This window comes from Rosenbergiella epipactidis, assembly GCF_018494055.1.
Taxonomy (GTDB): Bacteria; Pseudomonadota; Gammaproteobacteria; order Enterobacterales; family Enterobacteriaceae; genus Rosenbergiella; species Rosenbergiella epipactidis.
Window position 1 is genome coordinate 346,027 of the sequence record NZ_JABBFQ010000002.1, and the last position, 57,671, is coordinate 403,697.

General features: G+C 44.5%; 56 protein-coding genes, 1 tRNA gene and 1 pseudogene (1 of these 58 running past the window's edge). 28 read left to right on the plus strand and 30 right to left on the minus strand.

Translation table 11 applies throughout. From position 1 onward, the window contains the following. A protein-coding gene (gltP, locus tag HGT71_RS04480; protein WP_048911326.1) for a glutamate/aspartate:proton symporter GltP crosses the window boundary here: on the minus strand, positions 1 to 866 show its 5' portion. The gene continues 439 nt to the left of window position 1, outside the view; the window shows 866 of its 1,305 coding nt (coding positions 1-866); the start codon lies at positions 864 to 866; its stop codon lies beyond the left edge, outside the window. Between the two features lie 492 nt (positions 867 to 1,358). On the opposite strand from gltP, the gene acs reads away from it, so the two are divergent. After that, positions 1,359 to 3,314 (plus strand): acetate--CoA ligase, encoded by a 1,956-nt coding sequence (acs, locus tag HGT71_RS04485; protein WP_214216774.1) that lies wholly within the window; start codon positions 1,359 to 1,361, stop codon positions 3,312 to 3,314. A 35-nt stretch (positions 3,315 to 3,349) separates the two neighbouring features. On the opposite strand, the gene HGT71_RS04490 is transcribed toward acs, so the two are convergent. From HGT71_RS04490 to soxR, 4 genes are all read right to left on the minus strand, one after another. Beyond that, a complete protein-coding gene (locus HGT71_RS04490) occupies positions 3,350 to 4,036 on the minus strand; it encodes an LrgB family protein (RefSeq protein ID WP_214216775.1) in 687 nt (228 codons plus the stop codon). Beyond that, positions 4,029 to 4,463 (minus strand): CidA/LrgA family protein, encoded by a 435-nt coding sequence (locus HGT71_RS04495; RefSeq protein WP_214216776.1) that lies wholly within the window; start codon positions 4,461 to 4,463, stop codon positions 4,029 to 4,031. The genes HGT71_RS04490 and HGT71_RS04495 overlap by 8 nt, the downstream gene beginning before the upstream one ends. 126 nt (positions 4,464 to 4,589) lie before the next feature. Next, positions 4,590 to 6,239: a Na+/H+ antiporter gene (locus tag HGT71_RS04500; protein ID WP_214216777.1), complete on the minus strand. Its 1,650-nt coding sequence runs from the start codon at positions 6,237 to 6,239 to the stop codon at positions 4,590 to 4,592. 148 nt (positions 6,240 to 6,387) lie between these two features. After that, positions 6,388 to 6,909, minus strand: coding sequence for a redox-sensitive transcriptional activator SoxR (gene soxR, locus HGT71_RS04505; protein ID WP_214216778.1), 522 nt, complete (start codon positions 6,907 to 6,909; stop codon positions 6,388 to 6,390). 95 nt (positions 6,910 to 7,004) lie between these two features. On the opposite strand from soxR, the gene soxS reads away from it, so the two are divergent. Continuing rightward, entirely contained in the window at positions 7,005 to 7,370 is a 366-nt protein-coding gene (gene soxS / locus HGT71_RS04510) for a superoxide response transcriptional regulator SoxS (protein ID WP_214216779.1), read from the plus strand. Positions 7,371 to 7,569: 199 nt separating this feature from the next. Continuing rightward, a complete protein-coding gene (locus HGT71_RS04515; protein WP_214216780.1) occupies positions 7,570 to 7,857 on the plus strand; it encodes a YjcB family protein in 288 nt (95 codons plus the stop codon). Positions 7,858 to 8,037: 180 nt separating this feature from the next. On the opposite strand, the gene HGT71_RS04520 is transcribed toward HGT71_RS04515, so the two are convergent. Then, positions 8,038 to 10,413, minus strand: coding sequence for a glucose/quinate/shikimate family membrane-bound PQQ-dependent dehydrogenase (locus HGT71_RS04520; protein WP_214216781.1), 2,376 nt, complete (start codon positions 10,411 to 10,413; stop codon positions 8,038 to 8,040). A 321-nt stretch (positions 10,414 to 10,734) separates the two neighbouring features. Here HGT71_RS04520 and HGT71_RS04525 point away from each other — a divergent pair, with 321 nt between their 5' ends. After that, positions 10,735 to 11,754 carry an alpha/beta hydrolase gene (locus HGT71_RS04525; RefSeq protein ID WP_214216782.1) on the plus strand — a complete coding sequence of 340 codons (1,020 nt, stop codon included), beginning with the start codon at positions 10,735 to 10,737 and terminating at the stop codon, positions 11,752 to 11,754. A gap of 18 nt (positions 11,755 to 11,772) precedes the next feature. Here the strand turns inward: HGT71_RS04525 and HGT71_RS04530 are convergent, their stop codons facing one another. Next, positions 11,773 to 12,198 carry a GFA family protein gene (locus tag HGT71_RS04530; protein ID WP_214216783.1) on the minus strand — a complete coding sequence of 142 codons (426 nt, stop codon included), beginning with the start codon at positions 12,196 to 12,198 and terminating at the stop codon, positions 11,773 to 11,775. Between the two features lie 177 nt (positions 12,199 to 12,375). Between HGT71_RS04530 and yddG the strand changes: the two genes are divergently transcribed. Next, on the plus strand, positions 12,376 to 13,251 hold the full coding sequence (gene yddG / locus HGT71_RS04535) for an aromatic amino acid DMT transporter YddG (RefSeq protein ID WP_214216784.1): 876 nt from the start codon (positions 12,376 to 12,378) through the stop codon (positions 13,249 to 13,251). Positions 13,252 to 13,374: 123 nt separating this feature from the next. Here the strand turns inward: yddG and HGT71_RS04540 are convergent, their stop codons facing one another. The 8 genes from HGT71_RS04540 to rfbB all read right to left on the minus strand — a co-directional run bounded on the left by HGT71_RS04540 (position 13,375) and on the right by rfbB (position 23,768). Beyond that, complete coding sequence (locus tag HGT71_RS04540) at positions 13,375 to 14,196, minus strand: glycosyltransferase family 2 protein (protein ID WP_214216785.1); 822 nt, start codon at positions 14,194 to 14,196, stop codon at positions 13,375 to 13,377. 282 nt (positions 14,197 to 14,478) lie between these two features. Next, positions 14,479 to 18,078: a GT99 family glycosyltransferase N-terminal domain-containing protein gene (locus HGT71_RS04545; RefSeq protein ID WP_214216786.1), complete on the minus strand. Its 3,600-nt coding sequence runs from the start codon at positions 18,076 to 18,078 to the stop codon at positions 14,479 to 14,481. Next, positions 18,078 to 19,400: an ABC transporter ATP-binding protein gene (locus tag HGT71_RS04550; protein ID WP_214216923.1), complete on the minus strand. Its 1,323-nt coding sequence runs from the start codon at positions 19,398 to 19,400 to the stop codon at positions 18,078 to 18,080. Before HGT71_RS04550 ends, HGT71_RS04545 begins: the two co-directional genes overlap by 1 nt. After that, complete coding sequence (locus tag HGT71_RS04555; RefSeq protein ID WP_244986396.1) at positions 19,390 to 20,139, minus strand: ABC transporter permease; 750 nt, start codon at positions 20,137 to 20,139, stop codon at positions 19,390 to 19,392. Before HGT71_RS04555 ends, HGT71_RS04550 begins: the two co-directional genes overlap by 11 nt. A gap of 222 nt (positions 20,140 to 20,361) precedes the next feature. Next, the gene (gene rfbC / locus HGT71_RS04560) at positions 20,362 to 20,910 is read right to left on the minus strand and encodes a dTDP-4-dehydrorhamnose 3,5-epimerase (protein ID WP_214216788.1); all 549 of its coding nucleotides are present in this window, start codon (positions 20,908 to 20,910) and stop codon (positions 20,362 to 20,364) included. Between the two features lies 1 nt (position 20,911). Continuing rightward, entirely contained in the window at positions 20,912 to 21,793 is an 882-nt protein-coding gene (gene rfbA, locus HGT71_RS04565) for a glucose-1-phosphate thymidylyltransferase RfbA (RefSeq protein ID WP_214216789.1), read from the minus strand. Positions 21,794 to 21,822: 29 nt separating this feature from the next. Beyond that, positions 21,823 to 22,707: a dTDP-4-dehydrorhamnose reductase gene (gene rfbD, locus HGT71_RS04570; protein WP_214216790.1), complete on the minus strand. Its 885-nt coding sequence runs from the start codon at positions 22,705 to 22,707 to the stop codon at positions 21,823 to 21,825. Continuing rightward, positions 22,707 to 23,768: a dTDP-glucose 4,6-dehydratase gene (gene rfbB, locus HGT71_RS04575; protein WP_214216791.1), complete on the minus strand. Its 1,062-nt coding sequence runs from the start codon at positions 23,766 to 23,768 to the stop codon at positions 22,707 to 22,709. Before rfbB ends, rfbD begins: the two co-directional genes overlap by 1 nt. Positions 23,769 to 24,238: 470 nt before the next feature. On the opposite strand from rfbB, the gene HGT71_RS04580 reads away from it, so the two are divergent. Further along, positions 24,239 to 24,547, plus strand: a complete 309-nt coding sequence (locus HGT71_RS04580) for a DUF1294 domain-containing protein (RefSeq protein ID WP_214216792.1) — start codon at positions 24,239 to 24,241, stop codon at positions 24,545 to 24,547. Positions 24,548 to 24,594: 47 nt separating this feature from the next. On the opposite strand, the gene HGT71_RS04585 is transcribed toward HGT71_RS04580, so the two are convergent. Together HGT71_RS04585 and idnD are read right to left on the minus strand one after the other, a co-directional pair. Beyond that, the gene (locus tag HGT71_RS04585; protein ID WP_214216793.1) at positions 24,595 to 25,914 is read right to left on the minus strand and encodes a gluconate:H+ symporter; all 1,320 of its coding nucleotides are present in this window, start codon (positions 25,912 to 25,914) and stop codon (positions 24,595 to 24,597) included. Positions 25,915 to 26,005: 91 nt separating this feature from the next. Further along, positions 26,006 to 27,034, minus strand: coding sequence for an L-idonate 5-dehydrogenase (gene idnD, locus HGT71_RS04590; RefSeq protein WP_214216794.1), 1,029 nt, complete (start codon positions 27,032 to 27,034; stop codon positions 26,006 to 26,008). Positions 27,035 to 27,298: 264 nt separating this feature from the next. On the opposite strand from idnD, the gene HGT71_RS04595 reads away from it, so the two are divergent. Continuing rightward, the gene (locus HGT71_RS04595) at positions 27,299 to 28,822 is read left to right on the plus strand and encodes a BCCT family transporter (RefSeq protein WP_214216795.1); all 1,524 of its coding nucleotides are present in this window, start codon (positions 27,299 to 27,301) and stop codon (positions 28,820 to 28,822) included. Between the two features lie 43 nt (positions 28,823 to 28,865). On the opposite strand, the gene HGT71_RS04600 is transcribed toward HGT71_RS04595, so the two are convergent. The 4 genes from HGT71_RS04600 to HGT71_RS04610 form a co-directional block, all read right to left on the minus strand. After that, positions 28,866 to 29,210, minus strand: a complete 345-nt coding sequence (locus tag HGT71_RS04600) for a YnfA family protein (RefSeq protein WP_214216796.1) — start codon at positions 29,208 to 29,210, stop codon at positions 28,866 to 28,868. 113 nt (positions 29,211 to 29,323) lie between these two features. Beyond that, a complete protein-coding gene (locus HGT71_RS15935) occupies positions 29,324 to 29,617 on the minus strand; it encodes a nuclear transport factor 2 family protein (protein ID WP_338327762.1) in 294 nt (97 codons plus the stop codon). A gap of 28 nt (positions 29,618 to 29,645) precedes the next feature. Beyond that, positions 29,646 to 29,789, minus strand: a complete 144-nt coding sequence (locus HGT71_RS15940) for a hypothetical protein (protein ID WP_338327763.1) — start codon at positions 29,787 to 29,789, stop codon at positions 29,646 to 29,648. Positions 29,790 to 29,804: 15 nt separating this feature from the next. After that, entirely contained in the window at positions 29,805 to 30,416 is a 612-nt protein-coding gene (locus HGT71_RS04610) for an NAD(P)-dependent oxidoreductase (RefSeq protein WP_214216797.1), read from the minus strand. Between the two features lie 148 nt (positions 30,417 to 30,564). Here HGT71_RS04610 and HGT71_RS04615 point away from each other — a divergent pair, with 148 nt between their 5' ends. After that, on the plus strand, positions 30,565 to 30,939 hold the full coding sequence (locus HGT71_RS04615; RefSeq protein ID WP_214216798.1) for a winged helix-turn-helix transcriptional regulator: 375 nt from the start codon (positions 30,565 to 30,567) through the stop codon (positions 30,937 to 30,939). Here HGT71_RS04615 and HGT71_RS04620 read toward each other — a convergent pair. Further along, entirely contained in the window at positions 30,922 to 31,656 is a 735-nt protein-coding gene (locus HGT71_RS04620; protein WP_214216799.1) for a GNAT family N-acetyltransferase, read from the minus strand. The genes HGT71_RS04615 and HGT71_RS04620 overlap by 18 nt on opposite strands. A 402-nt stretch (positions 31,657 to 32,058) precedes the next feature. Here HGT71_RS04620 and HGT71_RS04625 point away from each other — a divergent pair, with 402 nt between their 5' ends. The 8 genes and pseudogenes from HGT71_RS04625 to HGT71_RS04660 all read left to right on the plus strand — a co-directional run. Beyond that, complete coding sequence (locus tag HGT71_RS04625) at positions 32,059 to 32,250, plus strand: type II toxin-antitoxin system HicA family toxin (protein ID WP_214216800.1); 192 nt, start codon at positions 32,059 to 32,061, stop codon at positions 32,248 to 32,250. Between the two features lie 16 nt (positions 32,251 to 32,266). Next, entirely contained in the window at positions 32,267 to 32,737 is a 471-nt protein-coding gene (locus tag HGT71_RS04630) for a type II toxin-antitoxin system HicB family antitoxin (RefSeq protein ID WP_214216801.1), read from the plus strand. A gap of 412 nt (positions 32,738 to 33,149) precedes the next feature. Continuing rightward, on the plus strand, positions 33,150 to 34,130 hold the full coding sequence (locus HGT71_RS04635; RefSeq protein ID WP_214216802.1) for a DUF1852 domain-containing protein: 981 nt from the start codon (positions 33,150 to 33,152) through the stop codon (positions 34,128 to 34,130). A 27-nt stretch (positions 34,131 to 34,157) separates the two neighbouring features. Further along, positions 34,158 to 35,189 carry a methionine synthase gene (locus HGT71_RS04640; protein ID WP_048913674.1) on the plus strand — a complete coding sequence of 344 codons (1,032 nt, stop codon included), beginning with the start codon at positions 34,158 to 34,160 and terminating at the stop codon, positions 35,187 to 35,189. A gap of 630 nt (positions 35,190 to 35,819) precedes the next feature. Continuing rightward, positions 35,820 to 36,185, plus strand: a complete 366-nt coding sequence (locus HGT71_RS04645) for a tlde1 domain-containing protein (RefSeq protein ID WP_214216803.1) — start codon at positions 35,820 to 35,822, stop codon at positions 36,183 to 36,185. Continuing rightward, the gene (locus tag HGT71_RS04650; RefSeq protein WP_214216804.1) at positions 36,185 to 36,619 is read left to right on the plus strand and encodes a Shiga toxin A subunit; all 435 of its coding nucleotides are present in this window, start codon (positions 36,185 to 36,187) and stop codon (positions 36,617 to 36,619) included. Before HGT71_RS04645 ends, HGT71_RS04650 begins: the two co-directional genes overlap by 1 nt. 179 nt (positions 36,620 to 36,798) lie before the next feature. Then, on the plus strand, positions 36,799 to 37,233 hold the full coding sequence (locus HGT71_RS04655; protein WP_214216805.1) for a Shiga toxin A subunit: 435 nt from the start codon (positions 36,799 to 36,801) through the stop codon (positions 37,231 to 37,233). A gap of 192 nt (positions 37,234 to 37,425) precedes the next feature. Next, positions 37,426 to 37,728 (plus strand): annotated as a pseudogene (locus tag HGT71_RS04660) (DUF1493 family protein); the annotation flags it as partial. A 111-nt stretch (positions 37,729 to 37,839) separates the two neighbouring features. Here HGT71_RS04660 and HGT71_RS04665 read toward each other — a convergent pair. The 3 genes from HGT71_RS04665 to HGT71_RS04675 all read right to left on the minus strand — a co-directional run bounded on the left by HGT71_RS04665 (position 37,840) and on the right by HGT71_RS04675 (position 39,467). Continuing rightward, positions 37,840 to 38,193: a hypothetical protein gene (locus HGT71_RS04665; protein WP_214216807.1), complete on the minus strand. Its 354-nt coding sequence runs from the start codon at positions 38,191 to 38,193 to the stop codon at positions 37,840 to 37,842. Continuing rightward, entirely contained in the window at positions 38,180 to 38,827 is a 648-nt protein-coding gene (locus HGT71_RS04670) for a pesticin C-terminus-like muramidase (RefSeq protein WP_214216808.1), read from the minus strand. Before HGT71_RS04670 ends, HGT71_RS04665 begins: the two co-directional genes overlap by 14 nt. 554 nt (positions 38,828 to 39,381) lie before the next feature. Beyond that, positions 39,382 to 39,467, minus strand: a tRNA-Leu gene (locus tag HGT71_RS04675). A 244-nt stretch (positions 39,468 to 39,711) separates the two neighbouring features. On the opposite strand from HGT71_RS04675, the gene HGT71_RS04680 reads away from it, so the two are divergent. The 4 genes from HGT71_RS04680 to HGT71_RS04695 all read left to right on the plus strand — a co-directional run bounded on the left by HGT71_RS04680 (position 39,712) and on the right by HGT71_RS04695 (position 43,987). After that, a complete protein-coding gene (locus HGT71_RS04680) occupies positions 39,712 to 40,260 on the plus strand; it encodes a YjjA family protein (RefSeq protein ID WP_099822885.1) in 549 nt (182 codons plus the stop codon). Positions 40,261 to 40,388: 128 nt separating this feature from the next. Next, positions 40,389 to 41,066: a MarC family NAAT transporter gene (locus HGT71_RS04685; protein WP_214216809.1), complete on the plus strand. Its 678-nt coding sequence runs from the start codon at positions 40,389 to 40,391 to the stop codon at positions 41,064 to 41,066. Between the two features lie 86 nt (positions 41,067 to 41,152). Continuing rightward, complete coding sequence (locus tag HGT71_RS04690; protein ID WP_214216924.1) at positions 41,153 to 42,655, plus strand: helicase HerA-like C-terminal domain-containing protein; 1,503 nt, start codon at positions 41,153 to 41,155, stop codon at positions 42,653 to 42,655. A gap of 57 nt (positions 42,656 to 42,712) precedes the next feature. After that, positions 42,713 to 43,987, plus strand: a complete 1,275-nt coding sequence (locus tag HGT71_RS04695; RefSeq protein ID WP_214216810.1) for a DUF445 domain-containing protein — start codon at positions 42,713 to 42,715, stop codon at positions 43,985 to 43,987. 47 nt (positions 43,988 to 44,034) lie between these two features. Here HGT71_RS04695 and lptG read toward each other — a convergent pair whose 3' ends face one another. Both lptG and lptF read right to left on the minus strand, forming a co-directional pair. After that, positions 44,035 to 45,111 (minus strand): LPS export ABC transporter permease LptG, encoded by a 1,077-nt coding sequence (gene lptG / locus HGT71_RS04700; protein ID WP_214216811.1) that lies wholly within the window; start codon positions 45,109 to 45,111, stop codon positions 44,035 to 44,037. Then, positions 45,111 to 46,211: an LPS export ABC transporter permease LptF gene (lptF, locus tag HGT71_RS04705; protein WP_214216812.1), complete on the minus strand. Its 1,101-nt coding sequence runs from the start codon at positions 46,209 to 46,211 to the stop codon at positions 45,111 to 45,113. The genes lptG and lptF overlap by 1 nt, the downstream gene beginning before the upstream one ends. Positions 46,212 to 46,474: 263 nt before the next feature. On the opposite strand from lptF, the gene pepA reads away from it, so the two are divergent. From pepA to HGT71_RS04725, 4 genes are all read left to right on the plus strand, one after another. Continuing rightward, positions 46,475 to 47,986, plus strand: coding sequence for a leucyl aminopeptidase (pepA, locus tag HGT71_RS04710; protein WP_099822890.1), 1,512 nt, complete (start codon positions 46,475 to 46,477; stop codon positions 47,984 to 47,986). Positions 47,987 to 48,054: 68 nt separating this feature from the next. Next, positions 48,055 to 48,504: a DNA polymerase III subunit chi gene (locus HGT71_RS04715; RefSeq protein ID WP_214216813.1), complete on the plus strand. Its 450-nt coding sequence runs from the start codon at positions 48,055 to 48,057 to the stop codon at positions 48,502 to 48,504. Between the two features lie 5 nt (positions 48,505 to 48,509). Next, positions 48,510 to 51,365: a valine--tRNA ligase gene (locus HGT71_RS04720; protein WP_214216814.1), complete on the plus strand. Its 2,856-nt coding sequence runs from the start codon at positions 48,510 to 48,512 to the stop codon at positions 51,363 to 51,365. Positions 51,366 to 51,442: 77 nt separating this feature from the next. Next, positions 51,443 to 52,294: a MurR/RpiR family transcriptional regulator gene (locus HGT71_RS04725; protein WP_214216815.1), complete on the plus strand. Its 852-nt coding sequence runs from the start codon at positions 51,443 to 51,445 to the stop codon at positions 52,292 to 52,294. A gap of 8 nt (positions 52,295 to 52,302) precedes the next feature. Here the strand turns inward: HGT71_RS04725 and HGT71_RS04730 are convergent, their stop codons facing one another. Then, positions 52,303 to 52,476, minus strand: a complete 174-nt coding sequence (locus HGT71_RS04730; protein ID WP_214216816.1) for a hypothetical protein — start codon at positions 52,474 to 52,476, stop codon at positions 52,303 to 52,305. A gap of 193 nt (positions 52,477 to 52,669) precedes the next feature. Here HGT71_RS04730 and glnH point away from each other — a divergent pair, with 193 nt between their 5' ends. The 3 genes from glnH to glnQ are packed head-to-tail and all read left to right on the plus strand — an operon-like array spanning position 52,670 to position 54,863. Next, complete coding sequence (glnH, locus tag HGT71_RS04735; protein WP_214216817.1) at positions 52,670 to 53,422, plus strand: glutamine ABC transporter substrate-binding protein GlnH; 753 nt, start codon at positions 52,670 to 52,672, stop codon at positions 53,420 to 53,422. Positions 53,423 to 53,478: 56 nt separating this feature from the next. After that, entirely contained in the window at positions 53,479 to 54,135 is a 657-nt protein-coding gene (glnP, locus tag HGT71_RS04740) for a glutamine ABC transporter permease GlnP (RefSeq protein WP_214216818.1), read from the plus strand. A 2-nt stretch (positions 54,136 to 54,137) separates the two neighbouring features. Continuing rightward, positions 54,138 to 54,863: a glutamine ABC transporter ATP-binding protein GlnQ gene (gene glnQ / locus HGT71_RS04745; protein ID WP_214216925.1), complete on the plus strand. Its 726-nt coding sequence runs from the start codon at positions 54,138 to 54,140 to the stop codon at positions 54,861 to 54,863. Positions 54,864 to 54,905: 42 nt separating this feature from the next. Here glnQ and miaE read toward each other — a convergent pair whose 3' ends face one another. Together miaE and rraB are read right to left on the minus strand one after the other, a co-directional pair. Continuing rightward, positions 54,906 to 55,670, minus strand: a complete 765-nt coding sequence (miaE, locus tag HGT71_RS04750) for a tRNA isopentenyl-2-thiomethyl-A-37 hydroxylase MiaE (protein WP_214216819.1) — start codon at positions 55,668 to 55,670, stop codon at positions 54,906 to 54,908. A gap of 54 nt (positions 55,671 to 55,724) precedes the next feature. Next, positions 55,725 to 56,147, minus strand: a complete 423-nt coding sequence (rraB, locus tag HGT71_RS04755) for a ribonuclease E inhibitor RraB (RefSeq protein ID WP_048911419.1) — start codon at positions 56,145 to 56,147, stop codon at positions 55,725 to 55,727. A gap of 155 nt (positions 56,148 to 56,302) precedes the next feature. Here rraB and argF point away from each other — a divergent pair, with 155 nt between their 5' ends. Further along, a complete protein-coding gene (gene argF, locus HGT71_RS04760; RefSeq protein WP_214216820.1) occupies positions 56,303 to 57,313 on the plus strand; it encodes an ornithine carbamoyltransferase in 1,011 nt (336 codons plus the stop codon). Positions 57,314 to 57,671: the final 358 nt, after the last annotated feature.

Consider the following 57,671-nt stretch of genomic DNA (forward strand, 5'->3'; position numbering starts at 1 on the left):
TCCATGATCCGAGGCAGCACAGTCTCTGAACTTGAGGTTGAATAGGACAGGATAAGCTCATCTTTTAATATGCGCATCAGTGTCCAAATATTCAGACTGCAAAGCTTCGCAACACCGCCCAAGATAACAAAGGCAAATAACAAAATGGCGGCATACACCAGTCCAACTAGCTTCGCGAGCGGATAAAGCGATGCAAAACCAAAGTTAGCCACGGTCACGGTCAACAGCGCAAACACACCGACGGGTGCATAACGCATGATCATATTGGTGACTTTAAACATGGTTTCGGAGATCGAACGGAAAACAGAAACCAGCGGATCGCGGTGTTCTGCTGGTAGCGACGATAAGCCTAAACCAAACAATACCGAGAAGAAGATAATCGCTAGCATGTCGCCATTGGCAAAAGAGACAAATATATTTTGCGGGATGATCGACAGGATAGTGGTCACTAAGCTATGAGGCCCGTTCTGCACTTGTTGCGTCGTAGCTTCGTATTTTGAGATATCGGTCGTGGTTAACGCAGACATATCAATGCCGGTTCCTGGATGGAACACATTGGCTAATGTCAGGCCGACCACGATAGCAATGGTGGTGATCACTTCAAAATAGATAATGGTTTTAAGGCCAATACGCCCTAATTTTTTCGCGTCGCCGACACCGGCAATCCCGACGATAAGCGATGAAACAACGATCGGGATCACAATCATTTTGATCAAATGAATGAAGATGTCACCCGCAGGTTTTAACACATTGACCACCAGCCAGTCGCGGCTATCTGGTGCATTGTGGAGGATGCTTCCGGCAACAATCCCTAAAATCAGTGCAATTAGGATTTGCCAAGCAAGAGTGATTTTGAAGCCTTTCATAGAATAGTGGTTTCCTCAGTCAAACTGCCTTTCACTCTTCAGTGACAAGAGAAGTACGCAGAAATAAAAATGCCAAAAATAAAACGGCCAAGTCTTTGATGTTTGTGTGCTAAAACCGCCTCCTGCGATTTTGTGTGCTATGTATTACCATTTTCTCTCTGCCGGGCGCAAGCTTTGATAAACATCGGATAATTCTCTTTTGATAATCCATTATCGTATATAGATAGTAGTTTTTTATAACCCTATCTTCTAAAAGAATAAATTTCGCTTAGTTAAATGCGCACGTTTTGAAAAAAATTTTTCTTTGACCCTGTCCGTCGCTAGGCATTTTCGGTCGATTTTGCCAGAATGGCCGAGAATACCGATAAAATTGACGTGTCGGTAAATAACGATGCAATCCCGTGATCTCTGGCACATATCCCAAACAAATCACCGGCTTGGTCTTTTATCATGCATCTTTTCACATAAAATTAACAAAAAAGGAGACCTGTCATGAGCCAACCCATTACTCACCCGATCATGGATGCCATTGCTGCCAATACACACATCAACGAAGAGCAGTACGCCAAGCTCTATCAACAATCGGTGGACGATCCCACTGCGTTCTGGCAGGAACACGCACAGATCCTTGATTGGATCACCCCTTTTACCCGCGTAAAAAATACGCATTTCGAGCCAGGTAATATTGATATTCGTTGGTTCGAGGATGGTCAGCTTAACCTTGCGGCCAACTGTTTAGACCGACATCTGGCGCAACATGGCGATAAGCCGGCGATTATCTGGGAAAGCGATGACGGTAGCGAAAGCCGAACCCTAACCTACCGTGAATTACACCAACAAGTCTGTCAGTTTGCCAATGTCCTGACATCAATGGGGATTAAACCTCAAGACGTCGTCGCACTCTATATGCCGATGGTCCCGGAAGCAGCGGTCGCTATGTTGGCCTGTGCACGTATTGGTGCCATCCATTCCGTTATTTTTGGCGGATTCTCGCCGGATGCGGTAGCGGGTCGGATTATTGATAGCCAAGCAAAATTAGTGGTTACCGCCGATCAGGGTCTTCGCGCAGGACGCCCCATCCCATTGAAGAAGAATGTCGATGATGCTTTGGCAAACCCTGCCGTAACCAGCGTGAAAAACGTTATTGTCTATTCGCGTACCGGCCAATCGCCGAGTTGGCATGCACCCCGCGATTGTTGGTGGCATGAACTGATGGCCGATGCCCCGACTGAACACCAGCCGATGGCGATGAACGCAGAAGATCCTTTATTTATTCTTTATACTTCGGGGTCTACCGGGCAGCCAAAAGGGGTGTTGCACACGACAGGTGGTTACTTAGTTTACGCCGCAACAACTTTTAAATATGTCTTCGACTACCAGCCAGACGATATTTACTGGTGTACCGCGGATGTCGGTTGGATCACCGGACACAGCTATTTGCTTTACGGGCCACTGGCGTGCGGCGCAACCACTTTACTGTTTGAAGGGGTGCCTAACTGGCCAACCGCTTCGCGGATGGCAGAAGTGGTCGATAAATACCAAGTCAGTATTCTGTACACCGCCCCCACCGCGATACGTGCCTTGATGGCAGAAGGCGATAAAGCGATTCAAGGGACCGATCGCGGTTCGCTGCGGGTGCTGGGATCGGTCGGTGAGCCGATTAACCCTGAAGCTTGGGAGTGGTTTTTCACCAAGATGGGAAATAGCCGCTGCCCTATCGTCGACACTTGGTGGCAAACCGAAACCGGTGGTTTTATGATTGCCCCATTACCGGGCGCCACACCGTTGAAACCCGGTTCGGCAACCCGTCCTTTCTTTGGCGTCAAGCCCGCCTTGGTGGATAATGAAGGCGTTATTCAAGAAGGGGTTTGCGAGGGTAACCTAGTGATCACCGATTCATGGCCAGGCCAAGCGCGGACACTATTTGGCGATCACCAACGTTTTGAACAAACCTACTTCTCCACCTTCCAAAACGCCTATTTCAGCGGTGATGGTGCGCGTCGTGACGAAGATGGCTATTACTGGATCACCGGTCGGGTTGATGATGTGTTAAACGTTTCTGGCCACCGATTAGGGACCGCCGAAATCGAATCCGCGTTAGTCTCGCATCCTAAGGTCGCTGAAGCTGCCGTCGTCGGTATTCCGCACTCTATTAAGGGCCAAGCCATTTACGCTTATGTCACCCTGAACAGTGGTGAAGAGCCGACGAGCGAACTCTACAATGAGGTTCGCCAGTGGGTACGTAAAGAAATAGGCCCGATTGCCACCCCGGACGTACTGCACTGGGCAGAGATGCTCCCTAAAACGCGTTCCGGTAAGATTATGCGTCGTATCCTACGTAAAATTGCGGTAGGGGATACCACTAACTTGGGTGACACGTCGACGTTGGCCGATCCCGGTGTGGTCGAGAAGTTATTAGAAGAAAAGCAGAGTATTAAGCAACCTTAAGCCTCATGGGTCACTGCCATGCAGTGACCCACTTTTCAGAAGAGTAAGCGAATAAAGGGGGCTAACAGTACTGTCATAATCCCCGCAAGCATCATCACTAAACTCGAGACTACCCCTTCTTCTGGCCCCAATTGATAGGCTTTGGCCGTACCCGCTCCATGGGAAGCCGCCCCCAAGCTAGCACCTTTCGAAATACTTTGTTTAATCATCAAACGCAGAAAGAGAAAATCACCGATAGCCATACCAAAAACCCCAGTGATCACCACGAATAACGCGACGAGATCAGGTTGGCCACCAACCTGTTTTGCCGCCGCCAACGCGAAAGGGGTGGTGATGGATCGAACCGCTAAACTGCGCTCCACCATTTCAGGTAATGAAAAAAGACGAGCGAGCCAGACAGAGCTCAATACTGCGACCACGACTGCGGTGAATACCCCGGCCCCGAGTGACATCCAATGCCGCCGAATCAAACCGAGGTTCTCATAAACGGGAATCGCAAACGCTAGGGTCGCTGGACCTAATAACCAGATTAACCAGTGGTTGTCGCCGATATAGTTTTGCCAAGAGATATGCGTGGTCAGCAGTAAAATAATTAACACCAAGGGCGTAAATACCAAGGGCATCAGGAGTAGTAAGCGCCAACGTCGGTAAAGACGTTTATTAAGATAGTAGATAACAACGGTCAACACTAAGCAGCTAAGATTGGCAAGCATATTACTCATCATTCGCTCCTAATTTACGTTGTGCCCTTGCCATCTCGTAACGAAACACTCGTTCTACCACAAAGCCGGTCGCGGCTAGTACCATTATGGTGCTCAACCCTATCACTGCCACAATTTTCCATCCCTCACTGCGCAGTAATGGGCCGTAGTTGACCACCGCCACAACGGCTGGAATAAAGAAAAGCAGCATCTCAGCTAGCAGCCAGTTACCGCCTGCCCGGATCCACTTTACCGGCACGATACGCAACATAATGAGCAGCAGCAGTATGCCTAAGCCAATAACATTTGCCGGCAAAGGAAGATGGAAAAGATTAACCAGTAAACCGGCTAAGAGGTATAACCCGGTATAGATACAGAGTTGCAGCGGGATTTGCCACAGGGAATCGGTTACTAACTTCTGGCGTAAGCGTCGCCATAAAGTGGACATACGAGAGCCTCGTTAGTGTCTCAATAAAAAGTCAGTATATAGCGAGGATCGGCGGCAGTGAAATGAATAAAAATCATCGACCGATACTAGGGGGGAGGCCCCATCCTTATAGGACGGGGCCAGCGATTACTCTTCTTTTTCGATAAGCAGTGCTTCGAGCAGATCTAAATCACGAAGGAGTTTTCGCATTGATTCATCAGAGATCTCCTTGGTCGCCCGCAAGTGGTAAACCTCAGCCCGTTCGGCACGCAATGCATTGAGCCGTAACCGTCTTTCCAGATTCTCCATAAACATGGCTTGTTCAAGATCGTCCTTATCATCAAGCCGACGACGCAACTGCCCTATAACACGAGAGCTGACCTCTTTCAAAACTTCCGGATCGATATTCTCGTTGGTATCTTTCGCCAAACGCTCTTCCATCTTGTACAAGCTATCGATACCGGACTTGGCCATGATAGATCGGGCCTTACGCAGCTCTTTGCCCGTTTCACCTTTATCGATACCGGAAACACCTTTAAGTAATAACGGTAAGGTAACGACGCCAGCCAATAGCGAAAAGAGGATGACGCCCGTGGCTAAAAAGACTAATTCGTAGCGTGCCGGAAAGTTTTCGCCATTCGGTAAAAAGAGAGGAATGGATAACACACCCGCCAAGGTTACCGCACCCCGAACGCCCGCAAAGGTCGCCACGAGCAGCTCGCGTAAAGAGTAGTTACTGAACTCCATGGGGCGCTTCTTAAGTAAGCGTTTACTAATCCGCTGCATCAACAATAGCCAGCCAAAACGAACCACGATTAGCGCTAAATAGATCATTGCTACCGCAAATAACAGAATCCAAATATTAACGTTGTTATCAACTTCTGCCTCGGTCAGGGTAGTTTGTAGGATCCCTGGTAGCTGTAAACCCAGCATTAAAAACACCATGCCGTTAAACACAAACTCAAGCATCTGCCAGACACTGTTAGCACGCAGACGCATCGCCAGCGGAGCTTGGCGAATAATACCCGAACGACTTATGGTCATCCCGGCGGCCACAGCAGCTAAGATTCCTGAGGTACCGAGGTGCTCAGCGATAAGATAAGAGGCAAAAGGAAGTAACATAAGCAACACAGTTTGCGTTGCCGGATCATCACCACTCCAACGACTGAACAAGCGAAGCGATTTACCATACAGCCAACAAATCACCACACCGGCAAGTAAGCCCCCCAGAGAGACTTTTAAGAATTCCAGCGAAGCGCCTGACCAGGTAAATACCATGGTTCCCATCGCAACCGCGATGGCGAAATTCAAAGAGACCAAGCCCGACGCATCGTTCATCAAGGCTTCACCTTGGACGATTGACATGATTTTTTTCGGGATACGCCCTTCGCCGACGATACCTGACAGGGCAACGGCATCCGTTGGCGAGAGCACAGCAGCTAAGGCAAAAGCCGGGATCAACGGTACGCCCGGTATGGTCCAGTGAATAAGATAGCCAATACCCACCACAGTGATCAGTACTAACACCAGCGCCAAGCCAATAATTTCCCGACCATGATGCAGGAATTCATTGATGGGTGTCTTCCAACCATCTGAGAACAATAACGGTGGGATGAAAAGTACTAAGAACAGTTCGGGGTCAAAATTGACGTGTAGTCCAAAACTCGGCCACCCCAATAACGCGCCGGCAATAATTTGCACAAGCGGTAAGGGGATTTGAAAGGGAATGATTCGCGCAGCAACGCCGGAGAGTGACACCACCAGCGTCATGATCAATATGGTGAAGAAAATTTCCATGCTTTCCTTGTAACCTTTCCAGAAGACAACAAAACCTATTGGCTGCAACAGGCTCACTCATTTACTTAAAATACACCCTACACCATTAACCTAGCGTAAAAAAACGTGCTTAATCAGCAAGAATCTATCGATTTCTTCTTATTATAGGTCAGGACTTGATCGAGCCTAGCAGGTTGTTAGGCAAATCCCCAGTTGAAAGCTCTGAATCGGGCGTATCTTGCTCCAAGAGTACCGCACCTTTACCTTGCTCGGCTAAATGGTCGTCAGCATTACGTAACGGACAATCGCGCATGGAAAGACATCCACAACCGATACAACCACTAAGGTCGTCCCGTAATCGAACAAGCGTTTCGATACGTTTATCCAACTCATCACGCCACTGCGCAGTAAGTTGTTCCCACTCTTTAGCAGAAATACGCTTATCCGGCGGATAACTTGCCAGATGCTCGCTAAGGGTTGCCAAGGGTAGGCCAATACGCTGGGCAATTTTAATAATTGCTACCCGCCGCAGCACGTCGCGGCTATAGCGCCGTTGGTTAGCGGCATTACGGCTGCTCGCAATGAGTCCTTTTGACTCGTAAAAATGTAGCGCAGAAACCGCAACTCCACTTCGCTTGGCGACCTCTCCTGGGGAAAGTCTTGATTTTAATTGAGATCGTTCTTTTTTCATTTTTAAGCTTTACCTCAAGTTAACTTGAGGAATTATACTTTAAAAACTTGTTCGAGATCACATTATGTGATGACTAAACAGAGGAATGACGTCAGATGCAAAAAGAAATCATCATTTCACTCACTGAGTGGATCGATCAGAATCTCGGGAACAACCTTTCGATTGATGAAGTTGCTGCTAAGTCTGGATATTCCAAGTGGCACTTACAAAGAATGTTCCGTGCAATGACGCGCCAAACACTCGGCGATTATATCCGCGACCGACGCCTAGCCAAAGCAGCAGAAGCTTTATGCGCCAGCCAACGCCCAGTCTTTGATATCGCGTTACAATACGGTTATGAATCACAGCAGACTTTCTCTCGCGTATTTCGTCGTAAGTTCGACCTGACTCCTACGGCTTATCGTCATTCTCAACGTTGCCGTTCTCTACCGACATTCAGTAATGTTGGGTCACCCTCCTAGTGATAATTCACTCTATTTGTACCCTCTTCTGCTAAGGCTCGTTAACAACGGCGAGCCAAAAATGCTAATTATTTAACTTACTCTTCAAATCTCAGCCTCTCTTGTCTATAATGTGAGCTAAATCACACTTTAAAATACTTTCTCATTGTTCGTTTACTCAACAATGGGTAACTCTTTTGGTCAACTATGAGGATTGACGATGAGCGCTCTTGCAACGAGCTTAATTGTTATGCGTTGGGGCTTGCTAAGTGCAGGACTGATGTACATGGCAAGTATGATGAAAATTAAATGCCAACAAAATAGCCTTAAAACGGCGAGTGCTGTCTTTACAGGACTGGGGCTTTTCACTTCATGCTGGTTTGTTACCGGACTTCTTGGAATCGATTTCAGCCTGCAAAATTGGCAGTCTATGGCGAATATCGCTACCGATGCCTTCAATTATGCAATCCAACAACCCCCCGATATTTTTATTCCTAACAGTTTTTAAGCCTTACCAATGAGTATGGGAAGCAACACCTTAGCTTTGATTGGGTAACGCTTCCCCTCACCTTTCCGGCTTCCCCCACTCATCTCTTATTACTTCCCATAAAAAAACCCCGAATAAATCGCTTTATTCGAGGCTTTTATTGTCAGTAGACATCACCACCCGTGCGGTGATGCCGACCTATTACTTCGCGTCAGGAAGTTTATACGCAATGATGTAATCACCCATGGTCGATCCAAACGAACCGTGACCACCAGCATTAATCACCACATATTGCTTACCATCCACTTCATACGTCATCGGAGTTGCTTGTCCACCCGCTGGTAGACGTGCTTGCCATAACAATTTACCGTCATGCACGCTGTAAGCACGCAAGTAGTTATCTAATGTTGCAGCAATAAAGAAGACGTTACCAGCTGTAGTGATTGGTGCACCCAGCATTGGAGTACCGACTTTCAGCGGTAGAGGAATCGGCGAGCTATCACGGATGGTGCCGATACGTTTCTTCCAGATGATTTCGTGGTTTTGCAGGTTAACCGCAGAAACGAAGCCCCATGAAGGTTCCATACATGGCAGACCGAATGGTGAGAGGAACGGGTTAAGTTCTACACCAAATTTTGCTCCGTATTGGTGTTGCAGACCCGCTTCGCTACCTGACCCTTTAGCGCCTTTCTCATCCGGTTCCATTGGGTTATTAGGACCACGAGGAATCAGTTTAGAAACAAACGGCAGTTGCATTGGGTTAGTGATAGCAAACTGTTTATCCGTGTTCACGGAGATACCGCCCCACTCGAACATCCCTAAGTTACCTGGGAACACCAAGGTTCCTTGAACGGAAGGAGGAGTAAACGGACCTTCGTAACGCAGACGGTGGAACATGATTCGACAGATCATCTGGTCGAACATGGTCGCGCCCCACATTTTCTTATCTGTCAGATGTGCCGTTGGGCGATAGCTGAATTCAGAGTAAGGTTGGGTCGGCGACAGGTGGTCACCTTCAGCCGCACCTTGTGGGACTGGATGTTCGTTTGCAGGAACGACAGGTTTTCCTGTGACACGGTTCAGAACAAAAATATCACCGGTTTTCGCAGGTGCATAGATAACCGGTACAGTGTTACCTTGTTGATCTTTAATATCCGCTAAAGTTGGTTGAGCCGGAACGTCCATATCCCACAGATCGTGGTGTACCGTTTGGTAGAACCAAGCCAGTTTACCCGTTGAAGCATGCAGCGCTAAGATACCGGTCGCGAACTTCTCTTGGTCTGGAGTACGGTTACCGCCCCAGATATCAGGAGTACTCACACCCATTGGGATGTAAACGATGTCTAATTTTGCATCATAAGCCGATGGCGCCCATGAGTTCGGTGAGTTAGGCGTATAGCTTTCACCGTCTGCAGGGATAGCGTTAGGATCTTTAGCACCTGGATCGAAGGCCCAAAGCAGTTGTCCAGTATTGACATCGAATCCACGAATCACACCTGAAGGTTCTTTCGTTGATAAGTTATCAGTTACCGAACCCGCAATGATAATCACTTTATCGGTGATGATTGGCGGAGAGGTTGGTTCATAGCCACCTGGGTAAGCATGAGGTTGCTTATGTTGTAAGTCGATTTCGCCGTTGTTCGCGAAGTCTTTACAAACCTGACCATTTTCCGCATCCACCGCAAACAGACGACCATCGTTTACAGGCAATAAGATACGACGTGAACACGCAGCAGGTTGGCTACCGTTGGTTGGCGTAGCGGAAACTTCGTGATAAGAAACACCACGACAAGTTATATGCTGGAAAGTCGAATCGTATTTGATTTTTGGATCAAAACGCCATTTCTCTTTACCTGTCGCGGCATCCAGAGCGATAAGGATCTGGTGTGCAGTACAGGTGTAGAGCATGTTGCCGACTTTAATCGGGGTAGATTCGTTAGTGATCTCACCGGGATCATCTGCACGCTTCAGGTCACCCGTACGGAATGTCCAAGCAACTTGTAGGTCTTTGACATTCTGCTCATTAATTTGTGTTAATGGCGAATAACGTACACCGTCTTGCGTACGCGCGTAGGCTGGCCAATCTTGCGCAGCAACGCTTGGCGCCGCTGGCGCTTCGTTATTAACGTGTAATGTGCCATCGATTTCTTGCGGGTCTTTGACCACAAAACTCGCACCGACCATCAGCAGGTTAACGATAACACCGACTGCCATAGCAGTACGTGGCGTGTTACCTGCGTTAGGACGAGAAATTTGGCGATAAACTGGCGGGAGTAGCATCCAGATACCGAACAATGTCCAGATACCTAAACGTGGCGCTAGTGCCCAGAAGTCAATACCACACTCAACGTAGGACCAAATCGCGGTCGCGATAAGGATTAAGGCGTAGACGAAAAACGCGCCGCCTTTACGTTTAGCCAGTTGCGCGGTGAAAAGCGCCATGACGAGACCGGTAATCAGATAGTAGCTGCTACCACCGATTGCCAACAAGTATCCGCCACCAATGACTAACCATAAGCAGCAGAAGAGAGAGAATAATAACGTAATGAGACGTAAGCCTCTGCGTTCCCTAGACATCGAAATCTACCTTAAATAAACCGCTATTTTAAAATGTAAAAATCGGAGCAATAAGACCGCCCTAAAGCAGGAAATTTATATTTTTAATTACTCACGTCGGATGAAGCTTGCCGCACCAATCTCCGATTTTTCACATTCACCTGCGATGAAAAATCCGCCAACATGTAACCAGTGTTTACGAAGATCTCATAACGCCGGTTAGTATGGCTTATTAATAAAAAATATCTATACAAAATATGACTAATAGCACAGTTCTTTGACAATTTTTATGAGGGTGCAACTAAATATTTAACATCTACAATACAAACAGGAGGTAAAAGTATGAAAAAAACGCTTTTTATAGCACTTGGTTCTAAAGGACTCGGGTTACTGGCCGTGAGCTTCATATTATCGGGATGCCAGTCTTTGGCCATTTCGTTAACGCATGGCGCGATGGAAAATGAAACTACGAAAAAGAACGTTCAAGCATTAGCTGCCTATGCAGATAAGAATGTTAAGAACGACTTAAGGATCACTGCCGATTATCGTTATGGTGAGTTACCGAGTTCAAGAATGGATATTGTGACCCCGAGTCCCCGGCCCGGACAACACTATCCAGTCATCGTGTTAGTGCATGGTGGTGGCTGGGTGGCGGGGAATAAAGAGAGTATGTTGGCCTATGCAAGGCTCTTAGCCGACCAAGGATTTGCGGTAGTCAATGTTGAGTATAGTCTGGTACCTACCCAAGCCTTCCCCACCCAACTCAAACAGCTTAACCAAGCCTTACAGGCACTCAGTACCTTGCATGATTGGCCACTAGACCTTAATCGCCTCTTTCTCAGTGGAGACTCTGCCGGTGCGAATATTGTCAGTAACTATGCCGCTCTACTTAACTCACCCCTCTTACAACAACAGCTGGCGATGACACCGGCGATTCAACCTCAACAGCTCAAAGGCTTAGTCGTACATAGCGGCGTCTACGATATCGCGAGTTTATATCAAAGTGGCCAGAAACTTCCTTGGACCACGCGCTGGATCATGCAAGAGGTATTAGGCGCTTATAGCGGAGAAAAACCCCCTAGCCTGAGAAAACTTTATGCGATGTCGGCAACACCTTGGTTGACGACCCACTATCCTCCTGTATGGATTAGCGCGAGCGATAATGATTTACTGACCCAAGGGCAATCACGTCCCTTCATCCAACGCCTAGAAACACTCAATGTTCCAGTTGAGGCACATATCTATCCTAAACGATGGCCTGAACCACTCAACCATGACTTTGAATTCAGCATGCAGTATCGTGCCAGTCAGCAAGTGTTCGATAATTCAGTCGACTTTATCCGCCGATACTCAGGAGAGTAGTAAATACTAACTAACTCTCTATACCAACTGGAGCACCCTAAGCAGCTGCTCCAGTGATTGGACTGGCTCATGGTAAGATTGAATCTCAGAGGAACAAGAGGGTGAGGCCGAGCGTTGCAGACAGAAATCAGCAACACATCGATAATGCTCTACCCCTTCCACTAGACCCAAGGGAACCCAAAAGTAAGGAACTTGCGCTAACAGGTTAGGCACTGTACTCCCGCAATGCTGACAAAAATCATTACGATAACCCGACTCTTTCCTCCAAGAGTGAATACTTGCTTCGCCTGCAGACCAAGTGAAGTCTCGATGATGCACTAGCGTTGCATAATTAGATTCTGTCCCTGTTTGACGACGACATAAGGAGCAATGGCAACGATAGAAAGTTGTTGGGCTATAGGATAAGGTAAATTTAACGGAAGCACATAAACAGGTACCTTGCATAGTCTGCTCAACGTGTTGTGTGAGGATGAGCCACTATACCTAACATTCGATCTATTCAGTGTAAAAACTTTACGATTCCACCGCTGATTGATTATCGATTGGTAGCGAGTACTAACGTACATTCCCCTATAGGCTGAGTAAAACACCGATTTATAGAGAATAGGCTAAGGATTAATCATGACTTCATCACGTGCCACCTTACTGGGTATCTCAGCGATTTTACTGTGGAGCACCATCGTAGGCCTTATGCGTCAGGTAACGTTTTACTTCGGGCCAGTCGGCGGCTCGGCGCTGGTCTATTCTGCTGCTAGCGCATTGTTAGTACTTACTATCGGATTTCCTAAAGTGAAAACTTTTCCAAAAGGATACTTATATTTAGGTACCCTGCTCTTTGTCGCTTACGAAATCTGCTTATCGCTTTCACTTGGCTTCTCTACTTCAAATATTCAAGCGATACAGATTGGCCTAATTAACTATCTCTGGCCTAGTATGACCCTACTTCTGGCAGTGCTACTAAATGGACAGCGCCCCAGATTTTTAATGTTACTCGGTATAGCAATTAGCATGCTAGGCATTAGCCAAGTACTCGGACAAGGACAGGGGAATTTATGGCAATCGATGCTAGCCAATCTTACTGCAAATCCATTGAGCTTCACCCTCGCCTTCTCCGGCGCAATAATCTGGAGTCTGTACTGTGTGTTAACCAAAAGACTTGCTAACGGCTGCAACGGTATCACCCTTTACTTTATACTTACCGCCATCGCCCTATGGAGTGGCTTCTTACTCACGACCCAACCCAGTCTACGCGTTACCGCGACAGGCTTCGGTGCACTATGCTTACTCGCTTGTGCGATGGGTCTGGGTTACGCGGCGTGGAATATGGGTATCTTGCACGGCAATATCACCCTCCTTGCCACCCTTAGCTACTTTATCCCCGTAGTGTCGAGCCTATTTTCAAGTATTTGGTTAAGTCAGTCGTTAAGTAGTGTGTTTTGGATTGGAGCAGTTTTGGTGTGTGCGGGGTCGTTGGTGTGCTGGGTGGGGGGGGAGTAGTGTAGATAAGACCCTATAAGAAAATATTTTAATAGGAGGGATGGGAATAGCCATATCATATTCTAATTCAAAACATGATATGGATATTTTAAATAAAAATCAGCTATATTTTTTAAGAATTATTTAATCTTCTTTAATTGATTTTGGTAATACCGATAAACATAAAGAGTTTAACTTACTTCTTTTTTTATCAAAAAACCAACCCCATTTATTGAAGTATTTTACTGCTGAGAAGATATGATAAGCTAGGAACTTTAAACTTTTATAAGATTTTGATTGAGCAACGTGCACTACTGTAGATCCTGGGTAATATCTTACTGGTAACCCTGTATCACAAACACGCCTGCTCAAATCAACATCTTCCATATAAAGGAAGAATCGATCATCGAAACCTTTCACCATATTTATGGCATCTTTACTTATCAGTAAAAAACAACCGGATAGAGAAGGAGCAAAAAATATTTTATTGTAATCAGCATCACGTAATTCGTACCGCTGATTGACGCCAGATGTTATAACTGAACAAAAACGTCTGATAAATAATTGATAAGGTGTAGGAAGCAGTTTGCAGCCATATTGATTATTACCATTAGGATAGATAATTTTTGGAACGGTGAGCCCTACGCCCTCTGATCGACTGAAATCATACAGCGCATCAACCTCACCTTTCTCAAAATGAATATCGGGATTACATATTAATAGAAAGTCAGACTGACCTTTAAATCTTTCAAAAACAACATTATGGCCTGCCCCAAATCCTTTATTGACAGGCACTCGTATTACTTGGACCTTTTCATGTACGAAAGAATCCAGCCATGTACAATGCTCACCGTTATCAACAATAACGACAGTAGATATACTGTCTTCCTGAAATAGTGCAGAAAGAGTTACCTCGATATCGTTGAAACTATGCTTAAATAGGACAAGAGATGCCAAGATTTTCACAGAATAATTACCATTTCTTAAAATATAAAAAAATATCAATAATATTAATATCCCATCGTGAAATAATGAGAATTTTAATAAATCTCATTTGGCCAGCGCATTATTAATAAACTAAGGTATAAATATTAAACAATCAACCTATAATCTAAATTACTAAATAACGCCAGTTCTTCTTGGTGAAATAATTTATTATATGCTATAGAAAAATCACTGTAGCATATTAAAATTTAGGGATGTTTATCGTAAAACATCCCATTGAATATCTTTATTTGTTCTTAATCTTTAATTTATTATTTCATGAATAGCTCTTCTTGATAGACGTCTTTTGATGTATCTTTTTATACGAAAAGGAATTATTTTATTAACAGTTGATAAACATCTAATTTGGCTAATACGCCAAACCAAAGCTAATAATCTTTCTTTTCTACCTATTGGTCCAATAGTAACCTCAGGTATTATTTCTATATTTTTTGAATTCAGTAGACTCTTAATGTCAGTACGTCCAAGCATACTTTCCCTAAACCACTCGGGCTTAATATAACTTTGACGATAAAAATCTTTTTGAATATCGACTTCGGAAATATCTAAGAAAGGTTCAGCGTTATAATCATTGAAAAATGATTCGGGATTTTTATACAAAGAAAGAAATAACTGGTTCATTTTTCTGACGCTACTATCCCATTCAACTATACGAGTAAAATTACGTCCAGCCAGCCTTTCGCCAAAAGCACCTATATTTGGTGCAATAACAGGGATTCCATTTTCTAAAGCTGCACTCAGTGTATAGCTGTAAGTTTCAGGCCATTGTGCTGGATACCACATAACATGTGGCTGGATTGCCATCAACTTATGGCTTAGTTCATGACTTGAATAGGCTCCATGGGTTATTACCGACTCGAGGGGGCGAAATGCATAACCCAGAAGATGAAACTCAATATTTTCGTGTTTCAGATTGTTGGCAACTTCCTCAAGCATTAAAGCGCCCTTTTCTCGGCTTATTGCCCCAAGAACTAAGACTTTTAATCTTTCACCAGCTGTGTAGTTAAAAGATACTTGAGGGTATGGCGCCGACACTTCGTAATCTGGATGCCAAGCTACAATGCTATTTATTGTAGTATTAGGGAAAATGCCACAGAAACGTTTTTTAGTATCAGCTGACGGGAATATTACTCTATCTGCACTACTTAACCATGCACTAAACTTTTCACGCCATTGAGAAGCGGTTAAATCAGAGGGTAACTTAATAGTTTCATTACATAAACGGTCACGAACCTCAGGAATATCTCCTGCGAAAATCCCATTTTTATCCGTCAAGCTAGGGTTAGAGTTAATGAAGTAGTAATCATGTATAGTTACATCGTATCCACATGAAAGGTGATTTTTAATATCAAGAATCTTATCATTAATACCAATCAAGTGATGGAAATGAATATGTCCAACACCAACAAAATTTAAAAAATCTACTAACGTTTGGTATCCATTTTCTATATCTATGATAAATTTTTCTCTGGAAAGAGATTCAGAGATATTAAGAGTTAAGGCAACACTCTTACCATCTTCTTCAGGAACTAGCAGTAAGAAGTTTACTTCATCATTATAAAATTTTGCTAACTCAATGAGATGAGTATTTACTCCTCCGCCCATTTTATGTGATACAAGCAAAACTTTACTAACTTCCTTAGATGCTGTTATTCTGAGTAGCATCTCTGATCGTGCGTTTTTCGCAGGATCTTTAACAATAAAATCCATCACGTCTTTTGTATAATTAGGATGTAAATTATTCAAAAGCTCGAGAGCACGTGTTTTACGTGGATTTTGCTCACCCGCAAAACTTACCCCACCTTTATGGTATACAAACACATTAAGTTGATGGAAATTAGGCCAACCTGCTTTGGCTGCTCTCTGGCACCAATCGTTTTCTTCGCCATAGCCTCTTCCGAAGGTCTCAACGTCGAAATAACCTACTTCATTAAGACAGTCCCTGCGTATATACATACAGAACCCTACGCCCGTGGGTATTTCAATTAGATTATTAGTTTTACCCAAGGTTGAAAAATGATCATCTAATTTTTGGACATCCAAATTCATGAAAAGATCATTATCTTCACAAAAGTTAGGGAAACTACATATGGTAGCATTGTTAGAAAATGGGGTTATACTTCCTACCCTATTACAAGAATAAGCTGCTTCCCGGATTCTCTCTAACCAATCATTCGCAACTTCAACATCACTATTTAATAACAAGATATCTCTTTTAAGATTAAGCTTCATACCTCGATTAACAGTAGCAACGAAACCTAAATTTTCTTCATTCTCAATAAGTAAAAACTCACCACCTATAGATCTCTGACGAAGCCATTCCGTTAGATCTGGTTCCGGTGAAGCATCATTAATTACAACTAATTGTGCCCAGTTAGGTAATGTTAATAAAGCAGACTCTATACATTCTATTGTTTCTTGCTTACCACCATAGACTGGAACTACCACATCGACAATAATATCGATAGCTTTCTCTCCTAACCTAGCTTCGAGAAACTCAACTTGCTCAATAAGATTACTATTTGCGGAGTTTTTTAATTCTAATTCATGACTTATTTTTTTTATCTGGCACTCTAAATCAATTACTCTTTTCTCAATACTTCCGTCACCAAGCAAAGATATGGCTTTTTTTTCTATTTCTGTTTTACTCATTGAGTCACCTAAAGAAATGTAATAATCAATATGTTTCTTAATTATCAAATGCTCGTTATCAGTATTAAGCCTAAATCGAATGTAATTTATATCGAATAAAAGCTCGAAAGGAACTAAATATGAGAATAGGTAAAATGTTAACCTACGTGTTCTCTCGACAATATTTTCAACATTACAGAAAGAATAAGAACATTCACCTAAAATAGTTACAGGTATATTCAGTAAAAGAGCCTCTAAACCCACACTAGAATTTATAGTTACAATTTCTTTGCATCTTTTTAAGAATTCTAAAGAGCTCGATGAGTTATCCAGATCACTCGAATTTCTCAGCGAGAATCTACTTCCCGGATGTGATCTTATTAGTTTACTACCCGGTAAATAACATTCTGTGTAGTCAAGTAGTGATTGGTTATTGAATGTTTTACTAAAGGCAATAATATTAGAATCGTTTTCAACTTGTAGAACAACTCCAATATCATATTCCTTATCGAGGTTACCAGAAAAAGATACTTCTTTAACAATTTCAGAAGAATTATTTTCATTTCCGAATACTGATTCATCAATGTTATTATTACTGAAAAACTGATAAAGATCAGAGATTTTCGTTTCATCTTTTGAATAAAAATCACTCTTGACATATCTTCTTTCGGCTTCAGTATTTCCATTAACCCCTGAGAAATCGAAATATGCTGTAGACAGATAATATGGAGACCGCAGAGGTCCTAACTCCATATTTATTACTTTTACCCCGAATTTTTGAGCAGCGGAATTTAGGGATGGGCAATTACACCAACTCAATATACACTCAATAGAACTATTCTTATTTAAAACATTAATAATTTCTAGTTCAAGTTCAGGGATAATCTCGGTTATAAATTTCTCGAATAACTTATTTGGGTTAAAGTTGTATTTTCCTAAATAGTCGCTAAGGAAGGACTCGTCAATTATGTTAAAATTATGATTTTCTATTATATTATCTATTTCTGGTAAGGTATATCCGAGTCGAATCTGTGAATCGTGTTCCATTTCCCATCTATTATTTTCTTTCCAATATTCGAGTGGTAATAGATATTCTTTACCAGCTATGAAAGAAACTGGCTCTGATATAGAATTAATAATGCGATAAAAAAACCATAGATAAGGTGCTTCAACCCCTCTAAAGGGATATGCTGGTAGAAAAACACTAATCATTAATCCCCCAATCGAGTAATTTTCAGTGGTGAGTGAATTACTCCTCCCATATCTCGTGGTGACCAAAATTTTATTCTGTCTAAAGGCCTTCGCTGATCTAATTCTTCTCTTATTCCATTACTGAAACAGGCTAAACCACAATGGATTAGATAGTCCCCTGTATTTATAGGTAGCTTAACTTTGAAAGTAAGTGTTAATTCGCCAGGCACTAAAGAAATCTGGTGACCAGCGTTTATATTATTATCACCCCAAATATCTCCACCTTGCGCACGAGAGATAGATATTCCTAATACCACATCATTAATATCTTCAGATGCTAGAATTTTAAAATTAAAATTTAATTCTTCACCGGGCGTAGCTAGCGGTCTATCTTTCAAAAGCGTACCATCTGATTTACTCACATACATTGATTCAATTATTGCTCTAGCCGAGCCGAATCTTTTTTCACCTATATCATTATTTATTGAGTTATCTCTAATTTTTATTAAGTCTTCAGGTTTATACTCAATACTATTCTCTGAAATTTCATTAGATGACTGTACCTGTTTTTTCTCCGAAAGTATCATACCCTTCTCGTAAGATAAAACGGCAGCCAGTACATCATCAGTATCACAGATTAATTGCCCATTTTTCATGACTAAGCAGCGATCGGCATATTCCAACAGACTTCCAGTTGAGTGAGTCACCATAATTATAGTAGTACCGCGTTTCTTTAGGGCTTCCATTCTTTTAAAACATTTATATTGAAATCCAATATCTCCTACAGCTAAAGCTTCATCTACAATCAAAATTTCTGGATCGATACAAGCCTGTACTGCAAATGCTAAGCGAACGTACATACCACTTGAATAAGTTTTAACTGGCTGATCAATGAAAGGTCCTATATCAGCAAATTCCAAAATGCTATCGTATTTTTTATCTATTTCAGCCTTACTTAATCCAAGTACGCTTCCATTGAGGTATACATTTTCTCGGCCTGTAAATTCAGGATTGAACCCGGCTCCTAGCTCCAAAAGCGCAGCTATTCTACCATTTACGTCGATTTTCCCTTCTGTAGGTGTCAATGTTCCACATATCATTTGTAATAATGTTGACTTCCCTGCGCCGTTTCTCCCGATTATTCCGATAGTTTCACCTTTCTTAATAGTAAATGAAACATCTTTTAGAGCCCAGAACTCTCGGAAATAATTATTACTACTTTTATTTAAAATTTTTTTTAATCGGGGCATTATGAATTGTTTTAATCTATCTCGTGGGCGAGAATAAATTTGATAACATTTACTTAGGTTACTAACTTGAATAGCTATATCTTTAGAGTACATCAGCAAAGCCTTTTCTAGTTTTTTGGAAGAACACATAACCCACCCAAGTAATAAGGATCGCAGATAATGTATATATCAATAACCCCTTCCAATCTGGTAAATGCCCCCAAATTAATATATCTCTTGCTTGTTCAATTATAAAAGTTAATGGATTGAGCATTATCCACCCTTGAAATTTTCCGGGGAGTGCCGTAACTGGGAAAAACACCGGTGATAAAAACATCATTATCGTAGTAATTATCATAGTAGTCTGCCCAACGTCACGAATAAATACGCCCAAGGATGAGAATACCCAACCTAGACCAAGACAGAATATTACCAATGGTAGAAAAACCAAGGGCAAAAATATTAAAGTCCAATGTATGTAACCATTAAATATAACAAAAGCAACTACTAAAACTAATAGACTTATAAGAGAATGAAATAATGCTGCACACAGATTAACAACTGGAAGTATTTCTAAAGGGAAAACTACTTTTTTAACATAATTCGTATTACCTAAAATAATTTGTGGAGCCCTATTAACAATTTCTGCGAAAAATCCATGTATAATCATACCTACAAAAAGTATTACTGCGAATTGAGTGCGACTTTCATCAACACCTACAGACCAACGAGCTTTGAATACTACAGAAAAGACAAAAGTGTACACAATAAGCATTAATAATGGATTTAAAAAAGACCAAGCTAACCCCATGGCAGATCCTTTATATCTACCAATAACTTCTCGCTTAGTCATTTGTACAATCAGATATCTATAACTCCATATGTTTTTTATCATGGACTGGGGAGATATTTGATGCGTTCTAATTATACCACTCATATTTAATTTAACCTTTTTAAGCGTATTCTTTCAATATACAGAATAGCTTATTAATTATGCCATTAAGTACCGCTTAACTTCGATTTGGTTATCGATTTATCCAAAAAAATAATTTTTGACGATAAAATTTGAAAATTATTATTCAAAATAAACTGCAGACTCGAACTCTAAACCCAATTCATCTTTTGAAGATAATAATGGCTCTTCGCCATCTTTGATCGGCCAGCTTATATTTAGTTCTTGGTCATTCCACAATAAAGTGTGTTCGTGATTAGGATTATAGTAGTCCGTACATTTATAAACAAATTCGGCTGTTTCTGATGTAACGTAAAATCCGTGGGCAAAACCTTCTGGAACCCAAAGTTGACGCTTATTTTCTGCAGAGAGTAGAACACCTACCCATTTACCAAAATTTGGCGATGACTTACGCATATCGACGGCAACATCATACACCTCACCTGCAACGACTCTCACTAATTTACCCTGCGTGTTTTCCGTTTGGTAATGCAAACCACGCAAAATACCATGTGATGATTTTGAATGATTATCTTGTACAAAGACACGAGGGCAGACGAGCTTTTCAAATTTCTCTTGTTGCCAAGTCTCCATGAAAAACCCGCGTTCATCACCATATACTGTTGGTTCAATTATTTTAACTTCTGGGATACTTGTTTCGATAATTTTCATACTAAATTTTCCCATCAGCCAGTAAATTTAAATAACGGCCATAATCGTTTTTAGCAAGTGGTAACGCTAATTTACGTAGTTGTGCTTCATCGATGAAACCTTTTCGGAAAGCTATTTCTTCTGGACAACACACTTTCAGCCCTTGCCTTGTTTCTATAGTTTGAATGAAATTATTGGCTTCATTCATACTCTGATGTGTGCCTGTATCGAGCCATGCATGACCACGTCCCATAATTGAGACAGATAATTTTTTCTGCTGCAGATAAATTTTATTGATATCAGTAATTTCTAATTCACCGCGTGGCGATGGTTTTAGGGATTTAGCTAAATTAACAACGCTATTATCGTAAAAATAAAGCCCGGTTACAGCATAATTGCTCTTAGGTTTTTCGGGCTTTTCAACTAACGATATTGCTTCACCTGTACTATCAAATTCAACCACGCCATAACGCTCAGGATCGTGGACATGGTAAGCGAAAACGGTAGCACCTTCTGTTTTGTGGGCTGCTTTCTCAAGAAGTTTAGCCAAGTCGTGACCATAAAAAATATTGTCACCTAGGATCAGTGCACATGGGGCATCACCGATGAACTCTTCTCCAAGGATGAAAGCTTGGGCTAATCCATCTGGGTTTTCTTGAACTTTATATTCAATCGAAATCCCCCACTGTGAACCATCACCTAATAAACTTTCAAACCGAGGTGTATCTTGAGGAGTACTAATAACAAGAATCTCATCAATTCCAGCCATCATTAATGTACTCAACGGATAATAAATCATCGGCTTATCGTAAATAGGCAGAAGCTGCTTACTGACAACCGTTGTAACTGGATAAAGTCTTGTTCCCGAACCACCAGCTAAAATAATACCTTTACACTTTGGCATACTATGTCCACCGAAAATTTGAGTTCGAACTACTGTATTTCATCAAGCATACGCACTAAACCCGAACGCCAATCTGGTAACGTTAAGTCGAAGGCTTGCTGAAATTTTTGATTATTTAGTTGAGAATTTTTTGGTCTGATGGCCGCGGTCGGGAATGAATCTGTTGAGACTGGTATTATCTCATTGACCTTATACTCAAGCCCTTTTTCTCTACTTCTTGCTAAAACGAACTTTGCATACTCATGCCAAGTCGTTGTTCCACTAGCCACTACATGGTAAAGCCCGAATAATTTCTCGTTATTCACTGCTTTGAGTATTGCATGGGCTGTACAGTCGGCTAAAAGCTCTGCACCGGTTGGTGCACCAAACTGATCATCAATGATTGATAGTTTTTCTTTCTGTTCCGCTAAGGCCAATATCGATTTAGCAAAGTTTTTACCTTTTGCTGCGTAAACCCAACTTGTGCGAAAAATAAAATAACGGCTACACTTTTGTGTAATGAACTCCTCACCCTGACTCTTGGTCTTGCCATAGACATTTAGTGGAGCAACGGGGTCTGACTCGACCCAAGGCGTATTACCCTTTCCGTTGAAAACGTAGTCCGTAGAGAAGTGAACGAGTATCGCTCCTATTTTTTCAGCGCTTTCAGCTATCGCTAACATTACTGTTGCGTTGATTTGTTCCGCAGCAGATTGATCTGATTCAGCTTTGTCTACCGCTGTGTAAGCAGCAGCATTGACAATCACATCTGGGCGAATTTTCTCTATTGCATCAACAACACCTGATGTATTAGTTAAGTCACCACAATGAGCCACAGAATTGCGATCTAAAGCAATAACTTCACCAAGAGGTGCTAGAGAGCGTTGAAGTTCCCATCCCAATTGTCCATTTTTGCCTAGGAGGAGAATCTTCATTACTTACGACCCTCGTAGTTTTTCTCAACCCAACTCATATAGGCGCCACTTTTTACATCATTCACCCATTCATTATTATTCAAGTACCATTCAACCGTTTTACGTAAGCCGCTCTCAAATGTTTCAATTGGTTTCCAACCTAAATCTGCGTGAATTTTCTCCGCGTCAATGGCATAACGTAAATCATGGCCCGGGCGGTCGTTAACGTAGGTGATTAAATCGGAATATTTTTTATCGGCAGGCTGTAATTCATCGAGTAGATGGCAAATAGCTTCGACCACTTCGATATTCTTCTTCTCATTATGGCCGCCAATGTTGTAGGTTTCGCCAATTTCAGCCTGGGTTGCCACCAGATAAAGCGCTCTAGCGTGGTCTTCGACATATAACCAATCACGAATTTGTTGCCCATTACCATAAACTGGTAACGCTTTCCCAGCTAGAGCATTAAGAATTACCAGAGGGATCAACTTTTCAGGGAAATGATAGGGACCATAATTATTTGAGCAGTTGGTGATGACCACCGGTAAACCATATGTACGGTGCCATGCTCTGACTAGGTGATCACTACTCGCCTTCGAGGCTGAATAGGGACTACTTGGCGCATAAGGCGTTTCTTCGGTAAACAGATCCGTGGTTCCCTCTAAATCGCCATATACCTCATCAGTTGAAATGTGGTGGAAACGGAATTGTGCTTGCTTGGATGCTGGAAGCTTGTCGTAGAAGTTACGCGCCGCCTCTAGAAGCGTAAAGGTTCCGATGATATTGGTATGGATAAAATCTGTCGGACCGTCAATAGAGCGGTCGACATGGCTTTCAGCGGCAAGATGCATAATAACGTCAGGCTGGAAAGCATTAATCTGCTCCATAACTGCTGCTTTATCAGTAATATCTGTTTTGGAAAAACTAAAACGCGAGTCTTTGTTAACGGTTTTCAAGGATGCAAGATTACCGGCATAAGTTAAACTGTCTAAAACGAGAACTTGGTCAACAGTGTTCTCTATTATGTGTCTGACTACTGCTGAACCGATGAATCCAGCACCTCCGGTCACTATTATTTTCATTTAACTTCGCTCTTAGGTTGGAACGTTGATACCGATTAATATTATTTAAGCACGCTACCGCCATTGGCTGTCGTTACCAAATCACGGCTTATCAAATTGGGGTTAGTTCTGAATACAGAGGGTGATGGAGTTCGAATCCTCTGCCACTCAGCGTTAAAAAATTTTTGCACTCCATTGCCTAGATTAGGCCGATAATTATATAGATTTATTAGACTAAATTGAAATATTGACTATTTTTTTTTCGTTAGTCATCAGATTAATCTAATCCGCATTATCCAGTAGACTGATACTTAAAGGAATACTCTCTTGCTACTCCTCACTATGTTTCAGTAAATGAGAATTTTCGACACTTTATTTCGATCTTACAGTAGAACTACCCACTACTTAGTCCTTAGAGCCTCGTCTAAAACGTATGAGATTGATAAGCAAAAAACAACTAACCTAATGAAAAACAAAAATTTTATTTACTAATGAATTTCTTCCTTGCAATCTTTAGCATCTATAAAGCTGAATGGATTAGCCTCGCTTTAGTCAATCTGGTAACTTTCGTGCTATTCGCCATAGATAAACGAGCAGCGATTAAGCACACTTTTCGTGTCACTGAAAAGTGGTTGCTACTTTATTGCTTACTGGGAGGCTGGCTCGGTGGCCTCATTGCTCAACAACTCTTTCGACACAAAACACATAAACAGCCTTTCAAGAGTCTCTTTTATCTCACCATCCTTTTGGACTGCATCGCGGTGATACTCTACTTGTCTCGTGGTGCACTGCTGCATTAGCGGTAAAGCTTCGCGAGAAGTCAGCCACTCCTCGCGAGGTCGCTTTTCTATGTCACAATAACTTCAAGAATTAACACGCCTGCTAAGCCAACCACTGAGATAATAGTTTCCATCACGGTCCACGTTTTTAATGTTTCGACGACACTCAGGTTAAAGTACCCCTTGAATAGCCAAAACCCTGGATCGTTAACATGTGAGGCGATAACGCTACCGGCGCCGACTGCGAGCACCATTAATGCCGGATCGGTATGCGTTACAGCAATAATCGGGGTCACAATGCCCGCTGTCGTAATGGCTGCAACGGTAGCTGATCCTAAGGCGATCCGTAACATGGCAGCAACGGTCCAACACATTAACAGTGGTGAAAGCGAGGAGTTACGCATCATCTGCGCGATATATTCGCCTACCCCACTATCGACTAAGACTTGTTTGAATGCTCCCCCTCCGGCGATGATAAACACAATCATGGCGATAGCCGCAATTGACGAGCCGCACATTTCCATCACTTCATCAATCTTACGCCCATTACGTAGACCGAGTGTTGCCACGGCAATAATCACTGAAATAAACAACGCCACCGCAGGGTTACCAATAAATTCAAAGAATTGGCGAATAGGATTTCCTTTGGCAACCGTTAATTCGAAGACAGCCGCCAAAGCCATCAATACCACCGGGATTACCGCAGCAAAAATACTGGTCCAGAAGCCTGGCATCTCAGCATCGGTGAATATCTTGGTATTATAAAGTCCCTCTGGCGGCGACTTTTCAAACTTCTTGAGAAATTTGGAGAAAATAGGTCCCGCAATGATGACAGTAGGCAGCGTTAAGATCATGCCATAAAGTAACGTTGTACCGAGGTTAGCGCCGAAAATCGTGGCTATCGCAGTCGGACCGGGATGCGGGGGGAGAAAACAGTGTGTCACCGACAACGCCGCAACCATCGGTACCCCCACGTACAGCAGCGGAATACCCGCTGCGACGACAACGGTATAAACCAGCGGTAGCAATAAAACGAAACCTATCTCGTAGAACATCGCTAGACCGACGATCAGTCCTGTTACCATCATCGCCCATTGTACGCGCTGTTTACCGAAGGCATCGATTAAGGTCATCGCAACACGCTGCGCAGCACCAGTGTCTGAAACCAATTTACCCAGCATGGCACCGAAGCCTAAAATCATCGCTAATCCACCCAACGTATTCCCTACGCCTTTTTGAATCGAGGCAATAACTTGTAGCGGTGTCATCCCTTCAGCAATACCGACAACTGCAGAGACAAAAATTAGCGCGAGAAAACCATTCACTTTGAAAACGATCATTAATACCAGTAACAGCACAACACCCAGAGCAATGATAGTAATAGGCATATAACCTACCTTATTAAATTATTATTTTGATGGAATGCGCAGGCGCGTTAGCGTTTAAACTCAGCCTTATTCGCCCGACCCAGTGTTAAGACTAAAACACTAACTGAACCTTTGATGCCTGTTGCTTGTCCCCAGCAAATTGCAGGGCTTCGTCAACCTCTCGATAGCTATATTCACCACTAAACAGGGGTAAAGGATTGATTTTGCCACTTGCCAACCAGTCGACCGCCGTAGTGAATTCATGGGTAAAACGAAAGGTGCCAACGATTCGTAGCTCTTTAGCAATAACCGTCATCATCGGAAATTGTGGAATATCGCCGCCCATACCGACCTGGACAATGCACCCTCTTGCGCGAGTCACGTCGATACAGCGTGTTAACGCACTGGGATGCCCTGATGCCTCAAAACTTACGTCAAAGGCCCCTTTTTGCGCACGATAAGCGGTCATCTCATCATTAGCCAATAAGGTGACTGATGCCCCCAATTTATCGGCTAGCGTCAGCGCGCGAGGACTGATATCACTACAAACGATCTCTCTCGCGCCGCTCGCCTTCGCCACCGCGACCAGTAAACAGCCAATCGGCCCAACACCGGAGATAAAAACACGCTTATCTGCTACGCCACCAGCCTGATTCACTGCATGGAGGCACACCGCGAGAGGCTCAGCGAATACCATTATCCGATCATCGAGCGACGCATCGAACGGTACGCACTGTGCGCTATCGACAATTTTGTATTGTGTAAACCCCCCGTCAACGTGTGGGTTCATCATCGCACTGCCGAAAAAACGCATCGCCAAACACTGATTCGTGTCTTCGGTTAAACAGTATTGGCATTCTCCACAGGCTTTAGAGGGATTGATCGCCACTTTTTGTCCTGGCTTGAGCTGTGAGTTATCCGATTTCTCTACCGTACCGATCACTTCATGACCGAGGATCATTGGCATCTTAATAGCAAAGTTGCCGACCTTCCCGTGCTGATAATAGTGCAGATCTGAACCACAAATTCCGCCACGGGAAATTTTTACTAAGGTTCCTTCTCCTTGATAAGTCACCCTCTGGCTGATGACTTCGACCTGCTGTTTTCCTTTCACTACGCAAGAGTGAGTAGATAGCGTCATGCTTGCCACCTTAGTGGAATGAATAAGCAGGATATAAAATAGGTAAATTCCATTTTAATCTGTCGATTAGCGCACTAAACCGCGATATCGATGATGAGGATTTTTCACACTGTGACTAATCCAGAATTTTACCATTCAATAAAATAGTGCTACTCAACGCTTAAAACTGATTTTTTTAATTGAACGCTCAATCAATTAAACTCATAATCGCCATAAGTTAAATCAATGTTTCATTTTTGTTTAAATTTTGATTCAGGAAAATATATGGCGCTACTCAACTATCATGTTAAACCGACCACGAGTGTACGCGTGAATCTCCCTGTCTTTTTGAGTTCATCCCTACTCATCCTTCTGCTCGGAATAGTCACCGTCCTCTATCCTGTCGCCAGCCAATTATGGTTAACCCGAGCGCAAACCTGGGTTACTGCGGTGTTTGGGTGGTATTACATGTTGCTGATGGTGCTGTCGATGGGGTTTGTCTTTTGGCTAGCCTGCTCGCATCATGGGACTCAATTACTGGGGCATGAAAACGAAGCGCCTGAATTCAGTTATCTCTCTTGGATTGCCATGTTGTTCTCTGCCGGCATTGGTATTGCACTCGTCTATTACGGCGCCTATGAACCTTTAGCTCATTTTCTGCAGCCGCCAGAAGGGCAAGGGGGGACTGTCCATGCGGCACGGGAAGCCATGGCGATTACGTTCCTCCATTGGGGGCTACATGGCTGGGCACTGTATGCACTGATCGCAACGGCTCTTGCTTGGTTTGCCTATCGACGGGATCAACCCTTAGCCCTGCGTTCGGCACTCTACGGTCTCTTTCGTCATAAGATCCACGGTTGGATTGGCCATACCGTCGATACCTGCGGTATTTTAGTCACGGTGGTCTCGATGGTGACAAACCTTGGAATCGGTGCGTTACTCGTCAAAGCTGGGTTAAATTATCTCTTTGATTTACCTCAAACTCCGCAGTTACTCTTCACTCTGATTATCATCATGATGATCGTGGCCACAGTCGCCACCGTCATCGGAATTGAGAAAGGGATTGCGTTCCTTTCTAACCTCAATGTTGGCTTCCTCTGCTTATTACTTCTCTTTCTTTTTATCACAGGTCCTACCCTGACGATGCTAAATGGGTTACTGCAAAATACCGGGGATTACCTGTCGAGTGTTGTGGCAAAAAGCTTTGAGGTTTATCTCTATAGCAAGGCAGAAAAATGGCAGGGAGCGTGGACGCTCTTCTATTGGGCGTGGTGGGTCGCTTGGGCACCGTTTGTCGGGCTATTTATCGCTCGTATCTCCCGTGGCAGAACCATTCGCCAATTAATTTTAGGGGTGATGCTGATCCCTCTCGGTTTCACCTTGGCGTGGCTCTCTCTTTTCGGTAATACCGCTATTTCATTAGTGCTCGATCAAGGGCATGCGATTCTAGGGCAAATTGCGTTATCGGATCCCCCAATGGCGGTCTATAGACTACTAGAGTATCTTCCTTGGCCTACTCTGACTGCGGTGTTCACGGTAGTGATCAGCTTTGTACTATTCCTCACTCCGGTGGATTCCGGCACGCTGATGATTGCCAATCTCGCCAGTAAAGGCGGGACCTCTGAGGATGACGCCCCTGTTTGGCTTCGCCTCTTCTGGGCAATCGTGACCACCGTGCTATGCGCTGGACTACTTTATGCAGGCAGCTTCAGTGCTATGCAAACGGCTGTAGTGGTCGCTGGCCTTCCCTTTTCCGTGGTGATTTTACTTTATATGGTGAGCCTGTATCGCGATCTACATCGTGCTTGATCGCTCGTCCCCACGCCTTAATGGAGTGCTGTGGGGACCTCTTCTATTTTATCAGCCATTTAGATAAGGGCTGCCCCATGATTACGATAACGCCCAGAAAAATGATTAGAGCCCCGAGATAATCATCCCGTCCTAGGCTGATGCCATCGACCCAGCGTAACCAAGCGAGTGCCACTAAGATATAGACACCACCGTACGCCGCATAGGTACGCCCTGCTGCCGCGGGATGTAGCGTCAATAGGCCACAAAAAATAACTAAAGAACAGAGGGCAGGAATCAACAGGATTAACGGTTTACCTTGTTTGGCAACTAACCACGGCAAGTAACACCCGATAATCTCCGCAGTGGCAGTGATGATAAACAGTAAAAAGTAGTAGACGTATAACAAGGGGCGTTCCCTCAGCAGTAATCAATTATGAGGGAACGTAGCTGACGGGGCCGAAAGAAACAAGTCAGCGACGACTATTTATGCTGACTCGGTACTAAGCGGCTCGTTTTGGCTTAAAACATCGTATTATCGTTGGCGGCAGTTTTAGGGACCTCTTGGATGACATCCCAATGTTCAACGATCTTACCGTCGCGTACGCGGAAAATATCCACAATCGCTTCTCCACGATCTTTCGCATTTTCTGTCGAATGGATATGCAACCAGACCAAATCGCCATCTACCGCGCTACGAATAATCTTGGCGCGCGATTGCGGGTGGTGTTTAAAATAATCGGTAAAGTAGCTGACAAAGGGTTTCTTACCGTCGCGTACCTGTGGATTGTGCTGACGGTAGTCTTCAGCGACCACTTTCGCTGCTTCATCAACGTTATGCTGATTAAAAAAACTGGTTATAGAAGTTGACCACCAGCTGGCGATTTGCCTCTGTCGACGCTGAGCTAGCCTGTGACGCCGTCGCCGCCATCAAGGCTGAACTCACCAGTAACCCTGCCGTAAGCAGTAACGTTTTCATTTTATGCATGATGGTGCTCCTCGTTTAATAACCGACTGTAAAACGTTGGCGCGAATGTGCTGGTTTTTCAATTTCGTCGACAAGAGCGATAGCATAATCCTCGTACGAAATGCGGCTCCCTTGTTCATTACTCAACAATGTGTCGCGACCTAGACGGAAGTTACCCGTTCTCTCTCCTGCCTCAAACAGGGCCGATGGCGAGATAAACGTCCAATCCAATGATTTTTCTTCGCGTAACCGATTAAGAAAATCTAGGCCAGCACGAGCCTCGGGTAAATAAGCCTCAGAAAAATTAGGTTGATTAATCAATAATTGCCCTGGTGCAACCTCTAAACTTCCTGCGCCGCCCACCACTAAATAACGAGCAACACCTGAATCTTTCACTGCCTCAATTAAGGTTGCAGGGGCGACTTGCGCAAACTTCACTGCACTGACCACAACATCGTGTCCCGCTAAGGTTTCAACAAAAGCTTGGGTATCGTTAATATCCCCTTTCACTACCGAGACATTGGGTAAGTTAGGAATCGACGCCGGTTGACGAGCTATTGCCGTTACCTGATGACCGCGTTCTGATAATTCTTTAACAATACGTGAACCCACCTGACCTGACGCACCAACAACTGCTACAGAAACCATGATAACCCCCTTGATAAAATGAAGACCTAGTCTTAATTGTAGACCGGTTGAATTGATGCTACTGTGCCGCTGAAATCTTTGCAAGAGGTTGTCCTCTTGTACCTAGGTCAGGGTAAAATGACTGCCCTATCAGAAGGAATAGAGTCTTATGGCAAATAACTATGCGGAATTTGGACATCCCTGCCCGATTCGCGATGTATTAGATCGTATTGGTGATCAGTGGAGTTTATTGATTTTGGAATCCTTAGCGAATGAAACCTATCGCTTTAATGCGCTGCACCGCGAGATTGGCGATATCTCACGCCAAATGCTAACGGTAACCTTGAAAAGGCTAGAGTTTGACGGCTATATATCCCGCACCGTTTTCGCAGAAGTGCCGACACGAGTAGAGTATCGGCTCACTGCTCTGGGTGAATCTTTCCTACAGCCTTTACGACAATTGGTGGAATGGGCAGATACCCATCACGAGGCGATTTGTTACGCACGTAAAATAAATGGCGATAGCTCACTCAGTGGTCAATAGTGCTTTACGTTGATTTTCGATCAGCTCGCCCAGCTTTTGTCGCTGTTGCCCTTGCTGATCGAAATTATCTCGGGCAAGCCACTGCTGGTAAGCTTTCTGCAACGCAGGAAAATCGCTATCGATAATTGAGAACCACGTGGTATCACGATTGTGGCCCCGTGCCACCATGGCTTGTCGAAAAAGCCCTTCGTAACTAAAGCCTAATCGCAATGCTGCAGCACGTGACGGATGGTTATGAGCGTTACATTTCCATTCCACACGCCGGTAACCGAGTTCGCCCAAGGTGTAATGCAACAATAGGCTGATAGCCTCTGTCGCTAATCGCGTACGTTTAAGCTGCGGTGAATATGTAACATGACCAATTTCAATCACACCTTGCTGAGCATCAATACGCATCAGCGCAATACTTCCCACCGCTTGTTGCGTACTTAAATCAATAATTGCGTAATGCAAAGGGTCATTGAGTGTTTCCAAACGAGCCAGATAGGTTTGATACTCCGCCAGATCACGAAAAGGTCCAGAGAGTAAATAGGTCCAATCCCGTTCATCCTCTGCTTGCCTCAATGCGTCGAACAGTTCTTGGCTATGTGCGGCGACACTAATCGGTTCGAGCCGACAGTAGTGGCCATCGATCACTGTCTTACTCGGGAGTTGCGCCCCTTGCCAATTCTCTACCGGTTCACCAATCGGTTGCTGAAATTCGTTCACTCGCGTCATGCTAGCCCTTATCGTTAATGATTGTGATGAAGAAAAAAATTCACAATGACGTGATGACAAATAAGCTCATCACTCACCTATAAAGTTTACTTACTGATATCCTATAAATGACTAATCAGTCATGCTTTCGCGACCTTCCAAGGGCCTTACTGCTCACACTATTGATAGCACATTAAAAGTTATCGATGCACCCTAATCATTCTCAGCGACGACAGGCAGATACGGTTCTCGTCGGCATTCAGTGATCCATTAACGCTGAAATTAAAACTGTGAAATTACTCTGAAATAACGAGTCAGGGCTTTGCCAGACAGTGACTCAATCTTGATCCTACACATAAAATCAGTCGAAACACTTTTGGCATACATATATGTGTGTATACTCATTGAGTGTAGGGAGAAGAAATGAAATCCGCTGAGCTCATAAAGGAATTAATCGCAGCCGGATGTAAGCTAAAACGCCATAACGGGGGGAGTCATCAAATTTGGTGGTCTCCGATAACCGGAAAAACGTTTCCTGTCCCCCATCCAAAGAAAAATCTGCCGCCAGGAACCCTTAGCGTAATTAAAAGACTGGCAGGCATCCACTCCCTGTAAATAATGGAGGTGAAAAATGTTTTTTACAGTTGGTATCGAAGAACCTTGCGAAGAAAATATCGCTTATGGACTGTCTATCCCAGCCTTTGATAAATACGGCTACGGTTGTGTCTCTGCTGCCGATCAGCAGGCAGATATTCCGATTATGGCAAGAGAAGCTATCCTGACGATCATCGAAGAAATGCTACTATCAGGCTCCCATTTTCTCGAAGAGATTACCGATGAGGGGGTCACCACTTATTCAAAAAATACCGATTATCTACACTGTAATACATGGTTTATGCTTGATGTTGAATTATCTTCATTCGAAGGCAAGCAGCAGCGACTCAATATTACGCTACCCGATATTCTTGTAAAACGTATCGACGGCTTTGTGGCGGGGCATCGTTTAGATTATAAAGATAGAAGTCATTTTCTTGCTCAAGCCGCTAGACGTGAACTCGCCAACCGCTTGGTGAAAACCGAGACCCCACGTGACACTCAATAAGGGACACATCGCCCCCTGATGGATGACTAACATGACGTTTCGTCATGTTACCTATTGGGGTAACGGGCTGTAAATGAAGATATTACGATAAGCTTAGTTATCAGATTGCCCACGACTGACGACCAGTACATGAGCACTTCTCATCAACTTGAGCAAACCTTATTACCTTTACTAACAATAATTTACCTATAACACCCATCATACCTACTTCCCTGTTCCTCGGTAAACCGACTACAACATGAAGATGACTCATACAGAAGTGAAATTAAGTCACTTCCCCTGCCGCGTCGACTCTGGCATAAATAAGTCATTGGCGGCAGACAGTATGTTTCACTGAACTCGACGCGCTTCGAAAACAATTATAGTCAGCGTGCGAATCAGGCATCACAACAGAATTAGGATACCAATAATAATGAATAATGCATTTTCCTTTAGTATCAGTAGCCTTCGCTTAGATGAGCATTACAATCCTTCAGAGAGTACACGCATCACTACCAATTTTGCGAACCTCGCCCGGGGCGAAAAACGTCAGCAAAATCTACGTAATGCATTAACCATGATCAATAACCGTTTTAACTCCTTGGTCACTTGGGATAATCCAAATTCTGACCGTTATACGGTTGAGCTAGAAATCGTTTCAGTCGGCATGAAAATTAATGCGAGTAGTCAAGATAGTTTCCCAGTGATCGAAATTTTGAAAACCACCGTGGTGGATAGCGAAACCGGCCAACGTATTGAAGGCATTGTGGGGAATAACTTTTCTTCTTATGTGCGCGACTACGATTTTAGCGTCGTACTCCCCGAATTCAATCAAGGTAAGGCCGAGTTTTCTATTCCTGAGAATTATGGTGTCCTGCACGGTAATATTTTCAAGGCGTTCGTTAATTCTGAAACCTATTCCCAGCATTTTAGTAAACAACCGGTGATTTGTTTAAGTGTTTCCAGCAAAAATGTCTATAAACGTACCGGTCACATTCACCCTGTATTAGGCATTGAGTACCAACAAGATAAGCCGTCGTTAACCGATGACTATTTCGGCAAGATGGGCCTTAAGGTACGTTACTTTATGCCTGCCAACAGCGTTGCGCCACTGGCCTTCTATTTCCAGGGTGATTTGCTCAGTGATTACAGTAACTTCGAACTTATCAGTACGATTAGTACCATGGAGACGTTCCAAAAAATTTATCGCCCTGAAATCTACAACGCGAATTCGCCGGCGGGCTTATGTTATCGACCGGCATTGAATCATCAAGATCACTCATTAACAGTGATTGAATACGACCGCGAAGAACGTACGCGTTTGGCAACTGAACAAGGTAAATTTACCGAAGAACACTTTATTAAGCCGAACCAAACACAACTTGAACAATGGTCAGCTCAGCAAGCTTTCTAATAAATTAAAACGATAAGGTCACCTGTTATGAAAATTTTGTTACCTACCTCCACAGCGGGCAGCTTACCAAAACCTTCTTGGATTGCTGAGCCAGAAAAATTATGGTCGCCGTGGAAACTCGAAGGCCAAGAGTTGATCGATGGTAAGAACGACGCGTTACGCCTTTGCTTAGATGACCAAGTGCGCGCCGGGATCGATATTGTCAGTGATGGTGAGCAAACGCGCCAACACTTCGTGACCACCTTTATTGAGCACTTAGATGGCGTCGATTTTGAAAAACGCGAAATCGTCAAAATCCGTAATCGCTACGAAGCAAGCGTTCCTTCCGTCGTCGGCCCGGTTTCTCGTCCTAAATCAGTCTTTGTTGAAGACGCGAAGCGCTTACGTCAACTGACTGACAAACCGATTAAATGGGCTCTGCCTGGTCCAATGACCATGATCGATACTCTCTATGATGGGCATTATAAGAGCCGCGAAAAACTGGCATGGGAATTCGCAAAGATTCTGAACCAAGAAGCGAAAGAGCTTGAAGCCGCAGGCATTGATATCATCCAGTTCGACGAACCCGCATTTAACGTGTTCTTCGATGAAGTCAATGAATGGGGTATTGCCGCGTTGGAGAAAGCGATCGAAGGCTTACAATGCGAGACAGCGGTCCATATTTGCTATGGCTACGGTATCAAGGCCAATACCGATTGGAAAAAGACCCTCGGCGAAGAGTGGCGTCAATACGAAGAGATTTTTCCAAAGTTACAAAAATCGAATATCGATATCGTCTCTCTGGAATGTCAAAACTCCCGCGTACCGATGGATTTGATCGAATTAATCCGTGGTAAGAAAGTAATGGTCGGTGCCATTGATGTCGCCACCAATACGATCGAAACCCCAGAAGAAGTGGCAGAAACGCTGCGCAAAGCCCTGCAGTTTGTGGACGCTGATAAGCTTTACCCGAGCACTAACTGCGGAATGACGCCGCTGTCGCGTGATGTCGCTAATGCAAAATTACGCGCATTAAGTGCCGGTGCCGCAATTGTACGTAATGAATTATTGAATAAATAAGTCGCCCATTTATTGCCCAGTAGAGTTAGCCATCATGGCTGATATTTACTGGGCGATTTGTTGATCAACGCCCTCAGCCGTTCCCTCTCTTTTACCATAAAAATTTATCTCGCCGGTAATCGTCCTACTTAATATCCTCCTACTTAAAAAATAGTATGTGCAGGATCTAGAACAAATAAAAATAATCAATAAAACTAGTGCCATAGCATTATCTCAACTCAACGAATCTCTATTAACCGGATGAGTCGCCAAGGAACCGAAGAGTTACTATCGGCAGGCTATTTAGAGCTAAGCTTGACCATGATAATACCTCTATCTTGGCCCTGAAATTTTCCCAAATCCCAATTTTTCAGTAAAAGGTACCGCTTAGTTAACGCAGGTAAAATAACCAGAGAAGCTGAAAATATTATCGACAGGGATAAACTGACTTTCTTAGAGACTTTTTAACCTTAATTAAAATTGGATTTACTTAACTAAATTTGACGAGTTTATGCTTGCTCGAAAAATTTATAATCAATAAATTAAGATTTATACTTATAAATAATAGAATTTATAAAGTAATCAACTATACAGTCGTGTTCTTGAGCGATATAAAAGCATGATATTAACCAAGACGACAAGGATAGCGTTATGGCATGGTTATATCGCGTCAATACTAAGCAGTTTTTTCTTAATGGACATTATCGGTTTTCAGCGAAATACTCAGGCCGCCCCGGCTATCAAGATAATAGTGACCACCAGTGTGTTAAATCAAAAGGCCCCATCCCTAAAGGTACTTATACCATTGGTAGGCCTTTCCATCACCCCAAAACAGGTCGTTGGACATTAAGACTGACGCCTTCCCCCTCCAATCAGATGTGTGGTCGAAGCGGTTTTATGATTCACGGTGACAGTGGAAAACACCCTGGAGAAGCTTCTGAGGGGTGTATTATTTTGGATTTTTTTTATAGAAAAATGATAACCGAAACAGGTACTACATTGCTTGAGGTCGAATAATGCAAAAATTTATTGCCGCTTTTTTATGGTTACTATCTGTTCCAGCTCTTGCGAATGACAACGTTGGATGCGCCAAGGTTGGTGCCTCAATGTATATAGGGTTAACCGATGCTATTGTCAACGATCTAAAAATTAATCCAGATCAGATTATTAGAGATAACGTCGCCGTTGAAGTCCTATCTATATTACCTATATCAAAATTATATGCTGAGCAACTGGCTGACTACGACTATAAACATCAACCCTTAGACGTGCTAGACAAAGAAGACTACCTAGAAGGTTATACCACAAACGATGTCAGGATTATTGTTGCGAAATATACTTATCGCAATATTAAAAATCAGAAAAACATATTTATCGCATCAAGCCTACAAAATAATAATGAATGTTCATTACGGTTCAATGGTTATTTAATAATTAATAGGGGGTTTTGACTTATTATTATATATCTCGATAATATAAATATTTAATTATTAGTACGTTACACCACCTAAAAACAGCTCATTGGAGCTTGATATTAGCGCCTTCACCTTCCAACCAGATATGTGCCGAAGTGGTGTTATTGTAGAGTGATAATAACTAGAAGTGAATTTACACTACTGAAGGTTGAATAATGAGAGTATTTATTATTATTTCTATACTTCTTTTTCCTCGTCATGCTTTAGCCATTAACAATGCTGGCTGCGCTAAAATTGGTGCCTCGATGTATATAGGGTTAACCGATGCAATCGTTGAGGATCTGAGTATTAGTAGGGATCAGATTATCCAAAAAAATGTTAGCGTTGAGGTTATTTTAGTTTCCCCTATCACGAAAGTTTATGCTGAGCAACTGGCCAAAGAGGACTATAAAAAACTGGATATTCATATCCTCAGCCTTGATAATTATATCGACGGTTACTCTACAGACAATACCGAAGTGATCATTGCAAAATATATCTACCGTAATGCAAAGAATCAAAAGAATATTTTTATAGCCTCTAGCCTAAAAAATAAATACGAGTGTTCAGTTCGATTTAATGGATATTTGATTGTAGAGAGAGAGTTTTGAGTTTTGGATTTTGGTTAAAAACCTCTTAAAGAAAGCCTATGCCATTGGATATGTGATTAAAGCGGTTCAAAGATTCATGGCAACAGTCAAAAACATCCTGGCGAAGCTTCTGAGGGGTACTATTTTGGATTTTTCTTTTAGAGAAATAATAACTATAAGCGGTATTACTGTACGTAAGTAACTCTCGATACTAGCCTTTCAACAGGTAAGTATCCTCGGGCCAGAGAGACCGGTGATGAGATCATGAATGACTATTTTAAACGTTTTAACCTCAAGAGTAGTGAGTTTAAATTTTTACTTTACTGGCCTTATGAAAAAAGTTTATTACCTAATTTTTTAAGACCTTTATCTCATAAGGGCCCTGAGATCTCTCCAAAACCTTTAACGGTTAGTATGTTGTTGGAATCAGCGAAAGCTGGATGCTGGCTTTTATATGAGTTAATGATGCCGATAAACCAATATTCTCATTATTCGACCTTACGGCTTACTTTTTGAAAGAAGAGGTTTAACGTTGTAGTACTTTTCGTACCATACGATTACGGCGTCTTTGATGAGGAGTTTTACCATTATTTTACCCTCTTTAAACACTTTACATTTTTTTAGTGATTAATAATTCAGTCTTTCAAAAAATTTAGCTTCAGATAAGTATTCATTTGCTAAACACTCATTAATCATTGCTATCTCTGCATCAGTATTGAGTGATTCAAAGATGAAAAGCTGACATTTTTTTTCTATTGTTTTATTCCACGATTTATTCAAGTTGATTATCTTACTTTTCTGCTCTGGGAGATTTTTAATTGCCTCTTGTATTTTTTTATCCAACAGCGCTTTAGAATCTTCAGCTTTCTTAATATATTTTTCGTTTATCTCTTGTAATTGATGTACTTCCGTTTCGGTAAATGCTGCTTTGGCATAGGGGATGAGTAAAACAGCAATCCAAAATGTATTAATAATTTTCATAGAAATCGACCCTTCTTTTAAACCTATCTTTCGGAACGAATAACCAAAGCGATCTATCTGAAAGCATTTTACCAAAACTTTCTAAGTCACCGTCATAGGCTAATCGTTGTAAATGAGATCTTGTAGAAACATTGTAATCTCCACGATAACGTAAATCGATTAGAATCTCTTTTATTTTTTCCGGGATATTATCCCACGCTAAGCGTGGTGAGATATTAGGATTTGAATGATATTCTATTATAACTTTTTTATCTTTGCATATTCTTTCCACATCCTTTTTCATTTCTTCATAAGCCATTGTAAAAAGTATTAATTGTTGTCTATCAGTAATTTCACCTAAGGTCTCCCTATTTTCCAGGACAAATTTATGTGCCAAGCACCCTTTCAATTTAGCCGCATAGGATAATTTCTCTGCTTTTTCCTTTTCGATACCAGCTTTTTGTAGTGATATAAATACTTCAGATCTAGTCCTATCTCCAAGATCAAATCCCCGACCAATAGTTACTCCAGAATTATTTTTTCCGCAAAATGCCGCACTCCCAGGCCAGTGTATTTTCTTGGAATAATCTCTGCTCGACTTCAAATCATTTCCTTCTGCCCTAAAAGTTAGTAATCCTATACTGGGCTCTAACATATGCTAACTCCATTTATTTACTTTAAATATTATACTTTTCCATAGTTTCAAACCTATAAATAAAAACATCCATAACAAGAGACTATTTATCAAAAATAGCATTTCAAATATCAACTATCGAAATGAAATATATGATATTACGTTTGTTATTTATATTTGATTTTTACATTATATAAAAAATAAATTATCAAAATCTCTCCCTCAATTATCACCACTCTCTTTGAGAGAAAAATAAACTTCATCAATTCAATGTTACGTAAGCATGAGTATAAGATAGCACTACCATTTTGGTGTCTGGTACTGACAAATTCCCTTTAAACTATGCCAACGTTCTGATTTCACATAATGCGTATGCTTGGATGAATTCACCACGATTGTAGGATTCTTTTTTTCTCGCTAAACGCTCGTTCGGGTTCAGGCGATTCAACGCATCAATTTTTCTAATATAAGTAATACTGGGGGATTTTTTAGAACTGTATAAAGCGAATGACAGGAACTGACCAAACTCCAGACACAAAAAAAGCCGCTCTTAAGCGACTTGATTTCATCTTACTTGGTGCCGAAGGCCGGACTTGAACCGGCACACCCAAAGGGCGGTTGATTTTGAATCAACTGCGTCTACCGATTTCGCCACTTCGGCACTGAAGGGGATGTGTAAACGTGGCCGATTATACCTGCCTGACCGACGTGCGCAAGGGGATTAACGTCGAGTTGCGTTCGATTGCTGAAAAAAACGGCGAATCGTTTTTTTAGGGTGCTGCAGAAAGGCTAGTTAGACAGATAATTCCGATAGGACTAGGCTTAGGTTAGAAATTCTGAACTTAATTTGCTACAACGTCCCTAATCACTATTGGACTTCCTATCTACTGCAATGAGGCAACATTATGCGTTCTCCATCTAAAACTCTTCTCGCTCTTGGCTTCGCTACCGCCGCTTTCACCTCTTTCGCCCACGCCGCAAGCTGGCAGGATAAACTGAGTAGCACTGCTTCAGACTTGATGAATAATTCAGGTAATAGCCAAACTAGCACATCAGGTACCGCAGCCAATGGTGGTTTATCCCTCGGCTCGATCACTCAGCTGCTAGGCGGTGGCAATAGCGCGGTCAGCGCTAATAGCATGTCGAACGTTACGGGTATTCTGCAATATTGTGCGAAAAACAATATCGTTGATAACAACGTCAGCTCAGTGGCGGATCAGTTAAAAAGTAAATTAGGGTTAACGGACACTGCCAGCCAATCAACTCAATCCACACAAACGTCTGGTACCCAGCAAGAAAATGGTTATCTGCAAGGGCTGCAGGGACTACTTACCACAGGTAATAATCAGAAAATCGATCTGAAATCCCTGAGTAATACCCAAATGGGGAAAAAGTTAAAAACTAAAGCCTGTAACGTTGTGTTAGACCAAGGTAAAAAATACCTCGGTATGTAATCGCCTTAGGGTGAGCGCCCGCTCGCCCTGTTAAACCGCCGTTTTGTGCCTAATTTTTTACCGCTTATTGTAACTCCCCTCCCCGCGCTCTAGGCTGACTTAACCTGTTCACTCGTTAAGGATTGACTATGATGACGCTGCTTAACGCGATCGGCTGGGGACTGCTGATCCTTTTGCCTCTCGCTAACCCGTTGACTGCGGTAGCGATGTTCCTCAGCCTCGCCGATGATATGAATTTTCAACAACGTAATCGTCAGGCCTTACAGTCGGCGATCTATGTTTTCCTCATTATGCTTATCACTTGGTTTGCGGGAAGCGCGGTGTTGAACACCTTCGGGATCTCCATTCCCGGATTAAGGATTGCGGGCGGGATGATTGTGGCCTTTATTGGTTTTCGTATGCTATTTCCGGTGCAGCAGGTGCACGAAGCCCCGGAGGTTCAGCATAAACAAGACGAGTTGGATGCCACCCCACATAGCCCCCAGACCGTCAATATCGCCTTTGTACCAATCGCCATGCCAGGAACTGCCGGACCCGGGACCATTGCAGTCATTATCAGTACTGCGGCATCGGTAAAATCGGGGGTCGACTATCCCGCTTGGATCCTGATGGTGGCGCCTATTATCTGTTTCGTCCTCGTGGCTATCATGCTCTGGTTAGCGCTGCGCTGTTCCGGTTCGATTATGCGACTTATCGGTAAAGGCGGGATTGAAGCGCTCTCCCGTTTAATGGGATTCTTGTTGGTCTGTATGGGGATTCAGTTTGTGATCAACGGCATCGTCGAGGTTGCCACCCATTTACATTGATAAGTCTAGATTACAGATCCTGCCGATTGACACCTTACAGGGGATCATTGCATTCTTAGGATTTTTCCATGGATGAGACCCTGATTATGACAGAACCGCTACGTATTGCATGCACCAAGGCATTATCACTCGATTTACTGCCTGCCCTTGCTAACCGCCATGGACTGATTACTGGCGCGACGGGGACAGGGAAAACCGTTACCCTGCAAAAATTAGCTGAGTCCTTTTCATCAATTGGTGTTCCCGTCTTTATGGCTGATGTAAAAGGCGATTTAAGTGGTGTCGCGGCAGCCGGTGAAGCATCAGAAAAACTGACCAAACGGTTAGAAGCGATCGGGGTGACAGACTGGCAACCCGTCAATAATCCGGCCGTTTTCTGGGATATCTTTGGTGAAAAGGGTCACCCCGTTCGTGCAACGGTGACCGACTTGGGGCCTTTACTCCTCGCTCGCTTGCTGAATCTTAACGAGGTCCAAACCGGTGTTCTTAATATCATCTTTCGTATTGCTGACGAACAAGGACTATTACTGCTCGATTTTAAGGACCTGCGCGCACTGACTCAGTATGTTGGAGATAACGCGAAAACGTTCACGACCGAATACGGTAATATCAATAGTGCCTCGGTAGGCGCTATCCAGCGAGGGTTATTAAGTCTCGAGCAACAAGGCGCTGAGTACTTTTTTGGCGAGCCGATGCTAGATATTAAAGATTGGATGCGTACCGACGATCAAGGTAAAGGCGTCATCAATATCCTTGCGTCAGAAAAGCTTTATCAGATGCCTAAACTCTACGCCACCAGCTTACTGTGGATGCTCTCTGAGCTTTACGAGCAGCTACCAGAAGTGGGGGATGTCGAGAAGCCGAAACTGGTATTCTTCTTCGATGAGGCACACCTGCTCTTTAACGGCGCGCCCGATGTCCTGCTTGAGAAGATCGAGCAAGTGATGCGTCTGATTCGCTCGAAAGGGGTCGGGGTCTACTTTGTTAGCCAAAGCCCTTCCGATATTCCCGATAATATCTTGGGGCAACTCGGAAATCGGGTGCAGCATGCCTTACGTGCTTTTACTCCTCGCGATCAAAAAGCGGTGAAAGCAGCGGCCAATACCATGCGTGCTAATCCGGAGTTCGACACCGAAGAGGCGATTCAGTCTCTCGGCACAGGTGAAGCCCTAATCTCCTTCCTTGATGAAAAAGGTAGCCCAAGCGTGGTACAGCGTGCCATGGTGATCGCGCCAGGTTCCCGTATGGGCCCCTTAACCAGTGATGAACGTAATGGCCTGATTAATCATTCACCGCTGTACGGTAAATATGATGAAGCAGTCGACCGAGAATCAGCCTTCGAAATGCTGCAAAAAGGGGTAGCGAACAGTGATGCTCAACAGTCATCTAGCGCACCAGCGCCACGGGCTGAAGCCAAAGAAGAAGGCGGTATCATGGATGAAGTGAAAAAAGTCCTGTTCGGTTACACCGGGCCGCGTGGCGGACGCCATGACGGGGTCGTTCAAGGGATGGCAAAAAGTGCAGGCCGACAAGTCGCGAACCAGATCCTTCGCGGCGTATTAGGGAGCCTGTTCGGAGGTCGTAAGTAGGTCATTTTTCAGGTGGTAGCCATCCGGTTGCCACCGCATATCGACTAAGCAGGTGCTATGCAAAAATCTCATGCACTCCGTCGTACCAAGCGAATCGCGCTATCTCTGCTGCTTTGTGCGACCGGACTCTTTATTCTCAGTCTATTTCTTCCCCCCACGTTGGGCGCGCAAGCCCTTAAGTCCGTCGCCGAGGCGGCCATGGTGGGTGGCTTAGCCGACTGGTTTGCGGTCAGTGCGCTTTTTCGCCGCATCCCTATCCCGTTTATTAGTCGACACACTGCGATTGTGCCGCGTAATAAGCAGCGTATTGCCGATAACTTAGGAGTATTTGTTGAGGAGCGTTTCCTTAATGCTGAAGCCCTTTCGCGCTTAGTGCAACAGCACGACCTTTCACAAAAAATGGCCGAGTGGCTGACATTGCCTGCAAACCAGCAACGCTTTGCACGCGCCTTAAAAACAGTACTGCGCGGATTACTGACTGCTAGCAATGACGAGGCAATTAACCGCTTTATTCGTCAAGCAGTAAATCGCGCTATTGATCAGGTCGATTTTCGTCATAGTGCAATCATCTTATTGGAGAGCCTCACTCGTGAGAATCGCCATCAAGCCGTCCTTGATACCGTCATCAGACAGGTGGTAAAGCTGCTTGAAAAACCCAAGACCCGCCAATTTGTTGCTAGCCAGATAGCCGCTTGGTTTCAACGAGAATACCCAACTATTTCGCGAGTGGTCTCGAGCGAATGGTTGGGCGAAAAAGGGGCCGTCAAGGTCGCCAAACTCACCGACCAGATGTTACTCGACGTAGCCAGTGATCCCAACCACCAGCTACGTAGAACATTTAATCGTGCCGTACAGCTGTTTATTCACAGTCTGCAGCATGATCCTAAAATGACCGAGCGTATGGTGCGGATGAAGACATGGTTGAAAGAAGACGAGCATTTCGCCCTTTATATTGGTCAGATTTGGCAAGATCTGCGCGGCTGGTTAACTAACGATTTAGATCATGAAGATTCACGTATCGGCGTACAGCTACAACGCGCTGCTGGCTGGATGGGGGAAACGCTCAGCCGTGATCCGCAACTGCGTGAAGCCTTCAATCAACATATCGAGCAAACTGTGCGAACGGTCGGCCCCGAAAGCGCCCGTTTCTTAACCCGCCATATCAGCGACACGATTAAGAGCTGGGACGATAAATTATTAGTGGAACAGATCGAGATGAATATCGGTAAAGATCTACAATTTATTCGTATCAATGGGACGGTGGTAGGCGGGTTAATTGGCTTAGTACTTTTTGCTTTATCGCAGTTACCTTGGTTAATTCAACAACTTTAGCGACTTACCCCCTAATGCAAAAAGCCCCGTTATCACGGGGCTTTTTTCTATTTCCGTTTAATCAATAACACTAGGCTTAAGGCGAGAAACACGGCACTCGGTACAACCGCGCCAAGCACCGGCGGTAAGCCTTTCACTAAGCTTAACTGGCCAAAGATTTTATCCAATACATAGAAGACGAAACCAAAGCTTATGCCGGTAACCACTCGCTGGCCCATCGAAACACTGCGTAACGGCCCGAAGATAAAGGACAGCGCCATCAGCATCATCACGGCAACCGATAGAGGTTGGACAATCTTACTCCACATATTCAGACGATAGATATCTGACTTCTGTCCGGTCTGGTCGAGATATTGAATGTAGTCGTGTAATCCACGAATGGAGAGCGAGTCCGGATCGAGCGCGACAACCTGTAACTTATCCGGGGTAAGCGCCGTTTTCCAAATGCTACTGACTTGCTGGCTCCCCGTGATTTGCTCGGGATTTGAGAGGTTCGACTCATCGATTTGCGACAAATTCCACTCTTTACGATGCTTATCCCACTGAGCACTGGCCGCATAGCGTACGCTCTCAAGTCGACGTTGATCGTTAAAATGGTAGACTGTCACGCCGTTTAAATGGCGCTCATCTTGTAATTTTTGAATAAAGATAAAGTCATTACCATCCTTCGCCCATAGACCACCTTGGGCCGCTAGTAGCGAGCTACCATCGATCTGTTCTGAGCGGTAATTGTGCGCCAGTTGGTCGCCTGCCGGGGCTAAGAACTCACCAACGGCCATTGATAAAAAGACTAAAGGGATAGCGGTTTTCATCACCGATGCCGCAACTTGTAAACGCGTAAATCCTGCCGCCTGCATCACAACGAGCTCACTGCGCTGGGCTAAGTTACCAAGGCCTAACAACGCCCCGAGCAATGCTGCCATCGGGAAAAATAGCTCTAAGTCAGTCGGTACGCTGAGAATCGTAAAGTAACCCGCATCCCAGACGCTGTAAGCCCCCTTCCCCGTTTTTCTTAACTGCTCTACGAATTTAATAATGCCGGATAACGACACGAGTAAAAACAGTGTCGTCATGATGGTATTAAAGATAGTTTTACCAATATAGCGGTCTAATACGCCAAACATTACGCGACTCCTTTGCGGCTAATCTTCGCGCGTAGCCGACGGACAGGTAAGGTATCCCATGCGTTTAAGACTACCGCTAGGCCCAGATAGAGAATATTCACACTCCACATCCATACCGCGGGATCTAGCCTTCCTTTACTCGCATTGGTTCTAAACGAGCTCTGGATCAGGAAGAAAATTAGGTAGAGGAAAATCGCCGGTAACATGGAGAGAACTCGGCCTTGGCGAGGATTCACTTCGCTAAGCGGTACAACCATTAATGCCATGGCTAATACCGAGAAGATTAATGTCAAACGCCAATGTAATTCAGCTCTGAACTGCGGCGTATTACTGTGCCACAGGGTGGTAAAGGTGGCTTCATCGGCATCATTAGGATCGAGTACCGACTCTTTGTAACCCACGTAAGCACGATATTGCGTAAAGTCTGTAATTCTAAAATCGCGCAGCATGGCGGTACCTTCGAAACGCGTACCGTTATCGAGTGTGATAACTTGGCTACCGTCTTTTTGCTGAGACATATGACCACGGTCGGCCACCACGACTGAAGGGCGTGTATTGTTACGCGGATGCAATTGCGCCAAGAAGACATCGCTAAAATGGTTACCCCGTGCGTTATCGATAAATAGCACGAAGCTTCCATCACTGGAGGGACGGAATTGCCCTGCCGCTAACGCCGCGCTTCCTGGGTTAGCTTGCGCATTCTGTATAATTTGATCTTGATAACGCGCTGACCAAGGGCCAGCCCAAATCACATTGACTGCGGCAACTGCCGACGTAATCAGCATCAAGACCAGTGCCGCTTTCACCAACCCGCTCTTTCCCAACCCACAGGCGTGCATCACGGCGATTTCACTGTCCGTGTACAATTTGCCCAAGGTCATTAGAATGGCAAGGAAAAGGCTTAACGGTAGAATGAGCTGCGCCATCTCTGGTACGCCCAATCCTAAAAGCGTTAGAATCAAGTTTGCAGGGGTATCACCGTCGACGGCAGCCCCTAAAATACGTACTAACTTCTGACAAAAGAAGATTAGTAACAGGATAAAGAGAATCGCTAGTTGACTCTTAAGCGTCTCACGAACCAAATATCTGATTATTATCACGCTAAATACGCCTGTGAAAACTTGTCTTTTTGCAGGAAAGTCGATAATTTCAACGCTTAATTGCTGGTTTTCTTCATCAACACATTTTTGCTGTTACAGTGTATCATATACCCTATGCATGAGTGGTGAGAGCTTTTGCTCGATCACCCTTCAATATAAACGACAATAGCATAAAGTTGAGTATTGACGGTCATTATACACTTAAGCCGTTATGTATGTTAATTAAGTGTCAAGGTCGTTGTCTTTAAGATTCAGGAGAATACATGGAGTTCAGTGTAAAAAGCGGTAGCCCAGAGAAACAACGTAGTGCCTGCATCGTCGTCGGGGTGTTCGAACCTCGTCGTTTATCCCCGATCGCGGAACAACTGGATAAAATCAGCGACGGATACATCAGCGCTCTACTGCGTCGTGGCGAGCTAGAAGGCAAAGTCGGTCAAACGCTGCTACTTCATCACGTTCCAAATGTACTTTCCGAACGTATCTTATTGATCGGTTGCGGTAAAGAACGTGAACTTGACGAGCGTCAATACAAGCAAATTATTCAAAAAACCATTAGCACCTTGAATGAAACCGGCTCAATGGAAGCCGTGTGCTTCTTAACCGAACTGCATGTTAAAGGCCGGAATAATTACTGGAAAGTCCGCCAAGCAGTCGAGACGGCTAAAGAATCACTTTATTCGTTCGACCAGCTAAAAAGTAACCGCATTGAGCCACGTCGCCCACTGCGTAAACTGGTATTTAACGTGCCGACTCGCCGTGAATTAACCAGTGGCGAGCGTGCCATCCAGCATGGACTAGCCATTGCCGCCGGTGTACAAGCCGCGAAAGATCTCGGCAATATGCCACCCAATATCTGTAACCCGGCCTATCTTGCTTCGCAAGCCCGTCAATTGGCGGACGCAAATAGCACCCACATTACTACCCGGGTGATTGGCGAACAGCAGATGAAAGAGCTAGGCATGAATGCCTACTTAGCTGTGGGTGCGGGGTCGCATTTTGAATCCTTAATGTCGGTCATTGAGTATAAAGGCCACCCAGATGCAGATAGCCGCCCTATTGTATTAGTCGGCAAAGGATTAACCTTTGACTCCGGCGGTATCTCTATCAAGCCTGGCGAAGCCATGGACGAAATGAAATACGACATGTGTGGCGCAGCCACGGTGTACGGCGTTATGCGTATGGTTGCTGAGCTTAAGCTGCCTCTAAACGTAGTGGGGATTCTGGCAGGGTGTGAAAATATGCCTGATGGACGTTCACTGCGCCCGGGAGATATCCTCACCACCATGTCCGGCCAAACCGTGGAGGTGTTGAACACCGATGCTGAAGGCCGTTTAGTACTTTGTGATGCCCTCACCTACGTCGAACGTTTCGATCCTGAACTGGTTATCGATGTTGCGACCTTAACCGGCGCGTGCGTCGTCGCTCTGGGCCATCATATTAGTGGTTTACTTTCTAACCATAATCCACTGGCACATGAGTTGGTCAGCGCCTCGGAACAAGCGGGCGACCGCGCGTGGCGTTTACCCTTGGCCGATGAGTACCAAGAACAGCTTGAATCTAATTTCGCCGATATCGCAAATATAGGTGGGCGAGCTGGCGGCGCGATTACCGCGGGCTGTTATCTGTCGCGCTTCACCCGTAAATATAATTGGGCGCACTTGGACATTGCGGGTACGGCATGGCGTTCAGGTAAAGCGAAAGGGGCAACTGGTCGACCGGTTCCGCTTCTTTCTCAGTTCTTGCTGAATCGCGCAGGGTTAACCCCAGAAGAGTAATCGCCCCCACGACACTAAGGAGCCCTTCATTGGGTTCCTTTCCTTATTCTTAGGGTTTACAAGCTAACATGAAAAATGCGACGTTTTACCTGCTTCCTGCAGACGCTGTTGATCAGCCGCTTAGCGCAGCTGAAATCGCGGCCTGCGACCTCGCCGCGCACTTTTGGCGTGAAGGTAAACGTATCCTTATTGCCTGTCATGATGAAGCACAAGCATTACGACTGGATGAAGCACTTTGGCAACGTCCCGCCGACGCTTTTGTTCCGCATAATTTAGCAGGTGAAGGACCTCGACAAGGTGCGCCGGTTGAACTGGCCTGGCCACAGAAGCGTGGAAGCAGCGCACGTGACCTACTGATTAGTTTACTTCCCCATTTCGCAGACTTTGCTACGGGATTCTATGAAGTGGTAGACTTCGTCCCTGAAGATAACAACTTAAAACAACTGGCCCGTGATCGTTATAAAGCGTATCGCAGTGCTGGATTTCAATTGAATACTGTAACGGCAGCATCGGCATAATTCCTATGGAAAAAACATATAACCCGCAAGAGATCGAACAGCCGCTTTATGAGCACTGGGAAAAGCAAGGCTACTTCAAACCACATGGCGATCTAAATAAAGAGAGCTACTGCATCATGATCCCACCGCCGAATGTTACCGGCAGCTTACATATGGGACATGCTTTCCAACAGACCATCATGGATACCTTGGTGCGTTACCAACGCATGCAAGGCAAAAATACCCTGTGGCAAGCAGGTACCGACCATGCCGGTATCGCCACCCAGATGGTGGTTGAGCGTAAGATCGCTGCGGAAGAGGGTAAAACCCGCCAAGATTATGGCCGTGATGCATTCATTGATAAAATTTGGCAATGGAAAGCGGAATCAGGAGGCAACATTACCAATCAGATGCGCCGTCTCGGTAACTCTGTTGATTGGGAACGTGAACGCTTCACCATGGATGATGGGCTTTCCAATGCAGTAAAAGAAGTCTTTGTCCGCTTATACAACGAGAACCTGATCTACCGCGGTAAGCGCCTCGTTAACTGGGATCCTAAACTGCGTACCGCGATTTCCGATCTGGAAGTCGAAAACCGTGAGTCGAAAGGATCGATGTGGCACATCCGCTATCCGCTTGCTGATGGCGTTAAGACGGCTGACGGTAAAGATTACATCATCGTCGCCACGACCCGCCCTGAAACCCTGCTAGGGGATACTGGTGTTGCGGTTAACCCTGAAGATCCTCGTTATGCTAACTTAATTGGCAAAGAACTGATCCTGCCTCTGATCAACCGTCGCATCCCTATTCTTGGGGATGAGCACGCAGACATGACCAAAGGCACCGGTTGCGTAAAAATCACGCCAGCGCACGACTTCAATGACTATGAAGTTGGACGCCGCCATAAACTGCCAATGATCAATATCTTGACCTTTGATGGCGATATTCGCCAACAGGCACAAGTGTTCGATACTAACGGTGAAGAGTCTGATGCCTACTCAAGTGAAATGCCTGCCGCCTTTGCGGGACTAGAGCGTTTCGCTGCGCGTAAAGCCATCGTTGCGGCGGTAGAAGAGTTAGGGTTATTAGAAGAAATTAAGCCACACGACTTAACCGTTCCTTACGGTGACCGTGGTGGCGTCGTCATTGAACCGATGCTGACTGACCAATGGTATGTCCGTACAGCGCCGCTGGCTAAAGTTGCGGTAGAAGCGGTTGAAAATGGCGATATCCAGTTCGTTCCTAAACAGTACGAAAATATGTACTACTCATGGATGCGCGATATTCAAGACTGGTGTATTTCTCGTCAACTATGGTGGGGACACCGTATCCCTGCGTGGTACGACGAAAATGGCCAAGTCTATGTCGGACGTACTGAAGAAGAAGTTCGCCGCGAGCACAACCTTGCCGACACTGTTGTCCTAAACCAAGACGAAGACGTTCTCGATACCTGGTTCTCTTCTGGGCTGTGGACCTTCTCAACATTAGGCTGGCCAGAAAATACTGACGCTCTGCGCACCTTCCACCCGACCAACGTCATCGTCAGTGGTTTTGATATTATCTTCTTCTGGATTGCACGCATGATTATGTTGACGATGCATTTCATGAAAGATGAGCAAGGTAAGCCACAAGTTCCTTTCAAAACGGTCTACATGACTGGCCTTATCCGTGATGAAGAAGGACAGAAAATGTCGAAGTCTAAAGGGAATGTTATCGATCCTTTAGATATGGTGGACGGGATTTCCTTAGAAGCTCTGCTTGAAAAGCGTACCGGCAATATGATGCAGCCACAACTGGCTGAGAAAATCCGTAAACGTACTGAAAAGCAATTCCCGAATGGTATTGAACCTTCAGGAACGGATGCTCTGCGCTTTACCTTAGCGGCGCTCGCTTCAACCGGTCGCGACATCAACTGGGATATGAAACGACTCGAAGGCTACCGTAACTTCTGTAATAAGTTATGGAATGCCAGCCGCTTTGTACTGATGAACACCGAAGAGCAAGATTGTGGTTTCCAAGGCGGCGAGCAAGTGCTCTCTCTTGCCGATCGCTGGATCCGCAGTGAGTTCAACCGTACGGTGAAAGCTTACCGCGAAGCCTTAGATACTTACCGTTTCGATATCGCCGCTAACTTGCTGTACGATTTCACTTGGAACCAATTCTGTGACTGGTATTTAGAATTAACCAAACCTGTCATGAACAATGGCAGTGAAGCGGAACTGCGCGGTACCCGTAACACTCTAGTGACCGTACTGGAAGCGTTATTACGCTTGGCACACCCGATTATTCCATTTATCACAGAGACCATCTGGCAGCGCGTCAAAGTGTTGAAAGGGATTACCGACGATACGCTGATGCTGCAAGCCTTCCCAGAATGGGCGGCAGAGAAAGAAGATGCGCAAGCGCAAAGTGATATCGAGTGGATCAAGCAAGCGATCATTGCGGTACGTAACATCCGTGCTGAAATGAATATCTCGCCGAGCAAGCCTCTGGAGTTATCACTGCGTGGTGCGACCTCAGAAGTCGAGCGTCGTGTCTCGGCAAACTTGACCTTCCTGAAGCGTCTCGCGAAGCTGGAAACTATCACCCTACTTGCCGCGGAAGAGAAAGCCCCCGTCTCGGTCACTAAACTGGTCGAAGGAGCTGAGCTCCTTATCCCAATGGCGGGCTTGATCAATAAGGATGTTGAGTTAGAGCGTCTGGCGAAAGAGTTAGGTAAGGTCGATCTCGAGATTGAAAAAATCGCGACTAAGCTGGGTAATGAAGGGTTTGTCGCGCGAGCGCCGGAAGCCGTTGTGGCCAAAGAGCGCGAACGTCTTGCCGACTTAGAACACTCTAAAGCAAAAATTATTGAGCAACAGGGCGTCATTGCCGCACTCTAATCAATAATATATAAATAAATAGCCGGGCATCGTCCCGGCTTTTCTTTGCTCGACCGCGATTCTACCGAGGCTTATCTATGGACCTTCGCAAACTCATCATTGATCACTACCCTGCCCTAACACCTGAACTGCAACGTGCGGCGGCTTTTGTTTTGGAAAATATCAATGATGTCGCGTTGATCTCGATGCGGACCATTGCGCACAATGCCGATCTTAAACCTGCAACACTTTCGCGATTAGCTAAAAAACTCGGTTATGAGGGGTGGGAAGCCTTAAAAGCAGAATTTATCTATTCGTTAAAACTAACGCGTAGCAGTTATGCAAGCCGAGCAGTACGCTTACAGCAGAACTTGCAACAAGAGTCAGCGTATGACGCCGTATTTTCGACCCTAAGCCACTCGCTAGAAGATACGCAATCGTTGAATCAAGACTCTTTACAGCGTGCGGTAACGTTATTGGACGACGCCCAACAAGTTTATGTCTGCGGCTTTCGTGCAAGTTTCTCGATCGCCTGGTCAATATATTACGTTTATCGGCTCTTTCAGCAGCGGGTAACCTTGATCGATAACCTCGCAAATAGCCAACAAATCTTTACGCGTGAATTAACCGACCAAGATAGTGTGTTACTGGTAAGTTTCTCACCTTACTCACGAGAAACGCTACAAATCCTGGAGACGGCCCAGCAGGTAGGGGCAAAAATTGTCGCCATCACAGACTCCCCCTCCTCGCCGTTGGCGCAAGTGGCTGACTGTACGCTTCTCTTTTCGATCGACAGCGCGTCGTTTTTCCCCTCTGTTGTTTCAGGTATGGCCATTGCCGAGGCGTTGCTCGCAAGTTTAGTCGCCAAACATGGCGAACCTGCCGTACAAAGCATTGAGAAGTCTGAAAAATATCTGTTTGAGTCAGGCAGCTATATTGCCAATCGCTAACTTGGCATTTATAAGGCGTAGGGCGTTACCGCATAACATATCTGTAGCAGATAGCGTTCCGCTTCACTCTCCCCTGCGTTAGTCATCACTTGCCCTACAATCATGAAACGGTCTTCAGGGTCTGCACCATTATGGCGTGACCCTCGATTAGCGGTGTTTCCCTTGGATGAAAAAAACACCACTCAGCGACTTTCCTCCCCCTATTTAGGGCGCTAAGCGGTGAGTAAATAGTGCTAAATACCGATCCTCTCGTTAAATCTAGCTGTAAAGGGTATTTCTTTATATTTCCCATGACTTCCCACACGATTTTCTTACTTTGGCATAGCTTTTGCTTTGAGAAGGTTAGCTCTCGTTAACACCTTAAAGGAAATAAACATGTTCACGACCATCAAGAAAATAACTGTAGGCTTCACATTACTTTCAACATTATTCAGTGCCAGTGTGTTAGCGAAGGAGACCCTCAATGTCGGCGTCGATACCGCATTTGTTCCTTTCGAATTTAAACAAGCTGATAAATATGTAGGCTTTGATGTCGACCTTTGGGACGCCATTGCTAAAAAAATGGGCGTCGATTACCGATTACAACCGATGGACTTTTCAGGGCTAATTCCCGGCCTTCAGTCGCGTAATTTAGATGTCGCCATGGCAGGGATCACTATCACTCCTGTGCGCGCTCAAGCCGTTGACTTTAGTGCGCCTTATTATGATGCAGATTTACTGATGGCGGTTAAAAGCAGTGCAACCGGTATTACCAAATTCAGCGATTTAGCAGGGAAAAAAGTGGGACTGAAACAGGGGACCTCCGGGGCAACCTATATGAAAGCTCACGTGAAAGCGGATTACGTTGAATTCCCAAATATCGATAACGCCTATTTGGATCTCCAAGCGGGAAATATCGATGCCGTGGTTCATGACTCCCCTAACGTCATGTATTACATCAAGGTTTCCGGTAATGGAAAAATTAAAGCTACCGGTCAAAATGATAGCGTCCTACCTCAACAATATGGTTTCGCCTTACAGAAAAATAGCCCTTATACCGCGCAGGTTAATAAAGCGCTCGCCGCGCTGAAAGCGGATGGGACTTACGCAAAAATTTATAAAAAATGGTTCGATAAAGCGCCTAAGTAGTCTTGTTGGCCAGCCTAGCTGGCCAACCTTTTTTGTATTGTTGACGGACACCGCTTATGAATTTCGATTTTACCTACGTGTGGCAAGCTTTCCCTATACTGTTACAGGGGCTTAAACTCACGCTTTTTATCTCTTTGCTGGGCTTGTGTGGTGGCTTTGTTATCGGTTTGATTGCTGGAGTGGCACGTGCATTAGGTGGCCGTATCAGTAAAACGCTTTCACTTATTTTTGTCGAGTTGATCCGCGGCACCCCAATCATGGTACAAGTCATGTTTATCTATTTCGCCCTGCCGCTGTTGCTGCCCATTCGAATTGAACCGATTACCGCCGCGGTCGTGACCATTATGATTAACTCGGGAGCCTATATTGCCGAAATAACCCGTGGTGCTATCCTTTCGATTAATAAAGGCTTTAAAGAAGCAGGCTTAGCCATGGGACTTTCCTCCCGCGCAACACTATGGCATATCATCATGCCGCTGGCGCTTCGGAGAATGATTCCGGCGTTAGGTAACCAATGGATTATTAGTATCAAAGATACATCACTGTTTATTGTGATTGGCGTGGCAGAACTGACCCGAGAAGGGCAAGAGATCATCGCCGGTAACTTTAGGGCCTTAGAAGTGTGGACAGCCGTCGCCGCGCTCTATTTAGTGGTCACACTCTGCTTAAGCTTCTTACTGAAAAAATTAGAGAAAAGGTTGCATATCTTATGAATATGGTGGAATTTCAAAACGTCTCTAAAAATTTCGGTAAAACAGAAGTGTTGCACGATATCTCCCTACAGATTGAAAGCGGTGAGGTTGTCGTCATCATTGGCCCTTCTGGCTCCGGTAAGTCGACGCTGCTACGCTGTATCAATAAACTGGAAGAGATCAGTTCAGGAACGCTTATCGTCGCTGGGATGCATATGACCGACCCACACCTCAACGAGTGCGATATTCGCCGAGAAGCAGGGATGGTCTTTCAGCAATTTCATTTATTCCCACATCTGACCGCGCTTGAGAATGTCATGTTTGGCCCATTACGCGTCCGCCATAGCAGTAAAAGTGAAGCCAAGCGCTTAGCATTAGAATTACTTGACCGCGTGGGGTTGAGTAGCCGCGCGGACCATTACCCTTCCGAACTATCAGGCGGACAACAGCAACGTGTCGCTATTGCGCGAGCCTTAGCGATAAAACCTAAAATGATGTTATTTGATGAGCCAACCTCTGCGCTCGATCCTGAATTACGGCATGAAGTGTTGCAAGTCATGCAGTCTCTTGCCGAAGAAGGGATGACCATGGTCATCGTGACTCATGAGATTGGCTTTGCGCGCGATGTAGCTTCCCGCTTAATTTTTATTGACGGCGGAACCATTGCCGAAGATGGCTCCCCTCAGCAGTTATTAAATGAAGGCCAAGGTTGTGAACGGCTACAGACGTTTTTGAAACATGTCTCTTAATCTTGATCGCCACGATACCGATATATCGTGGCGATCTCTTCACTACAACTGGATAGGGCATCCACTGTGAAAACGTAATTCCGGATCTGGAGACCTAATTAATATCGCCTCGGCTCGGCCTATCGCTTGCACCCGTGCGGATATATCAAACTCAGCAATTTGTTGGGCTAAGTGAAGGTAGTCTTGATAATGACGCGCCTCAGACCGGAGTAGCGAAACATAAAATTTTTCTAGCTCAGGGTCTAAATAAGGCGCCAACGCAGCAAAACGTTCGCATGACCGCGCCTCAATGTATGCGCCACAAATAAGTTTATCCACCAGCGTCATTGGCTCATGAGTGGTCACCTCACGCATTAGTGATTTTGCATAGCGACTGGCCGTCATCTTTTTATAGGCGATTCCACGCTGCTGCATAATTTCCCAGACCTGATAAAAGTGATGTAGCTCTTCTTTAATCAATAACATCATTTTTTCCACCAGTTCCCCTGCCCAGGCAAAATCAGTCGCGGTGGTGACTGGGCGACTTAATCCTTTATGGGCGCGGATAAAATCGGGGTCAGGCATCTCGCGGTAAACAAAGGCTTCATAAGGTTTGAGCCATTCGAGGATCGCTTCTCCACTGGGTTTATCTGCCACATATTTACGAATAAGCCATGTCGCCGTGAGTGCCGCCTTGAGTTCACAGACTAAATGATCCGTTAAGAGAAGCGGGAGATTTTCCGGTTTACGCGCTTCGATAATCCAAGCATCTGGGGTCTGGCAGTGGAGGAAGTGTTGAATGGGTTGCAGTAAGGTTTGGGTATTCATAGCATCTTGTTGGTTGGGAAAAACACAGCAGACTTGGCTGCTGTGTGCGAGAGATTAATGGCGAACGCCGTTATCGTCTTCATCGATAGCGTCATCTTCGTCATCTTCGTCGTCTTGCGCATCCGGGTCTTCGAAGTAAGTGCCCCACCCGTCGTAATCCACATTGTGTTTACCGGCGATAGAGACAAGTTGTACAACTTGCGCATCGATCAGTTCTGGGTTGAGGGCAGATTCACTAATGATATCGACGCACATCACGGTGGTCCCATCTTCAAGTTCTAACTCTTCTGGCTCCGTGACTTCGTAACCCGCTTTAAAGGCATCGACTGCGGCTTTTTCAAGTGCGTCAAAGCTATCACAAGAAAAATGGTGTTCAATGGTATAAAGCGCATCTGGATCGCTGCCGTCTTCCAGTAACTCTTCGATAATCGCTAACGTTTCTTCACGTTGCTCGGCTAATAATTCTTCACTGGACATACAAAACCTCTTTCGCTACACGCTGGAATATTGGGGCTATTTTCCCACACACCGCGCTTTGGCACTACTCCCTAAATCGATAATCATCGAAATAAGTTGAAAGTGAATTCTTAGTCATATAAATTGAATATCAATTCAATATTAGGGAGTGCGTCATGTCTTCACTGTACCAGCGGTCGATTCTACGATTACTCGATTGTTCCCAGCAAGAGTTAACCCATCTTCTCACCCTTGCCGCCGACTTAAAACGTGCAAAAAAACAGGGAACCGAGCAGCGTTATCTCTCAGGTAAAAATATCGCGCTGATCTTTGAGAAAGACTCGACGCGTACCCGCTGCTCTTTTGAGGTCGCTGCCTACGATCAAGGTGCTGGTGTTACGTATTTAGGGGCAAGCGGTAGTCAAATCGGTCATAAAGAATCAATCAAAGATTCGGCGCGCGTGCTGGGTAGAATGTATGACGGCATTCAGTATCGAGGATATGGCCAATCCATTGTTGAAACCTTGGCAAAGTATGCGCAAGTCCCGGTATGGAATGGGTTAACCACCGAATTTCACCCGACTCAATTGCTGGCCGATTTACTCACCATGCAAGAACATCTGCCTAATATACCGTGGAATCAGATTAAGCTAGCCTATTTAGGGGATGCCCAAAATAATATGGGTAATACTTTATTAGAAGCCGCAGCACTGACCGGGTTACAGCTAGTGATGGTTGCCCCACAGGCCTGCTGGCCGGCAGCCGAGTTAGTCGCGGAGTGTCAAACACTGGCTGCACAACACGGCGGTACTATTACCTTAACCGAAAATGTTGAGGAAGGTGTTAAGGGCGCTGATTTCCTCTATACCGATGTATGGGTGTCGATGGGTGAGCCGAAGGAAGTGTGGGAAGAGCGTATCGCATTATTACGCGATTATCAGGTCAATCAACAGGTGATCACGGCAACAGGAAATCCGCAGGTTAAGTTCCTACACTGCCTCCCCGCTTTTCATGACACAGAGACTGTGGTCGGTAAGCAGATCGCGGAACACTACAATTTACCGCAAGGCATCGAAGTCACGGATGAGGTTTTCGAATCGTCACACAGTATTGTCTTTGACCAAGCTGAAAACCGGATGCACAGTATTAAGGCCTTGATGGTGGCAACCTTAAGCGCCCAAGTCTAAATACCCATACTGAGTAAGAATGGCCTTATAAGAGGCTATTCTTACGCGAATCTCTATTCAACTCTTTCCCCTCTGCTAGCGCTGAAGGGTCTACGCAGAAATCCATAAGAAATTTTATGCGAATAAAATTATCATCTGATGCAATGGTATAAATGAGACCGTCGATAACGTATTTATTTGCCAAACTATTTATAAATACCTAATCACTCATCACAAAAATACAATCTTATATAATCTGAATATTCTGCGTAAATTTTCATTTTATGGAGTAGTGTTTCTCATCTTACAGAATATCCCTTAAACTCCTACTTGAATAACTCTATATCCCCATCTCTATCTACTGGATTAAACTAATATC

Bases quoted from the DNA above. Each gene is read 5' to 3' on its own strand.
- glnH (WP_214216817.1), top strand. From the start codon at position 52,670: ATGTTCACGACCATCAAGAAAATAACTGTAGGCTTCACATTACTTTCA.
- HGT71_RS04490 (WP_214216775.1), bottom strand. From the start codon at position 4,036: ATGAGTAATATGCTTGCCAATCTTAGCTGCTTAGTGTTGACCGTTGTT.
- HGT71_RS04545 (WP_214216786.1), bottom strand. From the start codon at position 18,078: ATGATTAGTGTTTTTCTACCAGCATATCCCTTTAGAGGGGTTGAAGCA.
- HGT71_RS15940 (WP_338327763.1), bottom strand. From the start codon at position 29,789: ATGCATAAAATGAAAACGTTACTGCTTACGGCAGGGTTACTGGTGAGT.
- glnP (WP_214216818.1), top strand. From the start codon at position 53,479: ATGAATTTCGATTTTACCTACGTGTGGCAAGCTTTCCCTATACTGTTA.
- HGT71_RS04655 (WP_214216805.1), top strand. From the start codon at position 36,799: ATGAGAGTATTTATTATTATTTCTATACTTCTTTTTCCTCGTCATGCT.
- acs (WP_214216774.1), top strand. From the start codon at position 1,359: ATGAGCCAACCCATTACTCACCCGATCATGGATGCCATTGCTGCCAAT.
- rfbB (WP_214216791.1), bottom strand. From the start codon at position 23,768: ATGAAAATAATAGTGACCGGAGGTGCTGGATTCATCGGTTCAGCAGTA.
- HGT71_RS04725 (WP_214216815.1), top strand. From the start codon at position 51,443: ATGGACCTTCGCAAACTCATCATTGATCACTACCCTGCCCTAACACCT.
- HGT71_RS04615 (WP_214216798.1), top strand. From the start codon at position 30,565: ATGGCAAATAACTATGCGGAATTTGGACATCCCTGCCCGATTCGCGAT.
- HGT71_RS04495 (WP_214216776.1), bottom strand. From the start codon at position 4,463: ATGTCCACTTTATGGCGACGCTTACGCCAGAAGTTAGTAACCGATTCC.
- HGT71_RS04530 (WP_214216783.1), bottom strand. From the start codon at position 12,198: ATGCAAGGTACCTGTTTATGTGCTTCCGTTAAATTTACCTTATCCTAT.
- HGT71_RS04695 (WP_214216810.1), top strand. From the start codon at position 42,713: ATGCAAAAATCTCATGCACTCCGTCGTACCAAGCGAATCGCGCTATCT.
- HGT71_RS04680 (WP_099822885.1), top strand. From the start codon at position 39,712: ATGCGTTCTCCATCTAAAACTCTTCTCGCTCTTGGCTTCGCTACCGCC.
- HGT71_RS04720 (WP_214216814.1), top strand. From the start codon at position 48,510: ATGGAAAAAACATATAACCCGCAAGAGATCGAACAGCCGCTTTATGAG.
- rfbC (WP_214216788.1), bottom strand. From the start codon at position 20,910: ATGAAAATTATCGAAACAAGTATCCCAGAAGTTAAAATAATTGAACCA.
- glnQ (WP_214216925.1), top strand. From the start codon at position 54,138: ATGGTGGAATTTCAAAACGTCTCTAAAAATTTCGGTAAAACAGAAGTG.
- rfbD (WP_214216790.1), bottom strand. From the start codon at position 22,707: ATGAAGATTCTCCTCCTAGGCAAAAATGGACAATTGGGATGGGAACTT.
- HGT71_RS04525 (WP_214216782.1), top strand. From the start codon at position 10,735: ATGAAAAAAACGCTTTTTATAGCACTTGGTTCTAAAGGACTCGGGTTA.
- soxR (WP_214216778.1), bottom strand. From the start codon at position 6,909: ATGAAAAAAGAACGATCTCAATTAAAATCAAGACTTTCCCCAGGAGAG.
- HGT71_RS04580 (WP_214216792.1), top strand. From the start codon at position 24,239: ATGAATTTCTTCCTTGCAATCTTTAGCATCTATAAAGCTGAATGGATT.
- HGT71_RS04550 (WP_214216923.1), bottom strand. From the start codon at position 19,400: ATGTACTCTAAAGATATAGCTATTCAAGTTAGTAACCTAAGTAAATGT.
- argF (WP_214216820.1), top strand. From the start codon at position 56,303: ATGTCTTCACTGTACCAGCGGTCGATTCTACGATTACTCGATTGTTCC.
- HGT71_RS04640 (WP_048913674.1), top strand. From the start codon at position 34,158: ATGAAAATTTTGTTACCTACCTCCACAGCGGGCAGCTTACCAAAACCT.
- HGT71_RS04665 (WP_214216807.1), bottom strand. From the start codon at position 38,193: ATGAAAATTATTAATACATTTTGGATTGCTGTTTTACTCATCCCCTAT.
- HGT71_RS04625 (WP_214216800.1), top strand. From the start codon at position 32,059: ATGAAATCCGCTGAGCTCATAAAGGAATTAATCGCAGCCGGATGTAAG.
- HGT71_RS04715 (WP_214216813.1), top strand. From the start codon at position 48,055: ATGAAAAATGCGACGTTTTACCTGCTTCCTGCAGACGCTGTTGATCAG.
- pepA (WP_099822890.1), top strand. From the start codon at position 46,475: ATGGAGTTCAGTGTAAAAAGCGGTAGCCCAGAGAAACAACGTAGTGCC.
- lptG (WP_214216811.1), bottom strand. From the start codon at position 45,111: ATGTTTGGCGTATTAGACCGCTATATTGGTAAAACTATCTTTAATACC.
- idnD (WP_214216794.1), bottom strand. From the start codon at position 27,034: ATGACGCTATCTACTCACTCTTGCGTAGTGAAAGGAAAACAGCAGGTC.
- HGT71_RS04635 (WP_214216802.1), top strand. From the start codon at position 33,150: ATGAATAATGCATTTTCCTTTAGTATCAGTAGCCTTCGCTTAGATGAG.
- HGT71_RS04690 (WP_214216924.1), top strand. From the start codon at position 41,153: ATGACAGAACCGCTACGTATTGCATGCACCAAGGCATTATCACTCGAT.
- HGT71_RS04585 (WP_214216793.1), bottom strand. From the start codon at position 25,914: ATGCCTATTACTATCATTGCTCTGGGTGTTGTGCTGTTACTGGTATTA.
- HGT71_RS04500 (WP_214216777.1), bottom strand. From the start codon at position 6,239: ATGGAAATTTTCTTCACCATATTGATCATGACGCTGGTGGTGTCACTC.
- soxS (WP_214216779.1), top strand. From the start codon at position 7,005: ATGCAAAAAGAAATCATCATTTCACTCACTGAGTGGATCGATCAGAAT.
- HGT71_RS04685 (WP_214216809.1), top strand. From the start codon at position 40,389: ATGATGACGCTGCTTAACGCGATCGGCTGGGGACTGCTGATCCTTTTG.
- HGT71_RS04650 (WP_214216804.1), top strand. From the start codon at position 36,185: ATGCAAAAATTTATTGCCGCTTTTTTATGGTTACTATCTGTTCCAGCT.
- HGT71_RS04645 (WP_214216803.1), top strand. From the start codon at position 35,820: ATGGCATGGTTATATCGCGTCAATACTAAGCAGTTTTTTCTTAATGGA.
- HGT71_RS04620 (WP_214216799.1), bottom strand. From the start codon at position 31,656: ATGACGCGAGTGAACGAATTTCAGCAACCGATTGGTGAACCGGTAGAG.
- HGT71_RS04610 (WP_214216797.1), bottom strand. From the start codon at position 30,416: ATGGTTTCTGTAGCAGTTGTTGGTGCGTCAGGTCAGGTGGGTTCACGT.
- HGT71_RS04515 (WP_214216780.1), top strand. From the start codon at position 7,570: ATGAGCGCTCTTGCAACGAGCTTAATTGTTATGCGTTGGGGCTTGCTA.
- HGT71_RS04555 (WP_244986396.1), bottom strand. From the start codon at position 20,139: ATGACTAAGCGAGAAGTTATTGGTAGATATAAAGGATCTGCCATGGGG.
- HGT71_RS04520 (WP_214216781.1), bottom strand. From the start codon at position 10,413: ATGTCTAGGGAACGCAGAGGCTTACGTCTCATTACGTTATTATTCTCT.
- miaE (WP_214216819.1), bottom strand. From the start codon at position 55,670: ATGAATACCCAAACCTTACTGCAACCCATTCAACACTTCCTCCACTGC.
- rfbA (WP_214216789.1), bottom strand. From the start codon at position 21,793: ATGCCAAAGTGTAAAGGTATTATTTTAGCTGGTGGTTCGGGAACAAGA.
- yddG (WP_214216784.1), top strand. From the start codon at position 12,376: ATGACTTCATCACGTGCCACCTTACTGGGTATCTCAGCGATTTTACTG.
- HGT71_RS04630 (WP_214216801.1), top strand. From the start codon at position 32,267: ATGTTTTTTACAGTTGGTATCGAAGAACCTTGCGAAGAAAATATCGCT.
- rraB (WP_048911419.1), bottom strand. From the start codon at position 56,147: ATGTCCAGTGAAGAATTATTAGCCGAGCAACGTGAAGAAACGTTAGCG.
- HGT71_RS04670 (WP_214216808.1), bottom strand. From the start codon at position 38,827: ATGTTAGAGCCCAGTATAGGATTACTAACTTTTAGGGCAGAAGGAAAT.
- HGT71_RS04595 (WP_214216795.1), top strand. From the start codon at position 27,299: ATGGCGCTACTCAACTATCATGTTAAACCGACCACGAGTGTACGCGTG.